Origin of the sequence: Streptomyces sp. NPDC001822, from assembly GCF_042892135.1 — a bacterium.
Classification (GTDB): Bacteria; Actinomycetota; Actinomycetes; order Streptomycetales; family Streptomycetaceae; genus Streptomyces.
The window spans coordinates 456,972-507,847 of the sequence record NZ_JBIATW010000005.1; the positions used below are offsets into that span (position 1 = coordinate 456,972).

Here is a 50,876-nt window from a genome sequence, read left to right on the forward strand (position 1 = left end):
CACCGGGGGGCGGGACGTGCGCCTGACGGAGGGATGGGATGCGGCGCGGTGTCACCGCCGCGGCGCCGGACGCACGATGCACCTCCGTCATGTTTCAGCCACCGATGACCACCTGTGACGAAGTTTCGTCCAAATCGTGAACGAGCTATGGCGCTCCCCTGCAGATTTCGCATACAACTCGGCCATGCTCTGGGTCGTGCTTCTTCTCGTCGCGTGGGGCGCCGCCGGCGTCTCCTGCATCCGGCTGTGCCTCGTCACCGCGAGTGCGGCCCAGCGGCCGTCCCACGCCGAGCGGGAGCCCGCGGCTCCGGAACTCGATCTGTACGAGACGGCGTTCCTGGCCGGAGGACCTCACCGGGTCGCCGATCTGGCCCTGGTCTCCATGCACCTGCGGCAACGGCTGCTGCTCGCCCACACGGGCTGGGCGACGGTGGTCGATCCGGAGGGGCGGGACGAGGTCGAGCGCACCGTGATCCGTGCGATCGGTCCGGACGGGCAGTCCCGCATAGCGCCGATCAGGGCGGCCGCCGCGGCGGCCGACGCCGTGCGCACCCTTGCCGACCGCCTCGTCGCGGCGGGCCTCGCCGTGCCGCACAGCACCCGGACGGATCTCGAATCGGCGGTGCGGGCCGTCCGCGGGGCCGCGGTGCTGGTGGTGGCCCTGGCCGCCGCGGCCCTGCTGATCCCCGGTCAGGAGGCGTCCCACGCGGGCCCGGTGGCCGCGTGGTTCGCGCTGCCGCTCGTGCTGACCCTGGGGTGCCTGGCCATCGCGCGGGTGGAGAACCACCCGTACAGTCCGTGGGCCTCCCCGACGGGCCAGCGGTGGCTGGACTCGCTGCCGGCACCGGCGCCCGGCGCGGACCGCGATCTGCTCGCGGCGGTGGCCGTACGAGGTGTGGGCGCGGTCGAGGACCCGAAACTGCGGGCGGCCCTGCTGAGCTGAACGGCGCCCGGACCCGGCACCGGCCGCGAGGGCCCGCGCGGCCTCGGACGGGAGGACCGCACATGACGGAGGGCTGCCCCCGGTCGGGGACAGCCCTCCGTCATGCCGTATTCACGTATACGGTCCGGGACACACCGGCCCGAGTCGGCGAGAAGGGGTGGCCCGCGGGGAGGTATGGATGACTCCCCCGCGGATCACGACGGTTCGCCGGCCGTCGGCCGATGTGTACCCGGTACCGGACCCGGTGTCGCTGGAACGACGGGCGGCGTCACACACGCCGTTGCCCGCCAACTGATCTTCCGGGTCGGGATGGCCGGAAACGCTGGCTATGCGAGCCCGGTCACCAATTCTGCGACTGACTTCCTGCGCCCCGTGTAGAACGGGACCTCCTCGCGGACGTGCAGCCGCGCCTCGGAGGCCCGCAGGTGACGCATGAGGTCGACGATGCGGTACAGCTCGTCCGCCTCGAAGGCGAGGACCCACTCGTAGTCGCCCAGGGAGAACGAGGCGACCGTGTTGGCGCGCACGTCCGGGTAGCCACGGGCCATCTTGCCGTGGTCCGCGAGCATGCGGCGGCGGTCCTCGTCGGGCAGCAGGTACCAGTCGTAGCTGCGCACGAAGGGATACACGCTGATGTAGTCGCGCGGGGTCTCGTCCGCCAGGAAGGCGGGCACGTGCGACTTGTTGAACTCGGCGGGGCGGTGCAGCGCCATGTTCGACCAGACCGGCTCCAGGGAGCGGCCGAGCTTCGTGCGCCGGAAGAGGTTGTATGCCTCCTGGAGTTCGTCCGAGGTCTCCGCGTGCCACCAGATCATCAGGTCGGCGTCGGCCCTCAGACCGGACACGTCGTAGGTGCCCCGGACCGTGATGTCCTTGCCCGCGAGCTGGTCGAACAGCTCCTGGACCTCGTCGGCGTAGCCGGCGCGGTCGACGGGAAGGACGTCCTTCAGCCTGAAGACGGACCACAGGGTGTAGCGGATGACCTCGTTGAGGTCCTTGGCCTTCTTACCCGCGTTCGGAAGCTTTTCTGGCGCACTCATACGGCTATTGTCCCGCCTCGCTCCGCGTGCCCTGAACCCGGGTGGGGGTCCCGGCGCTCCCTCCCGTGAAGTCCGCCGCGATCTCGTCCGCCGCGCGCTGCCCACCGGCGATGCAGGCCGGGATGCCGACCCCGTCGTACGCCGCCCCGCACACCCGCAGTCCGGGCAGTTTCGCCACCTCGTCACGGATGCGGGCGACCCGGGTCAGATGGCCCACGGGGTACTGGGGCAGTCCCCCGATCCACCGGGTGACCCCGGTGTCGACGGGCCGGGCCGTCAGCCCGGTCGCCGCGGCGAGGTCGTTCAGGGACATGTCGACGAGTTCGGAGTCCTCGCGGTGCAGGTGCTCCTCCTCGCCGTAGCGGCCCACCGACGTCCGCAGCACGAAGAGATCGGGCGCGGAGTCCGCGACCCACTGCCACTTGTGGCTGGAGAAGGTCGCGGCCTTGATCGTACGCCCGTCGACCGGCGGGACGAGGAATCCGGAGCGCCCCCGCAGCGCCTCGGTCCCGGCGACGTCGGAGCGCCGGAAGGCCATGGTGACCAGGGCCATCGAGGCGTATTCGACAGCCGCCAGTTCGACGGAGGCGGCCGGGCACTCGGCGGCGAGCAGGGTGGAGGCGGACCAGGCGGGGGTGGCGAGGACGACGGCGTCGGCGGCGATCACCCCGCCGTCCGTACGCACGTCCCACCCGTCCGCGGTCCGGGTCAGCCCGAGCACCGGGGTGTCCATGAGGATCTCCGCGCCCCCCGCCCGCACGGTGTCCGCGACGGCGGCCGGCAGGGTGCCGACGCCCCCCTCGATGCCCTGGAAGACGGGCCCGGTCTGCTGCCGGGCGGCGGCACGTTCCTGGACGCGCAGCACTCCGTCGAGGAGCGGCCCGCCCTCCTTCACCGCCTCGAAGAGCTGCGGCACCGCCGCGCGCATCGAGATCCGGTAGGCGTCGCCCGCGTACACGCCTCCCAGCAGCGGCTCCACGAGCCGGTCCACGACCTCCCGGCCGAGCCGGTCGGCCACGTACGACCCGACCGCGACGTCGTCCCCCACGGCCGTCGGCGTCAGGTCGCGCTCCTCGGCGATCCTGGCCAGTCCTTCGGGCGAGAGCAGTTCACCGAGCGCCGCCGGGTCACCGGGTACGCCCATGACGTGGCCCTTGGGCATCGGGCGCAGCGCTCCCCGGGTCCAGACGGACGCGGTGGCGGTCGCGGGCGGCTGGAGGCGGTCGCCGAGTCCGGCCGCGACGGCGAGCCCGACCGCCTCGGGCCGGCGGGCCAGCATCGACTCCGCCCCGAGGTCGACCCGGGTGCCCGCGATCTCCCCGGTCATCAGCTTCCCGCCGACCCGCCCGGTCGCCTCCAGGACGGTGACCCTCAGACCGGAGTCCAGCAACCGGTGAGCGGCGGCGAGTCCGGCGATGCCTCCGCCGATGACGACGGCGTGGCCCGTACGCGTGGTGTCGCGCTGAAGAGAACGCTGCATGGGTCCACTCTCTCAAACCCCTTCCGAGTCCCGAACGTGACCGCTTCGAAACCACGGGGAGGAAACCCGCACCTGGGGTGCGTACGTCGAACCGGCACCATCTGAAACGGCCCTGGGGGGACGCATCATGCCCATCGATCGCCACACGGACAGTCATCCACCCGTCCATTCCGCCCGTACGGTCCGCGCCGTCCGGCGCCGCCCGCGCGCGCTGGCCGCCGCCGGACTCCTCGCCGTCCTTCTGGCCGCCGCGGGGTGCTCGTCCTCCGGCGGTGGGGATTCACTGGACATCGCGTCCGACAAGAAGGCGGCGGCGCCGCGCGCCGAGGGCGCCGGCGCGGGGGCCGCGGGGAAGCCCGCCGACGGCGCCCGCTCCGCGCCCGGATCCGCGGTGGCGGTACACGTCATCCGCACGGCGACGCTCTCCATCGAGGTGAAGAGCGTGCCGAAGGCGGTCGCGGCGGCCCGGGCCGCCGCGGAGGGGGCCGGCGGTCTCGTCGCGGAGGAGACCACGGAGCGGATCGACGACATGTACGACACGTCGCATCTGGTCCTGCGGGTCCCGCAGGACCGCTACGACGAGGTGCTGAGCCGGCTCGCGGGTTCCGGGAAGCTGCGCTCACGTACGTCGAACGCGAAGGACGTCACCGGTCAGGTCGTCGACGTCGACAGCAGGATCGCCACCCAGCGGGCGAGTGTCGCGCGGGTCCGCGACCTGATGGACAAGGCCGGAAAGCTCACGGACGTGGTGGCGCTGGAGGGCGAACTGAGCAGCCGCCAGGCCGATCTGGAGTCGCTCCTCGCCCAGCAGGCCTCGCTGAAGGACCGCACCTCGCTGGCGACCGTCACGCTCGAACTCGACGAGGCCTATGAGCACGGCACGGAGCCGGAGGACGAGGACCCCGGGTTCCTGGACGCGCTCGCGGGCGGCTGGGACGCGTTCGTGACGATGCTGCGGTGGATCGCGGTGGCGATCGGGGCCACGGCTCCCTTCCTCGCCGCCGCGGTGGTCCTGCTGGTGCTGTGGCGGCTCGTGCGGGGACGGCTGCCACGACGCCGCACGACACCTCAGGAGCCCTCGGAGGCCCCGCAGGCCCCGTCCGCCCCGTAGGCGCCGTAGCGTGGGCCCCGGACCTGCACACGGCGGCGAAGGGACCCTGCAATGGCGGCGGAACGACTGGTGGTCGTCGGGGGCGACGCGGCGGGCATGTCCGCCGCGTCGCAGGCCCGCAGGCTCAAGGGACCGGACGAGCTGAGCATCGTCGCCTTCGAGCGCGGGGAGTTCACCTCGTACTCCGCCTGCGGCATCCCGTACTGGGTGAGCGGTGACGTCGAGTCCCGCGACGATCTGATCGCCCGCAGCCCCGAGGAGCACCGGAACCGTTCCATCGATCTGCGCACCCGCACCGAGGTCACGGAGATCGACGTGGCGGGCAGGAGGGTGCGCGCCCTGGACCACGCCCGGGGTGAGTCGCACTGGACGGGCTACGACAAGCTCGTGATCGCGACGGGTGCCCGGCCGGTCCGCCCGGACCTGCCAGGCATCGACGCGCCGGGCGTCCACGGTGTGCAGACCCTGGGGGACGGTCAGGCGCTCCTGGACTCGCTGGACCGGGCCACGGAGCGCCGGGCCGTCGTCGTCGGCGCCGGCTACATCGGCGTCGAGATGGCCGAGGCGATGCTCAAGCGCGGCTTCGAGGTGACCGTGCTCAACCGCGGCACCCAGCCCATGGCCACCCTCGATCCGGACATGGGGCGTCTCGTCCACAGGGCGATGGACGGCCTGGGCATCACCACGGTCAACGAGGCCACGGTCACGGGCATCCTGACCGGCGAGGACGGCCGGGTGAGCGCGGTCACCACGGACGGGGCGACGTATCCGGCGGACGTCGTGGTGCTCGGCATCGGCGTGGAGCCGGAGACCACCCTGGCGGACGCGGCCGGTCTGCCGCTGGGCCCGCACGGCGGCCTCGTGACGGACCTCTCGATGCGGGTGGCGGGCCACGACGACATCTGGGCCGGAGGGGACTGCGTCGAGGTGCTCGACCTCGTCGCGCACCGCAGCCGCCACATCGCGCTCGGCACCCATGCCAACAAGCAGGGCCAGATCATCGGCGCCAACGTGGGCGGCGGCTACGGCACGTTCCCCGGCGTCGTCGGTACGGCGGTGAGCAAGGTCTGCGACCTGGAGATCGCCAGGACCGGGCTGCGCGAGAAGGACGCGCGCGCCGTCGGCCTGCGCTACGTCACGGCGACGATCGAGTCGACGGGCCGCGCGGGCTACTACCCCGGAGCGCAGCCCATGACCGTCAAGATGCTCGCGGAGTACCGCACCGGACGGCTGCTGGGTGTGCAGATCGTGGGCCGCGACGGGTCGGCGAAGCGCGTGGACGTCGCCGCGGTGGCCCTGACCGCGGGCATGACCGTGGAGGGCATGACCGCGCTCGACCTCGGCTACGCCCCGCCGTTCTCACCGGTCTGGGACCCGGTCCTGGTGGCCGCCCGCAAGACCGTCGCGGCGGTGCGGGCGGCCGTGCAGGACGAGGGCTGAGGACCGGGGCTCAGCGTGCCGTCCGCTCGTGGACGTATTCCACGAGCCGCGTGAGGGCGTCCGGGTCGGTCGTCGGCATGACGCCGTGACCGAGGTTGAAGATGTGGCCTTCGAGACCCGCGGCGGCGGCGAGCACGTCGCGGGTCTTCGCCTCCACGGCCTCGGTCGGCGCGAACAGCACGGCGGGGTCGAGGTTGCCCTGGAGCGCCTTGCCGGGGCCGACCCGGCGGGCACCCTCGTCCATCGGGACGCGCCAGTCGACGCCCACGACGTCCGCGCCGGCCTCGCCCATCAGGCCGAGGAGCTCGCCGGTCCCCACGCCGAAGTGGATGCGCGGGACGCCGTACGACGCGACGGCGTCGAAGACCTTCGCGGAGGCCGGCATCACCGAGCTGCGGTAGTCGGCCGGGGCGAGGGCTCCGACCCAGGAGTCGAAGAGCTGGACCGCGGAGGCGCCGGCCTCGATCTGCACCTTCAGGAACGCGCCGGTGATCTCCGCGAGGCGGTCGAGCAGGTCGGCCCAGAGCTCCGGCTCGCCGTACATCATCGCCTTGGTGCGCTCGTGGTTGCGGGACGGGCCGCCCTCCACGAGGTAGCTGGCCAGCGTGAACGGCGCACCGGCGAAGCCGATGAGCGGCGTCGCGCCGAGTTCGGCGGTGAGCATGCCGATGGCCTCGGTGACGTACGGGACGTCCTCGGGGGTGAGGTCGCGCAGCCGGGCCAGGTCGGCGCGGGTGCGGATCGGCTCGGCGATCACCGGGCCGACGCCGGGCTTGATGTCGAGGTCGATGCCGATCGCCTTGAGCGGCACGACGATGTCGCTGAAGTAGATCGCGGCGTCGACCTTGTGGCGGCGCACCGGCTGCAGGGTGATCTCGGTGACGAGCTCCGGCATCATGCAGGAGTCGAGCATCGCGATGCCCTCGCGGACCTTCAGGTACTCGGGCAGCGACCGCCCCGCCTGACGCATGAACCAGACCGGCGTGTGGGGCACCGGTTCGCGTCGGCAGGCCTTGAGGAACGCCGACTCGTGGGTGGCGGGGGTCGTCTGCAGGCCCGAGGACGGGCCCTCCCCTGATCGGACGGAGCTGAGCTCTGAGGGAAGGTCGTTGACACTCACACACAGAATCTTCGCACGGAGCGGCAAGGAGCCGGACGCCGCATGGGTGTCCCTCCCTGCACGGGGCTCCGGTTCCGCCTACTCTTCCCCGCATGGCTCCGGCTCAGGGACAATTCTCCGATCATTCCGATGGCACCGGCGGCGAGGGGGGTGCGGAGGGCGAATCAGTCCCGGTCGCGTTCCGGTCCGCGGTCGACGCGCTGCGTTCGGCCCGTCTGCGCCCCGAACTCGAGGTCGAGCCCACGCGGCCGCCGAAGCGGCTCGCCCCGCACGCGTACGCCCTGGAGGCCGCGGTCGTGGAGGGCGAGGAGGATCTCGCCGACGGCCGCCTCGTGCTGCTGCACGATCCGTCCGGGCACGACGCCTGGCAGGGCACGTTCCGCCTGGTGACGCTGGTGCGGGCGGAGCTGGAGCCCGAGATGGCCGCCGATCCGCTGCTGCCCGAGGTGTGCTGGACCTGGCTGACCGGGGCCCTGGAGGCCCGGGGGCTGTCCTACGGCGAGGCCGGCGGCACGGTGACCCGCGCCGGATCGCACTACTTCGGCGCGCTCTCCGCGCGGCGTCCGGCGACGCAGATCGAGATCCGGGCCTCGTGGACGCCGCGCGAGGCGCGCGGCGGGGTGCCGGACATGGCGGCCCACCTGGTCGCGTGGGGTGATCTGCTCTGCCAGCTCGCGGGCCTGCCGCCGTCGGGCACGGCCGACGCGGCGGTGGTCACCCTCCCCCAGCGCCGGGGGCCCCAGGTTTCCTGACGCTGCGTCACTTTTCCAGGGAGCCGGTCGCACAGGGACCGGCTCTCTTTTCGTACAATCGATCGCGCGTCCTATTTGCCCGAATTGTTACGCATGAAATCGTGATCTTCCCCTAAAGGAGGACGCGCCTGCTGCCGAAGAGGTCAATGACCCTTCAAGCACGGTTCGCCCCGGCTTCATCCCCGAGCCGGCCCGTCCCGCCACTCCCCAGGAGGCCTGGTGTCCGTTCTCCTCGAGCAGCCCGCAAGCCTGGTCGCCTACCGCCCGAACAAGCCGACGGCCATGGTCGTCGTGGCCGACCCGCGCGTCCGTTCCACCGTCACCCGCCATCTGTGGGCCCTCGGAGTTCGTGACGTCATCGAGGCGTCGTCCATCGCGGAGGCCCGCCCCCGCGTCGGCAACCCGCGCGACATCTGCGTTGCCGACGTCCACCTGCCCGACGGTTCCGGGCTGACCCTGCTGTCCGAGACCCGAGCCGCCGGCTGGCCGAACGGCCTCGCCCTCTCCGCCGCCGACGACATCGGCGCCGTACGCAACGCCCTCGCGGGCGGCGTGAAGGGCTACGTCGTCACCGGCACCCGTACCAACATCGGCCATCCCACCCGTCCCGGTGTCGCCCCGATCGGCGCGAACGCCGCCCGGATGCACCGCAGGCCTCCCGGTTCCCCGAGCCACCCGGGCGGCTACCGCGAACTGTCCGGCCGTGAGGTGGAGGTGCTCCGCCTGGTCGCCGAAGGCCAGTCCAACAAGGCCATCGGCGTCTCGATGGGCCTCTCCGCCCTCACGGTCAAGAGCCACCTCGCCCGCATCGCGCGCAAGCTCGGCACCGGAGACCGCGCCGGAATGGTCGCCGTGGCCCTGCGGACGGGCATCATCCACTGACCCCCTCGCCCCGCCGGTACCTGCGCCGATGCACATCCGGCCGGTTTACGCGCATGGGCGCCCGTCGGCGGAACGTTCCGTCGACGGGCGACGCGCATACACAGATACCCTTGGCATGTGACCGACGCCCAAGAGACCGCAGCAGACACCTCACTGCGAACCACCGGGGGCGCTCCCCCGGACGACGTCGCCCCGGCGCCGATCCCCTTGCTCGAACCGCGCGAGGGCATTCCCCCGGTGGTGGCGACCGAAGACGCGCTGGCGCGGGTCGTCGCGGACTTCGCCGCGGGCACGGGTCCCGTGGCCGTCGACGCGGAGCGCGCCTCCGGCTACCGGTACGGCCAGCGCGCCTACCTCGTGCAGCTGCGCCGTGAGGGCGCCGGGAGTGCGCTGATCGACCCGGTCGGCTGCCCGGACCTGTCCGGTCTCGGCGAGGCCCTGACCGGCACGGAGTGGATCCTGCACGCCGCCACGCAGGACCTGCCCTGCCTGCGCGACATAGGCATGACCCCGACCTCGCTCTTCGACACCGAGCTCGCCGGACGCCTGGCGGGATTTCCGCGCGTGGGTCTGGGCGCGATAGTGGAGAACGTCCTCGGCTATGCCCTGGAAAAGGGCCACTCGGCCGTCGACTGGTCCACCCGGCCGCTGCCGGAGCCCTGGCTGCGCTACGCCGCGCTCGACGTCGAACTCCTGGTCGATCTGCGCAACGCCCTGGAGAAGGAGCTGGACCGCCAGGGCAAGCTCGGGTGGGCCCTGGAGGAGTTCGCGGCCATCGCGTCGGCGCCGCCCGCTCCCCCGCGCAAGGACCCCTGGCGCCGGACCTCCGGCATGCACAAGGTGCGCCGCCGCCGTCAGATCGCGGTCGTACGGGAGCTGTGGACCGCCCGTGACCAGGTGGCGCAGCGTCGCGACATCTCGCCCGGCAAGGTGCTCGGGGACGCCGCGATCATCGAGGCGGCCCTGGCGCTGCCGGTGAACGTCCAGGCGCTCACCGCGCTGCCCGGCTTCGGACACCGGATGGGCCGGCGGCAGCTGGAGCAGTGGCAGGCGGCCGTCGACCGGGCCAAGGCGCTGCCCGAGATCGAGCTGCCCCAGCCGGGCCAGCACCCCGCGGGACCGCCGCCGCCCCGCTCGTGGGCGGACAAGGACCCGGCCGCCGCGGCCCGCCTGTCGGCGGCCCGTGCCGCGGTGTCGGAGCTCGCGGAGCGGCTCCACATGCCGCAGGAGAACCTGATCACCCCCGACACGGTGCGCCGGGTCTGCTGGGAGCCGCCGAAGGCCCTGACGCCGGACGCGGTCGAGGCCGCGCTGGCCGGTCACGGCGCGCGGCGCTGGCAGATCGAACAGGTCGGCCCCCTGCTGCTGCGGGCCCTCGACACGGACGCCGCCTGACACGCGTGGACGCCCCCCTGCCGGACCGGCAGGGGGGCGTCCGCGTGTCGGGGCCGCACGAGGGTATGTCTCGTCGACGAGGATCGAATTCACGCCAGTTACCCGGCCTCGCCGGGCCGCCGGCGCCGCCCCCGCACGTGTGACGTTCGCCGCTCCGGCGGTGGGGGGTGGGCAGTCTGGTTACCCGCAAGTAGCATGAGGGGCGTGGCGTGCCGATGCGTGCGCCCGCAGCAGTGCCATCCCGCACCCTGGAGGAGAGCCATCGTGCCTCGTACCATCCGGGACGTCGTCTTCGTCGACGGCGTCCGCACCCCGTTCGGCAAAGCGGGCCCGAAGGGCATCTACCACGAGACCCGCGCCGACGATCTCGTCGTGAAGGCCATCCGGGAGCTGCTGCGCCGCAACCCGGACCTGGACCCCGCGAAGATCGACGAGGTCGCCATCGCCGCGACCACCCAGATCGGCGACCAGGGCCTCACCCTCGGGCGCACCGCCGGCATCCTGGCGGGCCTGCCGCAGTCGGTGCCCGGTTACTCCATCGACCGCATGTGCGCGGGCGCCCTGACCGCCGTCACCTCGACGGCCGGTTCCATCGCCTTCGGCGCGTACGACGTCGTCATCGCCGGCGGTGTGGAGCACATGGGGCGCCACCCCATGGGCGAGGGCGTGGACCCGAACCCGCGCCTCGTGTCGGAGAAGCTGGTCGACGAGTCCGCCCTCTTCATGGGCATGACCGCGGAGAACCTGCACGACAGGTACCCCTCGATCACCAAGCAGCGCGCCGACGAGTACGCGGTCCGCTCGCAGGAGAAGGCCGCCAAGGCGTACGCCAACGGCAAGATCCAGCAGGACCTGGTGCCGGTCTCCGTGCGCCGCACCGACCCGGCCGTCGGTGAGACGGGCTGGGGCCTGGTCACGGCCGACGAGCCGATGCGCCCGGGCACCACCCTGGAGTCCCTGGCCGGTCTGAAGACGCCGTTCCGCGCCCACGGCCGCGTGACGGCCGGAAACGCCGCGGGGCTCAACGACGGCGCCACCGCCTCGCTGCTCGCCTCCGAGGAGACCGCGCGAGAGCTGGGCCTCCCGGTGAGGATGCGCCTCGTGTCGTACGCCTTCGCGGGCGTCGAGCCCGAGGTCATGGGCTACGGCCCGATCCCGGCGACGGAGAAGGCCCTGGCCAAGGCCGGTCTCTCCATCGAGGACATCGGCCTCTTCGAGATCAACGAGGCCTTCGCCGTGCAGGTGCTGGCCTTCCTGGAGCACTACGGCATCGCCGACGACGACCAGCGCGTCAACCAGTACGGCGGCGCGATCGCCTACGGTCACCCGCTCGCCTCCTCCGGCGTCCGCCTGATGACTCAGCTGGCCCGCCAGTTCGAGGAGCAGCCGGAGGTCCGCTACGGCCTGACGACCATGTGCGTCGGCTTCGGCATGGGCGCGACGGTCGTCTGGGAGAACCCGAACTTCGAGAACGCAGCCGGAGGCAGCAAGTGAGCTCCACCACCGAGCTTCTGAAGGGTGCGGCCGAGCTGTTCCCCGGTGAGGTCGTCACGCAGGCGCACGTACGCCACCTCGACCTTCCCGGCGGCGCGGGCCGTTTCGCCCTCATCACGCTGGACAACGGTTTCGACCACACCAAGCCGACCACCATCGGCCCGCAGTCGCTGGCGAACCTGAACGCAGCCCTCGACCAGGTCGAGAAGGAGGCGGCCGAGGGTTCGGTCGTCGGCGTCGGTGTCACCGGCAAGCCGTTCATCTTCGCGGTCGGCGCGGACCTCAAGGGCGTCGAGCTCCTGAAGGACCACAAGGACGCGCTGGCCATCGGCAAGGGCGGCCACGACGTCTTCCGCCGCCTCTCCGGCCTGGCGGTCCCGACGTTCGCCTACTACAACGGCGCCGCGATGGGCGGCGGGGTCGAGATCGGGCTGCACTGCTCGTACCGCACCGTCTCCACGGCGATCCCGGCGTTCTCCCTGCCCGAGGTCTTCCTCGGCCTGGTGCCCGGCTGGGGCGGCTGCGCGCTGCTCCCCAACCTGATCGGCGCCGACCGCGCCGTCTCGGTGATCATCGAGAACTCGCTCAACCAGAACCGCCAGCTCAAGGGCAAGCAGGTCTTCGAGCTCGGGATCGCGGACGCGATCTTCGAGGGCGCGGACTTCCTGGAGCAGTCGCTGATCTGGACCGCGGCCGTCCTCAAGGGCGAGATCGCGATCGAGCGCCCGGAGCCCGACCGCGGTGACGCCTGGGACCAGGCCGTCGCGCGCGGCAGGGCGATCGCCGACTCCAAGGTGCACGGCGCGGCCCCGGCCGCCTACCGGGCGCTGGAGATCATCTCCGCGGCCAGGAGCGGCGACCTGGGTGCCGGCTTCGACGCCGAGGACCAGGCCCTCGCGGACCTGATCATGGGCGGCGAGCTGCGCTCCGGGATCTACTCGTTCAACCTGGTCCAGAAGCGCGCCAAGCGCCCGGCCGGTGCTCCGGACAAGGCCCTGGCCCGTCCGGTCACCAAGGTCGGCGTGGTGGGCGCGGGCCTGATGGCCAGCCAGCTCGCGCTGCTCTTCCTGCGCCGCCTGGAGGTCCCGGTCGTCCTCACGGACATCGACCAGGAGCGCGTCGACAAGGGTGTGGGCTATGTCCACGCCGAGATCGAGAAGCTGCTCGGCAAGGGCCGCGTCAACCAGGACAAGGCCAACCGCCTCAAGGCCCTGGTCTCCGGTGTGCTGGACAAGGCGGAGGGCTTCTCCGACGCCGACTTCATCATCGAGGCCGTCTTCGAGGAGATCGGCGTCAAGCAGAAGGTGTTCGCCGAGGTCGAGGCGGTCGCTCCGGCGCACGCGATCCTCGCCACGAACACCTCGTCCCTCTCGGTCACCGAGATGGCGTCGAAGCTGAAGAACCCCGAGCGGGTCGTCGGCTTCCACTTCTTCAACCCGGTGGCGATCCTCCCCCTCCTGGAGATCGTCCGCGGCGAGCGGACCGACGAGGCCTCGCTGGCCACGGCCTTCGGCGTCGCCCGCAAGCTGAAGAAGACCGCGGTGCTGGTGAAGGACGCCCCGGCGTTCGTCGTCAACCGCATCCTCACCCGCTTCATGGGCGAGATCCAGAACATCATCGACGAGGGCACCCCGGTCGCGACGGCGGAGAAGGCCATCGAGCCCCTCGGCCTGCCGATGTCCCCGCTGGTGCTGCTGGAGCTGGTCGGTCCGGCGATCGGCCTGCACGTCTCCGAGACCCTGAACCGCGCGTTCCCGGACCGCTTCACGGTCTCCGAGAACCTCGCGGCGGTCGTGAAGGCGGGCAAGCGCGGCTTCTACGTCTACGACTCCGGTGCCCCGGTCCTCGACCCCGAGGTGGCCGCGCTCCTCAAGCAGGGCGACACCGTCCTGACCGAGGAGCAGGTCCGCGACCGTGTCCTGGGCGCGGTCGCCCAGGAGATCGGCCTGATGCTCGCCGAGGGCGTCGTCGCCGAGCCCCAGGACATCGACCTGTGCCTGATCACGGGCGCCGGATGGCCCTTCCACCTGGGCGGCATCACGCCGTACCTGGACCGTGAGGGCGTCTCGGAGCGCGTGAACGGGAAGCGGTTCCTGGAGCCGGGCGTGGCGAGCGTTCCGGCGTAACCGCGATTTCTGGATGGGACGGGCCGTACGGGATCATCGCCGTACGGCCCGTTCCCGTTCGGGCTCGGCAGGCGGGGAGGCCAGGTCATGCGGCGTCTCGCCGGAAAGCTTCTGAAGAGGGCCGCGGCACCTGCGCGTCGCGGGTGGCTGGTACCGACGGTCTGCGCTCTTGTCCTTCTCGGCCTGCCGTATCCGCTGCGCGTCATCCCGGCGGCGCCCCCGGAGACCGTGCCCGGGCAGGTCCGTATCGCGACATGGAACGTCTGCGGGGTCCGGCAATGGCACTGCGAGAGCACCGGGACACGCACCGAGAAGATCCAGGCACTGAAGCGACTGGCCGCCGGCGACGGCGCGCGCGTGGTGATGCTGCAGGAAGTCTGTGCCGGAGACCTCGCTGTCGCCCGGGAGGAGATGGGGAAGGGCTGGCACAGCACCTTTCTGCCTTATGCCATCCAGGATGCCGAGGGACGGCGCACGGCCGTCCGGTGCGCGGACGTACGCCAGGGAACGGCCGGACTGGGGCTGCTCGCGTTCTCCCCGCTCACCAAGGTGTCCACGGTGCCCACGCGACAGTCGGCGGTGGGGCTGCACAGGGGAATCGTCTGCGCCACGGCAGCCGACCTCGCCGTCCGGGTCTGCAACGCACACCTCAGTCTGCCGGAGGGTGACCCGGCGCAGGTGGGCAGGGAGTTCCGCGACGACCAGCTGAAGTCATTGGCGGGTGCGGCGAATGGGCGCACCGTGTTCGGCGGCGACCTGAACAGCGCTCCGCCGTCGAACGGTACCGAGGACAGCTGGATATGGCCCCACACCACCTACCGGACCTACCGGGAATGCGACCAGGAGTCTGCCTCCTCACGGCATGGCAGGCCCACCCACACCAGCGGTCACAAGGTGGACTACTTGTTCACCGCGTTGCCGAGAACTCGCTGTTCCGTCCGCGACACCGGGGCCTCGGACCACCGGGCTCTGATCATGCAGGTCAGTAGCCGTGGCTGAGGTGCTCCCGCGTGGCCGGTGACGCGTGGGCGGACACCACACCGAACGTGACCGCGGACCGCTGGGACTCGTTGCCGTCCGTGTCCACGGCGTAGCACTCCACGGTGTGCTGACCCTCGGCCCAGGACCAGCCCGATTCCCATGACCACCTGCTGTCGGGAGCGACCGGCGCCGCCCCCAGCCGTACACCGCGCTCGACGAACTCCACGCTCACCGCACCCTGCGCGTACCCCATGAGTCCGATGACCGGCCCGGGCATTTGCTGGCCGGCGGCAGGCACCGAGATCACCGGCCCCGCGACCGCCAGACCGGCCCTCGGCTGCACCGGCCCCTGGAAACCGGACGCCGGGAGCGCGCCCGCCTGTGCGGGCACCTGCGCCGGGACGCTGAAGACGACCTCGGTCCGCGGGGAGTGGTGGCCGGCCGCATCCACCGCGAACAGGCGGATGACGTGCTTTCCCACCGGCCAGTCGCGTCCCGGGTCCCAGCTCCAGTACCCCTCCGGCCCGACTTGGGGGGATACCAGGAACTTCCCGTTCTCCCAGAGGCTGACCCGTACCGCGCCGGGCGCGGAACCCGTGAACCGCACGGCCGATGTGCCGACCCGGCCGGGCGAAGGCGTGAAGACCGCCGGCACGGGAAGGGAGGAGGAGACCTGGGAAGTCTCGCTGAGGTAGCGGTCGATGGCGGACCTCTCCGCATCCGGTTGCTCCCCGCCGTTGACGGCGAACCCGAGGCGCGGAGCCATGCCGTCGATGAGGAAGTTGATCAGCCCCATGAGAACAGGGACGTTCCGACGGGTCACCTGGGTGTGATCGGAGATGAAGGGGGAGTCACTGAAGATGAAGTTGAAGTTCTCGTAGCCGCTGAAGAGACCGAGAAAGGGCTCCACCTGCACCGGGTACTGCTCGTCCTGCGGCGAGGAGAGCACGTAGATGTTGGCGCCCCGGTTGGCTCCGGCACGTATGAGGTCGGGGATCACGTTATCCAGGATGTGGACATTGGCGTCCGTGACCTGTCCCATCATGTACTCGGCCACCTTCGTGTGCTTGCTCAGGTAGGTGCCGACCCGGAACTGCGGGACGATCGACACGATGTTGCGGAACCCGTACTTCAGGCCGAAGTAGAGAGCCGCACTGCCGCCCTTGGAACCACCCCACATGGTGCACTGGTCAGGCGTGAGGCCCAGTGAGTTCATCACGTTCGAGATCAGGGTGACTACGGACCGCTCCAGGCCGAAGTCCATCCCCTTGCAGAGGTAGTAACTGTTGTGGCCGTCGAACTGATCGCGGATCCACAGGATGTTGGACCGGAGGCCGTCGAAGACCCCGTTCGACCAGCCGTAGTCCTCGGGCGCTGCGAAATTGGCGAAGACCACCACTAGGTGCTGGTTGCCCTTCTTCGCATGGGCGAAACGGTACTGGACCGGGTACGCACCGGAGGTCTCGATGCCGCTCAGCGGGGCGCCGCCTGAAGCTGCTCTGGACATGGTTCGGGAAGTCTCCGATCTCGTGGGGGCCGGGCAGCCGCGTCAGTGGCGCGGCCCGAAGCGGGACGCGTCGGGTTGCACTGCTCAGCTGTTCATGCCGGACTTGTCGCGTGTCCAGAGGCCGCCGGACCGCGTCCCGTCGAGGGCACCGCCGCCCACCCGTTCTCGTCGGGCACGCCCGGATCGGCGAAAGCGACCATCAGGCGGGGGTGCCGTTCATGGTGTGCGTGAACTTGTACTCGATGGGAAAAGTCCTGATCGCTTCCCCACCCGTGAGGATCCGGCGGCCGGCCCGGGCTGCGTCAGACATGCGCGGAATCCAGTCTCTCCCGGTGCGAGCCGGCAGGGTGGCGCGGCTGCCGTGCACCGCCCTCCGCATGGAGGACCGCTCTCACCGCGCCCTCGTCAGCTCGCGGGAAGAAACCTCGGAGGACGGCAGCCTCGTTCGCATCCATCGCCTGGGTCCGGGGCCGGCCGGGCTCCATGTCCCCTCCGGCGATGAGGATGTGGTCTGCCAGACGCGCGGAGGCGTAGCCGTCGTCCAGGTCGCAGAACTCCTCCTGAAACCATTGGTAGCGGTCGGCGTAACCCTCCTGGATGCGATCGATGTCCTCGATCGCGGAGATGAGTTCCGCAGATTCGAACAGAAGCGGCCCAGGAGCACTCTGCTCGAAGTCGAAGTAGAAGCCTCTGAGAGTGTCGCGGTAGTGGTCCAGGTCGTACGTGAAAAACAGGATGGGGCGACCCGTGTTCACGAAGTCGAACATCAGGGACGAGTAGTCCGTGATCATCACATCGGTGATGAGCGAGAGATCGGCCATGTCGGGGTAGTCGGACACGTCGAAGACGAAGCCGTCCCCGGCTCCGGGTACGGGATCCACAACGTTGGGGTGACGGCGGACCATCAGCACGTGGTCGGCGCCGAGCCGCGCGCGGGCGTCGTCGAGGTCGATCCTGAAATCGAACTTGTACTTGCCGGGTGCGTAGAACTGGTCGTCGCGCCAGGTGGGGGCGTACATGATGATGCGCTTCCCCGGGGGAAGGCCGATGCGCTGCCTGATTTCCGCTGCTCGGCGCTCCATTCCCGGGCGGCGCAGGATGTCGTTGCGGGGATATCCGCACTCGACCATCTCTCCGGAAAACTGGAAGGCGCGCTTGAGGATGGGCGTGGAGAAGCTGTTGGGGGAGACCAGCATGTCCCAGTTCTGCACCTCCTTCGCCACCCGTTCCAGATACCGCTGGTCGGCGAAGTGGACCGCCTCGATGTCGTGGCCGATCTTCTTGAGCGGGGTGCCGTGCCAGGTCTGCACCACCACCTGGTCCGCGCGCTTCACGAACCAGTCCGGCAGGTGGTTGTTGGCGACGACGTAACGGGAGGTGGCCAGGGCCTCGTACCACTCCGCCGACCACATGCGGATGGGCCGGGCCGTCGGCGGTACCTGGACCTGGTCGTCGCGCACCACCCAGAGGTGCTCCAGCGCCACTCCGCGGCGGACCATTTCCTCGTGGACGGCTCGTGGGCTGTCCGAGTACTGCGTGCCCTTGAAGGCGTCGAACAGCACGGCAGGCCTGATCTGCTCGCGGCGGGCCTGGGGGTAGTTCCTGGTGCGCAGCAGCTTCTGCCGGTAGGGCCCCCGGGAGTCCTCGGCCATCGCGGAGCGGACGAGCAGAGAAAGCCGGTCGTAGGCTTCGGCCTGGAGGTCGTAGCCCCGGCCGTCGGTCTCGATCTCCTGAGGAAAAGTACTGACGAGGCTCTGCTCGATCTTGAGCATGAGGTCGGGCAGGCGTTCGTCCGGCGTCACTTCGGAGGGATCCTGGCGGCGCAGGAAGAAGTCCCAGCGGCCGGCGGCGAGCGGAGTGTCACCGGCGAGAGTCCGCATCGCGGCGGGGGTGACCACACAGCGGAAGTGCTGACCGTCCCATCCGATCGGCACAGCGCGTTCGGCACCATGGGCACGTGATCTCACGACGAGGTGCGCGGCCTTGCTCTCGCGGTCAGGCATGCGCTGCGCGCACGAGTAGCGGCCTATGATCTCGAGTGAACCGTCCGCGTACCAGGCGTAGTCGGAGACCAGGGGCAGGGCGGAGCGTTCGAAGAGGACCACGTACCCCGAACCGTTGCGGTGGACCACGATCTCACGGTCGCCGTCATCGGTCTGGAGCCCTTCGGGCATCCGATAGTGCCCGTCGTCCGTCTCCTCGGCCATCACGGGATACAGCGGCGCCTTGCGCCCTTCCACATGGACGGTGGTCTTCCATCCGTTGCTTCCCATCGTCCATGCCTGCGGCACGGAGCCGTCACCCGATCCTCGTGACCCCGGCACCAGGCTGCTCAGAGGTATGCGGGCGGTGAAGGTGCACCATCCTTCGCCACCGGGCTGGAAGGACATCCAGGCGTCGTGGCGCCCCGCGCCGTTCATGCTGGTGACGCGGATCTTCCCCCATTCCGGGATCGTGGCGCCGAGGTAGACGCCACCGAGTTCGAGCTGCTCGCCCGCCATACGGTGCCGGGTGATGCGGCAACGCACTCTTTCGACGCGGAGCTTGAGACCGCCCTGGACGAAGAGCGGCACGATGCGCGTGTTCTTGTCCACGTAGCGAATCGGCGGGTTGGAGGCGGTACCTGCCCCGCCCCGCCCGATGCTCTTGTAGCGGAACAGCCCGCGGCTGAAAACTCCGGCCGCGACGTCCCAGGTACCCTCGACCCACTCGCCTTTCTTCTTGAGGCGCGTGGTGTCGAAGCGGCTTTCGAAGCCTGCCCAGTCGTAGCAGTAGCGGTTCTGGTTCGAGTGCTCGGTGGCCTGCGGGTAGTAGGTGGTCCTTGCCAGGTTGACCAGCGTGCTGCCCGACTTCTTGTTCCGCAGGGCCAGCATCTTCGTGGACATGTGCCGCTTGTGCACGTTGATGAAGCGCACGTACGCGGACCCCGTCAGCGTCAGCGAATCGCCGTTCCAGCGGGCGTCCGTGAGTGAACTGAAGGGGGACAGTTCCTTGTCGAGCCGGTAGTCACGCTTGTAGAGGCCTGTCTCCCGGTTACCCAGGTGCGGGTAGTTCAGGTAACGGCGGAACCGCCTGCGAACCGGCAGCGGACCGCCCTTGCGCTCGAACTCGAGAACGTCCAGGAGCTCGTCGAGGCGGCCCTGGTGGACGAGGAGCCACTTCACGCGGGCGTCTGCGGGGAGTTCCTCGATGATGTCGTCGTCGGCCTCACCCAGAAAGTCCTGGGCCGCGTACATGAAAGCGTCCCGGTACTCCTGGTCCGCGTCGGGAAGGACCTTGAGGTGCAGCATGAGGTCCGACTTCAGGCAGGCCAGGTCGTACTTCCGCTTGTGGTCCCTGAATGCGCGTGAACGGTGCTGCCCGAGGAAGCGGCTCACCGACTGGACCGCCGCGACGCGGTCCTGCAGGTTGTTCAACTCGGTATGTCTCTGGGTGATGGAAGGAGCTGCTCCGCCGTCGCGTCTTCGCCAGAAGTAGACGATGTCGCTGATCACGTCAACCTTGTCGGCCTTGAAGTGCGCGAACATGTTGACCCAGGAGTCCTCGTAGAGAACACCCTCGGGGAACTGGATGTAGTGGTAGTCCCAGAAGCTGCGCCGGAAGACCTTGTTCCAGACGGTGCGGTCGTAGATCAGCGCCTCGAAGCGGGTGATGTGGGTGCCCTTGCGATCCCGCTGCATCGGCCCCTTGTGCAGGGGGGACTGCCACTTCTTCGTGGAGTTCATCATCTGCACGTTTCCGGAGACGAAATCCGATCCTGTCTCGGAAAGGGTCCGGATGAGCAACTCGTAGGCGTACTCGGGAATCACATCGTCGCCGTCGGCGAACACCAGGAACTCACCGGCAGGATGCATGGCACGCAGTCCGGTGTTGCGCGCGTGCCCGGGGCCGTGCGGTTCCTGGCGTATCAGCCGGAAGCGGGGGTCCTTCGCGCAGAACCTCTCCGCGATAGCCGTGGACGAGTCCGTCGACCCGTCGTCGACCATGACCACTTCGAAGTCCTGGAACGTCTGCCTCGCGATCGACTCCAGGCACTCCGTGAGGTACGTCTCGACGTCCTGGAACGGGACGATCACGCTCAGACGTGGCCCAGCGGTCACCATTCACACTCCAGTTCGAGGCAGGCGAGATCACCTGCACCACTTCCGATTGACCCAGCTTCAGCACATAGCCCGGTCGAGTCGCCGTGGACCCGGAGTCGGGCGCCCCCGTCGAGCGCTTGCCACTCAGCTCTCGAACTGTCGCGTCAGTCGCAAATCTTAAGTGAACATTAAAGGATGTCAATGCGCAGATTCAGTGCAAGGTCGCGCTATGCGCTGGACAGGACAAAGTGATGCACGCCATACTCACCCGCCCACAACCCTGTGGGTCACTGGCCGATCTGAAAAGAAGGGCTTCAGGCGCCCACGCTGAACACCCAGCGAGCGACAAGCCCGAATACCGTCCGGTCGGACGTCAGAGAGTGCGCCATTCCGAGAGCGTCAGCCCGGGTTCGTCCGTCTGCCTCGCCACCTGCGGGACTCCGTCCTGGCCGATGACCGCCACCACGAGCCTGCCGAACGCATCCTGTGCCAGCGCCGGCGCGGCCAGGCACCGCACGCCCGTGTCCGACCACCACAGGCCGTTGCCCTCGTCCTCAGTGATCCCCACTCCGACCACAGCCGTGCCCTGGTCCCCTCGATGGGCAAGCACAGTGCAGTCGTAGCCGTCCAGGAGCGCACGGGCCGCCACATGGGGGCCCTCACCCGGCGCGCCTCCCAGAGCCGTGGGCCACCCGCCCGCACGGTAGGCCACCACTCCGCGGCCACCCGGGTCGGTCCAGTAGAAGGTCGGCCTGTCGGGCCCGGTCTCCAGAACGGCCAAGGTGTCCCGCGCCACCGCGAGACTTGAGGGATAACCGTCCCCCAGCCCGCCACCGGGCTCCTTCTGGAACCAGTGCAGCGTCCCCCCGGCAGTGGTCGCGAACAGTTCCATCCGACCCGAGGAAAGGGCGATCGCGGCGAGGCTCCCCTCGATGCCGGCAACGCCCTTGCGGTCCTCCCACCCCCGCCACTTGCCGTCGCCCTGCTCACGCCGGAGTGCCAGGCCGCCGTCCGCGGTCCGGACGAAGATGTGCACCATTCCCGTCGTGGTCACCACAGCGGCCGGCCGGCCGACTCCGCCGGCCGCATCCACTCCCTCGCCGGGATTCCCCAGTGAACGCCACTGGGTGACCGGCCGCCCCGACTGGTACTGGATTGCGTGCACGACGTCCACGACGGACCGGCGGTCCGCGGTCTCGCGCCTCCGGCGCCCGATGAGATGCACATACGCGTTGACGTCCTGCGTGACGGACAGATGGTCGAGACCGGATACCGGGACGAGTTCGCGCTGCCCCCAGACCTGGCTTCCGGGACCACTCTCCGTCCAGCGCCGGATCCCCCCCTCGGCCAAGGCGTAGACCGTGAGACGGCCTTCCTTGCCCCGGGTGAGCCAGATGCCCTGCGCCGTGTTCCCCGCAGGAGCAACCCTTGAGGTCGCGCGGGCATCCTGTCCGAGCATTTCCGCAGTCACCTTTCCAGGCATCCGACACATCGCGCACAATTTCGAATCTGGCACATACTAGTCCCTCACATGAGAGAACCTTCGGCGGACGAACAGTGATGCCGCACAGGGGAACGGCCACTCGGGGGGAGTACGGCGAGGACAGAGTCCACCGTCCTCGCACGTGTGCTCGATGCACTGTCTATAGTGCTACGCACTACCGAAACCGGACCGGCTCCTCCCCCCACCCGAGTCCAACCCGCCCAAGCCCTGACGGGCCGCGAGAAAAGGGACTCGAACAGGATGAGCAAGGACGCCATGCCCCCGGGCCCGCGCGCCTCACGACGAGCGGAAGCACCGAAGCGGGGCCGCAAGAAGGAACGCAAGCGCCGCCGCGGCCTCAAGATCACCCTCGGGGTGCTCGCCCTGCTCGTCCTCGCGGGCGGCGGCACGGCGTACTGGATGTACGAGGACCTCGACAACAACATCAAGGGCGTCGACATCGACAAGGCGCTCGGCGAGGACCGTCCCGAGAAGCTGCCCACCACCGGCCAGAACCTCCTCGTCCTCGGCTCCGACTCGCGCGCCGGGGCGGAGAACCAGGAGCTGGGCGGGGGCGGCGCCGTCGGCGGAGCCCGCTCCGACACCGCCATGGTGGTGCACATACCCGAGGGCCGGACCCAGGCCGTCGCCGTGTCCATCCCGCGCGACACCCTGGTGACGCGGCCCGAGTGCGCCAAGGCCGACGGTTCCACGATGGACTCCGCCGAGCGCGTCATGTTCAACTCCGTGTACTCGCAGGTCGGTCCGGCCTGTGTGGTGAAGACGGTCGAGAAGATGTCCGGCGTCCGCATCGACCACTACATGGAGATCAACTTCGCCGGGTTCAAGGACCTGGTCGACGCCATCGGAGGCGTCACCGTCGACGTGAAGGAGCCGATTCACGACAAGGCGTCGGGGCTCGACCTGACCGCCGGCACGCACAAGCTCGACGGTACCGAGTCCCTCTCCTTCGTCCGGACCAGGCACGGCATCGGCGACGGCAGCGACCTGGGCCGGATCGGTCTGCAGCAGCAGTTCCTGTTCTCCCTGCTGAGCGAGATCAAGTCGCAGGACCTGCTGGGCAGTCCGACGACGGCGTACAAGATCGCCAACTCGGCCACCAAGTCGCTCACCACCGACGAGGGACTGGCGTCACTGACCTCCCTCACCGAGTTCGCCCGCTCGATGAACGGCGTCGACCCCTCGTCCATGGAGACGATCATGCTGCCGGTCGCCTACGACAAGCGGGACCCGAACCGCGTCGTGTCGGCGCAGCCGCAGGCCGGCGACCTCTGGAAGGCCATCCGCTCGGACGCCACGATCCCGGAGTCCGCGAAGAAGTCCCCCGCGACCGGCGGCTGAGCGCGTGTCACCCTGACGGGGTGACGAACGATCGGGCTCTGGTGATCATCGACGCCGCCAACGTGGTGGGGTCCGTCCCGGACCAGTGGTGGCGGGACCGGCGCGGGGCCGCCGAGCGGCTGCGGGACTCGCTTGTCCCGTACGCCCTCGACGGGTTGCCGGGCGTCCCCGGTCCCGCCGGACTGGTGCTGGTCGTGGAGGGCGCGGCCCGCGGGGTCGGGTCCGTGCCGGGGGTCCGCGTGGTGGCCGCCGCGGGCAGCGGCGACGACCTGATCGTGGACCTGGTGGCGGCGTGGGCGGACGACCCCGCCGGCCGGCACGACTGCGTCGTGGTCACGGCCGACCGGGGACTGCGGCGGCGGGTCGAGGCGTACGGGGCGAGGTGCGCGGGACCGCGTACGGTACGGCCCCTGCCTCCTCCGCGTCGTGACTGACCCGGGTCAGCGCCCCTGGGCCATACGGCTGTTGCGGCGCCCGTACGCGAAGTAGATGATCACTCCGATCGCCATCCAGATGGCGAACCGGAGCCAGGTCTCCGCGGGCAGGTTCAGCATCAGCCAGACCGAGGCGGCCACCGAGACGATCGGCAGGACGGGCACCCACGGTGTGCGGAAGGCGCGGTGGAGTTCGGGGCGGGTGCGGCGCAGCACGATCACGCCGAGGGCGACGACGACGAACGCGAAGAGCGTGCCGATGTTCACCAGGGTCGCCAGCTCGTTGATGCTGGTGAACCCGGCGACGATTGCGATGATGACGCCGAGCAGGATCGTCGGGCGGTAGGGCGTGCCGAAGCGCGGGTGCGTGACCGAGAAGAACCGCGGCAGCAGCCCGTCCCGGCTCATCGCGAAGAACACGCGGGTCTGGCCCAGCAGCAGGATCATGCAGACCGTGGTCAGGCCCACCGCCGCACCGAAGCTGATCACTCCGGCGTAGAAGGGGTGCCCGACCGCCTTGAAGGCGTCGGCGAGCGGGGCGCTGACGGAGAGTTCGGAGTAGTTCTGCATGCCCGTGACCACGATGGACACGGCGACGTAGAGCAGGGTGCAGATGACCAGCGAGGCCAGGATGCCGCGCGGCATGTCACGCTGCGGGAGCTTGGTCTCCTCGGCCGCCGTGGCGACGACGTCGAAGCCGATGAAGGCGAAGAAGACGATGGACGCGGCCGTGAAGATGCCCATGACGCCGAAGTTCGTCGGCTCGTAGCCGAAGATCAGCTGGACCAGCGGGGCGTCCAGGCCCGAGCCGCCCTCCTGCTTCTGGGCCTCGGGGATGAAGGGGGTGTAGTTGGCCGACTTGATGAAGAAGAGGCCGGCGATGATCACGATGAAGACGACGGCGAGCTTGATGGCGACGACCACCGTGGTCACCCGGGCCGACAGCTTCATCCCGAGGACCAGGATGACGGTCAGCACGAGCACCAGCGCGAAGGCCAGGATGTCGAAGCCGAAGCCGCTTGCCACGTCCGGTCCGGACAGCGCGTCGGGCAGGGTCCAGTCGGCGTTGTCCAGGAGCGACCTGATGTAGCCGGACCATCCGACCGCGACGACCGCCGTGCCCAGGGCGAACTCCAGCACCAGGTCCCAGCCGATGATCCAGGCGACCAGCTCACCGAGCGAGGCGTAGGCGAAGGTGTACGCGGATCCGGCCACCGGCACGGTGGAGGCGAATTCGGCGTAGCAGAGCGCGGCGAGCGCGCAGACGATACCCGCTGCGACGAACGCGAGGGCGGTGGCGGGGCCCGCCGTCTCCTTGGCGACCTTGCCCGTGAGGACGAAGATCCCGGTACCGATGATCACGCCCACGCCGAAGACCGTGAGGTCCAGTGCGGAGAGGGACTTCTTGAGCGCGTGCTCCGGCTCTTCCGTGTCGCGGATGGACTGTTCGACCGTCTTGGTCCGGAACAGCCCTCCTCCGCTGGGGGGCGTGTCATGCTGCGTGCTCACCGGCGTACCTCCACGCACTCGTCGTGCACGCCATGATTCGGAACCGGCCGCCCCCGCACGCTCCGCCCGGCCCCGTGTCACGCGAATGGGCCGGTCGGACCACCCGTGCGGAGCGGCCGACCGGCCCAACGGGCCGTGCGGTGGATCAGTCGCGGACCGGCTCGGCGGCCCGGCTCTCGTACCGTCCGTCGAGCTTGGCCACCAGACCGGTGACCTGGCGGGCGATGTCCGGCGCCGTCAGACCGATCTCGGCCATGACCTCGGCCCGGGAGGCGTGGTCGAGGAAGACCGGCGGGATACCGAAGTCACGCAGCGGCACGTCGACGTTCGCGTCGCGCAGGGACTGGGCGACGGCCGAGCCGACACCGCCGGCCCTACTGTTGTCCTCCACGGTGACGACGACCCGGTGCTGAGCCGCCAGCGGTGCGAGCGCCTCGTCGACGGGCTTGACCCAGCGCGGGTCGACCACCGTCGTCGAGATGCCCTGGGCGTCCAGGAGCGTGGCGATCTCCAGGCACATCGGGGCGAGCGCGCCGACGGAGACCAGCAGGACGTCGGGCTTGTCCGTACCCGCCGAGCGCAGGACGTCCATGCCGCCCACCGTGCCGACCGCCTTGACCGCGGGGCCTACGGCGCCCTTGGAGAAGCGGACGACGGTCGGGGCGTCGTCGACGGCGACGGCCTCGCGCAGCTGGGCGCGGACCTGGTCGGCGTCGCGCGGGGCCGCGATGCGCAGGGAGGGCACGCACTGCAGGATCGACATGTCCCACATGCCGTTGTGCGAGGCACCGTCCGTGCCCGTCACGCCGGCCCGGTCCAGGACGAACGTGACGCCGCACTTGTGCAGGGCGACGTCCATGAGGACCTGGTCGAAGGCACGGTTGAGGAAGGTCGCGTAGACCGCGAAGACGGGGTGCAGCCCGCCCGTGGCCAGGCCGGCGGCGGACACCGCGCCGTGCTGCTCGGCGATCCCGACGTCGTAGATCCGGTCCGGGAAGGCCTCCTCGAACTTGCCGAGGCCGACCGGCTGGAGCATGGCGGCCGTGATCGCGACGATGTCCTCGCGCTCGTGGCCGAGCTTGACCATCTCCTCGCCGAAGACCGACGTCCAGTCGAGACCGGAGGTGGAGATCGGCAGGCCGGTGTCCGGGTGGATCTTGCCGACGGCGTGGAAGCGGTCCGCCTCGTCCTCGAGGGCGGGGGTGTAGCCGCGGCCCTTCTCGGTGAGGCAGTGCACGATGACCGGGCCGCCGAAGCGCTTGGCCCGCTGGAGCGCGGACTCCAGGGCCTCGATGTCGTGGCCGTCGATCGGCCCGACGTACTTCAGCCCGAGGTCCTCGAACATGCCCTGCGGGGCGATGAAGTCCTTGAGGCCCTTCTTGGCGCCGTGCAGGGTCTCGTACAGCGGCTTGCCGACGACCGGCGTGCGCTCCAGGAGGTCCTTGCCGCGGGCCAGGAACCGCTCGTACCCGTCGGTGGTGCGCAGGGTGGCGAGGTGGTTCGCGAGGCCGCCGATGGTCGGCGCGTACGAGCGCTCGTTGTCGTTGACGACGATCACGAGCGGGCGGTCCTTGGCGGCGGCGATGTTGTTCAGCGCCTCCCAGGCCATGCCGCCCGTGAGCGCGCCGTCACCGATGACGGCGACGACGTGGTCGTCCTTGCCCAGGACCTCGTTGGCCTTGGCGAGGCCGTCGGCCCAGCCGAGCACCGTCGAGGCGTGCGAGTTCTCGATGACGTCGTGCTCGGACTCGGCGCGGGACGGGTATCCGGAGAGGCCGCCCTTGCTCTTGAGCTTCGAGAAGTCCTGCCGGCCGGTGAGCAGCTTGTGCACGTAGCTCTGGTGGCCGGTGTCGAAGAGGACCTTGTCCTGCGGGGACTCGAAGACCCGGTGCAGGGCGATGGTCAGCTCGACCACACCCAGGTTCGGGCCGAGGTGGCCCCCGGTCTTGGACACCTCCTCGACGAGGAAGGTGCGGATCTCCCCGGCGAGCTGGTCGAGCTGCTCGAGGCCGAGCCGGTCCAGGTCGCGCGGTCCCCCGATGCGGGTCAGCAGGTCCACCCGTGCCTCCTTGCGTAAGAGCTGGTCGAGCGTGTCGATCCGATGAGTCTAATGTTCCGTCGGCGGGCCCGGTCATCGGGCGGCGCATTCCGCCCTGCCGCGCCGGGGCGCGCCGGACACGCGTGTGCCCGGCATCGCGGAGGATGCCGGGCACATGTCCGCAGGTGCGAAGGTCAGGCGCGGCCTGCGGTCTTCTGCGTCTTGCGGGTGACGGAGTCGATGACGACCGTGATGAGGAGAACAGCGCCGGTGATCATGTAGTTGATCGGCGTGGCGATGCCCTCCAGGGCGAGGCCGTACTGGATCGAGACGATCACCATGACGCCGAGCAGGGCGTTCCAGGTGCGGCCGCGGCCGCCGAAGAGGCTGGTGCCGCCGATCACGGCCGCCGCGATGACGTTCATCAGGAGGTCGCCGCCGCCGGAGCCCTGGTTGGCCGCCGCGATCTTGGAGGCCCAGAACAGCCCGCCGATCGCCGCGAAGGTGCCGGCGATGGCGAAGACGGAGATCCGGACCGCGGTGACGTTGATGCCCGCGCGGCGGGACGCCTCGACGCTGCCGCCGAGCGCGAAGATCTTCCGGCCGTAGGAGGTGCGGCGCAGGACGAAGTCCGTGCCGACCAGGACGACGAGGAAGAGGACCAGGGCCAGCGGGAGGCCGCGGTACTGGTTGAACATGAACGCGGCGCCGAAGGAGAACAGCGCCAGGATGACGGTGCGCACCACGATGTCGACGACCGGCCGCGACGGGACGCCGGCGGCCTCACGGCGGCGGGTGTCCAGGTAGGCGGAGAGGAAGTAGCCGATCACTGCGACGGCCGCGAGTCCGTAGGCGGCCGCGACGTCCGCGAAGTAGTACGTGGTCAGCTTGCCGATGACGCCGTCGCTGTCCAGGTTGATGGTGCCGGTGTCGCCGAGCAGCTGGAGCATGAAGCCCAGCCAGAACAGCAGGCCGGCGAGGGTGACGGCGAAGGCGGGGGCGCCGATCCGGGCGAAGAAGAAGCCGTGGATCGCGCCGATGACCGCGCCGCTGGCGATCGCGATGAGGACGGCGAGCCACTCGTTCACCCCGTGGGTGACGCTGAGCACCGCCACGACCGCTCCGGCGACACCGCTGACGGAGCCGACCGAGAGGTCGATCTCCCCGAGCAGCAGCACGAAGATGATGCCGACAGCCATCATGCCCGTGGCCACCATCGTCACCGCGATGTCGCTGACGTTCTTCGCGGAGAGGAACTCGGAGTTCAGGCTCTGGAAGACGACGCAGATGATGAGCAGGCCGATGATCACGGGGATCGAGCCGAGGTCACCACCGCGCATCTTGCGCTTGAACTCGGTGAGGTATCCGGCGAGGCCCTGCTCGCGGACGAGCAGCCGGGGGTCGACCACGGTGTCGGCGCCCTTGGCCGCCTCCGGGTTGACCACTGCCGTGGACGTCTTGTCGGTTGTCACTTCTGGGCCTCCGCGTTGCGCGCCGCACGACGGGTCACGGCGTTCTCCGTGGCGCCCGTGATGGCGGAGATGATCTCTTCCTGCGAGGTGGTCTTCACGTCGAAGACCCCGTTGTTCCGGCCGAGCCGGAGGACGGCGACCTTGTCGGCGACGGCCTTCACATCGGCCATGTTGTGGCTGATGAGGATGACCGCGTGGCCGCGCTCGCGCAGCCGCTCGACGAGGTCGAGGACCTGCGCGGTCTGCTCGACGCCGAGTGCGGCGGTGGGCTCGTCGAGGATGACCAGCTTGGGCTCGCCCAGCATCGAACGCGCGATGGCGACCGTCTGGCGCTGACCGCCGGACAGGGACGCGATCGGAATGCGGACGCTGGGGATGCGGATCGACAGCGTGCTGAGGAGCTCGCGCGAGCGGCGCTCCATCTCGACCTCGTCGAGGATCCCGTACTTGCGGAGCTCCCTGCCGAGGTAGAGGTTGCCGACGACGTCGATGTTGTCGCAGAGCGCGAGGTCCTGGTAGACGGTCGCGATCCCCAGGTTCTGGGCATCGTGCGGCTTGGATATCTGGACCGGGCGGCCGTCCCACTCGATGACTCCGTCATCGATGGGGTGCACACCTGCGATCGTCTTGACCAGCGTTGATTTACCGGCACCGTTGTCACCCACCAGGGCGACCACCTCACCGGCGTGGACCTCAAGCTCTACATCGGTGAGCGCCTGGACGGCACCGAATCGCTTGGAGACCCCTCGCAACGCCAACACGGGCGTAGCGGACACGTGAACCATCTCCTTCGCCGCCTGACCCGGCGGGGATACCACACCTCTGGGGGGAGGCACGGTGGTTGAGCAGAAGAGTGAGAAAAAGCGGAAGCGTTCCGTCCGGCGCCCGGCCCGGTAGCGGGACAGTTGGTGGGCCGGGCGCCGGACAGGCTTCGGGGCCGCCCGGCCCGGCCCCGAGGGCCTTGCCGGGCGGATGGGGCCTACTTCAGGCCCGCGGCCGCGCAGGCGTCCTTGTACTTGGCCGAGCAGATCTCGTCCAGCGTCCAGATGCCGTCCTTGATGACGGTGTCCTTGATGTTCGCCTTGGTCAGCGAGACGACCGGGACGATGACCGTCGGGATGCCCTTGGTGCCGGCATTGTCGATCTTGGACGTGGCGATGGTGTCGAGCTTCTCGCCCTTGGCGAGCGCGACGGCCATCTCCGCGGCGACGATGCCCTCCTGCGGGTAGGACTTGTAGACGCTCATGAACTGCTCACCGGTGACGATGCGCTGCACACCGGCGAGTTCGGCGTCCTGGCCGGTGACCGGCGGGAGCTTGGAGAGACCGGCGGACTTGAGGGCCTGGATGATGCCACCCGCCATGCCGTCGTTGGCGGAGTAGACGCCGGCGATCTTGTCCTTGCCGAGGGCCGTGATGGCGCCCTCCATGTTGGCGTTGGCGTTCTCCGGCTTCCACTCCTTGGTGTCGTACTCCTTGCCGTACGTCACCTTGCCGTCGAGCACCGACTTGGCGCCCTTCTTGAAGAGCGCGGCGTTCGGGTCGGTGATCGCGCCGTTCATCATGACGATGGTGGGCTTGGCGGCTCCACCCAGAGCCTCCAGCAGGGCCGTGCCCTGCGCGCGGCCGACCTCTTCGTTGTCGAAGGAGGTGTAGGCGTCGATCGGGCCCTCGGCGAGGCGGTCGAAGGCGACGACGGGGATGCCCTCGTCCTTGGCCTTCTTCACGCTGTTCTCGATGGCCTTGGCGTCCACGGCGTCGATGATGAGCGCGTCGACCTTGTTCGTGACCATGGTGTCGACCTGCTGCGCCTGGAGCGTGGCGTCCTGCTTGGCGTTGGCGTAGACGACCTCGCCCTTGCCACCGGTCAGCTCGCTGACCTTCTTCTCGATGACCGGCTTGTCGAACTTCTCGTAACGAGCGGTGACGTTCTCGGGAAGGAGCAGACCGATCTTGATCGCGTCGCCCTTCTTGCCCGAGTCGGTGCTGGTCGCCTTGTCGCCCGACTCCTTGGCGCTACCGCAGGCAGCGAGCGAGACGGCCATGGTGGTGGCGGCAACGGCAACGGCGGCACGACGCATACGCGTGTTCATTTCGAACCTCCCTGACGAGGCCGCGACGTTGCGGCCGAGGTGGCTGGAAGTCAACTCGGCCGCGCCGCCAGCGTCAAGGAGTAAATACTTAACGAGATGACAACGGTGCCATTCGTTATCTAAGTGAAGGCGGGGGTCGCAGCAGGAAGGGTGCTGTCCAAAAGGGTCGAATCACCCATCTCGCTGAGCACGAGGGCAAGCGCACCCAGCACCTCGGCCCGTCCGCCGAGCGCCCCGGGGAGCACGGAGAGCTGCCGGGCGGCGCTGGGGATGGCGTAGCGCGAGACCGAGTCCCGGATGGGCCCCAGGACCAACTCACCGGCCTCCGCGAGGGATCCGCCGAGCACCACACGGCTCGGGTTGAGCAGGTTGCACAGGTTCGCCACCCCGCTGCCGATGTGCCGCCCGACGTCCCCGATGACCCTGCGGCAGCCCGGATCGCCCTCACGGGCCAGCTGCACCACCCGGTCCATCGTGAGATCGGGCCCGTGGCTCGGCATGAGCAGGGGCAGGACGTACCGGGCGGCGGTGAAGGTCTCCAGGCAACCGCGGTTGCCGCAGCGGCAGACGGGGCCCGACTCGTCGAGCGTGATGTGCCCTATCTCGCCGGCCGTGCCGCCCGGGCCCCGGTAGATGTGCCCGTCGATCACCAGACCGGCGCCGACACCGCTCGCCACCTTGATGTACGCCAGGTCCCTGACTCCGCGGCCACTGCCCCAGACGAGCTCGCCCAGGGCCCCGAGGTTGGCGTCGTTGTCCACGTACACCGGGACCCCGAGGCGGCCCGCGAGCTCCTGACTGGGATTGATGCCGGTCCAGCCCGGCAGGATCGATGTGGAGCCCAAAGTTCCGGATTCGACGTCGATGGGGCCCGGCACACCGAGTCCCACGCCGATCACCTTCTCGGGACTGATCCCCGTGGTCTCGACCAGGCGGTTGACCAGCTGTTCCGCCCGGCCGAAGCCCTGGGCGGACGAGGCATCGACGTCCAGCGGCTCGGACTCCTCCGCCAGCACCTGGTGGGCGAGGTTGCCGATGGCGACCCGGAGGTGGGTGTGCCCGAAATCAACCCCTATGACGATGCCGGCATCCCCGCTGAGGGAGACACTGCGGGCGCGGCGCCCGCCCGCCGAGGTGGGCGTCACCTCGACCGTGCCGCCGTCCTTGAGTTCTCGCACGATGTTGGAGACAGTGGCCGCGGAGAGGCCGGTGCTTCTGGCGATCTCGGCCTGGGTCAGGGACCCCGCCATTCTTACGGCACGCACGACCCGCTCAAGGTTGGCCCGATGCAGAGATGTCTGCGACCCCGGAGTCTCCATCGACTCACTCACTCCTGCCGTTTTCTCTAACATGTGAACCCTAAGCTGAGCGTTTTGGGGTGCCCCCCGTCAAGACCTGAGCAGTGGGGGCCTCTGACGAGCACGTCGCTCCCGCGGCCCGACGGCGCCTTCGAGCGCTGTCCGGACGAACCGGCAGGGCCTCGCGGCGAGCACGCGCAGGACCGGTGGTTCGCCGTCCGCAGCCGTGTTCTGCGGTGTCGCCGGCCCCGCCGCCCGGCCGGTGGTTCCACCGGCTTCCGGGTCCCGCCGCCCAAATACCCTGCCGCACAACGCCGTCGGGGACTCGCGTTGCCGGCCGCACGGGCCGTCGGCCGGCGGCGGCAGTTCAGGCCGTGAACGGCGGACCGGGCTCGGCCGACCGGGCCGGCCACCCCAACCGGGCTGGCCCGCACGGCACTTGCGGGTCCGCGAGATCCGACTCCCGCGCCCGCGCTCACATCTGCTGCCCCCCGCACGTCTCCGCGTCCGCTCACGACCGTGCGGGGCGGACGCACGCACGTCCGCCCCGCACGGGCACTGCTGGTGGCCCGGTCCGGGCCGGTGGGCGCCTCCGCGCCTACCGGTAGCGCTCGGCGCGACGGCGCCGCGCGGGCTCCGCCACGTCCACGATGACTCCGGCTCCCCTGCCGGGGGTCTCCCGCCATGCCCGCAGCTTCGCGGCGACGCCCGGCAGCTTCGTGTCGTCCGGCCCGACGGCGAGGTAGAAGAGGCCCTCGTCCGCCGGCCGGTCGTCGCCGCCCCAGCGCACGAGGCCCTCGGTGTCGGCGATGACGTCCCGGAGCACGAGCTGTTGCGCCGTGGTCAGGCCGCCCCGTACGCCGGGCGGGTAGGAGCCGGGCCTGATCAGCACCGCCGTGCCCGACGCCTGGTTCGAACGCGGCCGGGCGGTGTCCCGCACCTTCCCGGGGGCCGTCCAGCCCTCGATCGGCGCCGGCTCCCCCGGCAGACCGATCGCCTCGATCTCGTAGTGGAAGCGGCGGACGACGTGCAGCAGGAGTGTCGCGGCGTCGCCCTCGCGCAGGGAGACCTTCAGTCCCGTGCCCGCCACGGAGTGCGTGACGATCTCACCCTCCGCGTCGACGGCCCTCTGCATCTCCCAGCCGTTGCCGGACGGGCGGCCGGTCAGGAGCCTCCGGCGGCGGTCCTCCAGATCGCTCAGCGCCTTCTTCAGCCGGTCGTTCCGGTGGGGCGGCGCGCCGGTCACGGCCGGGGCTGCGGCGGCCGGGGCGGCGAGCACGCCGCCCGAGGCGAGGCTCGCGGCGGTGACTCCGGCCGCCACGGTGAGTGCGTGTCTGCGGGACATCTCGGTACGGATCACGATCGGCCTGCCTTCCGTTGGGTCGCCTGCCGCTTGCGGTGGAGCAGCAGGGAGACGGTCCCCGCTCCCAGGGCGAGCAGCAGCAGTACGGCGATGGTCGGGTTGATGTAGTCGGGGACGACGGCGGTGTGGCTGGTGCCGTCGGGCATGCGGCACACGAGCCGCAGCGGGATGAAGTCTCCGGTGGTCGCCTCGGCACCCGGCCTCCGGAGCTCGCCGTCGACGTACGCGCAGCGTGTGCCGCGCTCCTGCCGGTCGAGCAGCAGCAGATGCAGGCAGCCCCACAGGTACAGGGCGAGGGCACCGGCCGACGTCAGCAGCGTGACGTCGCGCCACGTCGACGCCGGGGTACGGGCCTGACGCCTCCGCCGCGCGAGCCGCGAGCACAGGTGTGCGGCGATGCCGCACAGCGCCGCCGCTCCCGCGATCAGGATGGCCAGAAGCGCCGTGAAGCTGTGCCCCTGGTAGGGGTCTGATGCTGCGAGCACGGGACGTCAGGCTCCCCGGACGGCACTGTTGTACTTCTCGAAGATCGCGTAGAGGGGCATCCGCAGGGTCGCGTCGCTGAACGCGGGCTCCACCGGGCCCTGGTAGCGGCGGAGCACCTCGTAGATCTCGGTCTGCGTGTAGTCGAGGGCGGGACGGCGCTGCGGGGTCTCCGTCGCGTCGCCCTGCTTGCCGTCGGCGCCCCAGATGTGGATGTGGGCGACGGTCCGGACGTTGTAGGCGTTGTCCTCCAGGAGCTTGATCCACATCTTGTACCGGTCCGAGTCCGGGCTCGGGCGGACGTCCGTGGGGTCGAGGATCGTTCCTTCGGCGAGACCCGCGTTGATGGAGTTGTTCCACGCGAGGATGCCGACGCGGCCCTGGATCTGGCCGACGCCGGTGCTGCTGTCCTGCACCTTGGAGACACCGGGGAGATTCTGGGCCCAGTCCGGGACGGTGCCGGTGTAGTAGAACCCGACGCCGCCGTCCTTGATGAGGTCCTCCTGCCCGTAGTGGCAGAACTCCCAGAAGGCGGTGGTCTGGATGAGGGCCTTGCGCATCCGGTGGCGACGGGCGGTGGAGGTGATGACGTCGTCGAGCGACATGATCGTCTCCAGGCACTGCCGGCGCGTGTAGATGTTGTTCGACTGCTCGCCTCTGCCGATGGACTTCATGTATTCGGTGGCTTCGTCGGCAAGGGCATCCCAGTAGGAGAGGTCGAAGCCGATGTCGAGCTTCTGGGCCGGGGGCGCGTCGAAGTCGCCCTGTCCCGTGTCACGCCCGGAGGCGATGTTGTTGTCGATCTCTATGTGACCGTCGCCGGACCCGATCGACTTCGTGACGATCTGGTCGAACGCCCAGTTCTCCGGCATCGCGTAGCCGAGGTTGCCGGAGAAGCCGGAGGACATGTTGGAGACGAAGCTGGTGCCCGCGTAGCCGGCGTCGGAGATACGGGAACACGCGTTGCGCGGGCCGTAGACACCGATCTTGTACGGGTTGCCCATCCGGCTCATCTGGGCTGCCACGCTCTTGAAGTACGGGAGGATGTGCGACGTGACCTCGTCGTCGACGGCGTCGTAGTCCACCGCGAAGTAGATCCGGCTGCCGGGCTTGAACCCGTGCTCCTCGGCCTTGTAGGCGGCGTTCGCGCAGTCGGTGACGCCCTGGGCCGGGCTGTAGTAGTCCACGGACCGGGCCCAGGTCTGGTAGATGGGGTAGCAGCGCAGCCCGTACTCCTTGATCGTGGCGAGTTCGCCGGGCTGGATCTCCTTCTCGGGCAGGTCGGTCGTGGAGGGGTTGTACAGGTAGCGGCCGATGTACTTGTAGCCGGCGCTCTTCAGCGCCTGTGCGCGGGCGGGGGTGATCTTCGTGACGCCGTCGCACGCCTCGCCCTGGCGTGTCTGGTCGCCGTAGGACACCAACAGGGAGGACCAGGTGCGGAAGTCGGCCGTGCCGTTGACGGCGAGGTGCATGAACGACTGGAAGGTGCTGACGGAGGACGCCAGCGAGGAGGTGAACGAGGACGAGAAGGACACGGGGCGCTTGTTGAGCACCATGCCGGCGGTGAAGAGCTGGACCCACACGCCCGAGCTGCCGGTAGACAGCGTGTGGCTCTTCAGGCCCGTCTGCGTGCCCGGACCGAAGACCCCGTTCGCCGTGCCGTCGGCCATGCCGAGCTCGTACTGGATGGCGTACAGCATCGACTTCGCGACGTCACGGGAGTGGTGGCCGTCGCACGGGATGATGTAGAAGTCCTTGCGCAGGATGTAACGCCCGTTCAGCCACTGCTGGATGGAGCGGATGGTGTCGGAACCCGAGTTGACCGTGACGTAGGCGTCCATGTTGAACAGGCCCTTGACGGTCTTGGGCCAGAGGGCGCCACCCGGGTAGGTGACGTCCACGCCCATGTTCTGGTGCAGCTTCGCCACGGCGGCCTGGACACGGGAGTTGTACGTGCCGTCGATGTCACCGCCGTCGTACCCCTTGCAGTACAGGGCGGACTGGAGGATCCGGCAGAAGTTCGCGGAGGGGACCGTACTCGCGTCCAGCTTGCCGTACTTCGAGGCGATCGCGGCGAGGGTGCCGTCACCGAAGTTGTTGGACAGCGAACCGATGCCCATCTCGTACTGGAGAGCCCGGGTCAGGGCGTACATCACGGTCCAGCTGGTCTGGCCGTTCTCGTCGAGCTTGGACATGCCGAGGGTCGCGCCGTTGCCGTACGTGGTGTTGATGAATCTCTGGGCGCGGAGCACCATCTCGTCAGCCATGAACTCCCCTTTCACGGGACCGGAGGAAGTCGTCCGGGAGCTCTGGAAGGAGTGAGTTCATGTGTCCCGGCGCATGCCGGTGCGACGCGGGCCGGCCCTGCGCCGGATGATGATCCGCCGCCCGCCGACCACGCGGTCCCCCCTTGGCCCCCGTACCGACAGCCGCTCAGTAAGCGCTTGTCGGAGCCACCGGAGTGGCCCGGCGCCCACCCTCGTCGACGCCCGGCGATCGTTCAAGTCCCGTTCGAGCGGGTGCGGCACGTATGCCTGGTACGGACCAGACCTTGTGACGGTCCCGCACCCGGATCGGTGCCGAACCAGTACGCGAACCGCGTTTGAAGTTCCGGAATGCGGGACTGGAGCCCTCCGCCTCCCCGGAATCCGGAACGGGCGGCGCCTCGGCACCCGTACCCCTGCCCACGAACACACCAGGAAGGCCGCACCCCGGGCGGGGTGCGGCCTTCCTGGTGTGCGTGCGCGGCGGGCTCGCCGTGCCGCCGTGCCGCTACTTGAGCGCCCCCGCCGTCAGACCGGCGACCACCTGCCGCTGGAAGACGATGTAGGCCAGGAGCACCGGCAGCATGGCCATCACCAGGCCGGCGAAGAGGCCGGACCAGTCACCCTTGTACCCCTGGCTGGTGGCAAGTTCGACCAGACCCTGGGAGAGCACCTTGCCGTCCGGGTCGGTGTTCAGCACCGTCGGCAGCATGTACTGGTTCCACTGGCCCAGGAAGTTGAAGATGCCGACGCTGATCAGGCCGGGCTTGGCCATCGGCAGCATCACCTGGAAGAAGGTGCGGCTGTGCGAGGCCCCGTCGAGCATGGCCGCTTCCGCGATCGAGGTCGGCAGGGTCCGGAAGAACGACGTGAGGAAGAAGACCGTGAACGGCAGTGAGTAGGCGATGTAGACCAGGATCAGCCCGTGCACCGAGTTCAGCAGGCCCATGTTGTTCATGACGAAGAACAGCGGGACCAGCGCCAGGATGATCGGGAAGCTCATCCCTCCGATGAAGAGGAAGTAGATGAACCGGTTCCCGGGGAAGTCGAAGCGCGCCAGCACGTACGCCGCCATCGAGCCGAGCAGCAGGGTCCCGACGAGTGAACCACCCACCACCATGATGGTGTTGAGGAAGTAGTCGCTCATGTGCGCCTGGTTCCAGGCCCGCGACCAGTTCTCGAAGTGGAGCCTGTCCGGCAGCGACCAGGGCGTCGACAGGATCGAGTCGTCCGTCTTGAAGGACGCCATCACCGCCCAGAGAAGCGGCATGACGACGAGAACCGCCCAGATGATCAGCACTCCGTGCGAGAAGACGTTGAGGACCTTGCCCTCGCTGCTCTTCGCCGTCTCGCCGGCCGGGGCGCCGGTCTTCGTCACCGGCGAGCGCTGGGCCGGGACGGCGGGAGGGGTCTCAGTGACCTTCATACGTGCTCACCTCGTACAACTGTCGGGCCGGCCACCGGGACCGAACTGTTCTGCGTGCCGCCGGTCGTCCGGTCGCCGTACCGCGAGGGGGCCGGCATCAGAACTCCAGCCGCTCGCGCCGGCCCAGCCGCATCACGATGCCCGCGAAGAGCATGGTGACGATGAGCAGCCCGACGCCGATCGTGGTCGCGTAACCGGCCTGGGCGTCCCTGAAGGCCGTCTGGTAGACGTACAGCGGCAGGACGGTGGTGGAGTAGTCCGGGCCTCCCGGGCCGACCGTCATGACCTGTACGGCGGTGAAGGCCTCCACGCCGAGCGCCAGGATGCCCATGTAGACCCAGCCCGACTGCACGGTGTCCCAGAGCAGCGGAAGCGTGATCTTGAAGAAGGTCGTGATGCGGCTCGCGCCGTCGAGCAGCGCGGCCTCGTAGAAGTCCTTCGGGATGGAGGCCATGCCGGCGGAGAAGAGGACGACGAAGAATCCGACCGTCGACCAGATCAGCACGACCATCACGCAGTAGAGCGCGAGGTCGGGGTCACCGAGCCAGTCCGGCTGGAGGCTCTTGAGGCCGACGGCCTTGAGCGCCTCGTTCAGCATTCCGGACGACGGGTTGAACGCGAACTGGAACAGCAGGGCCACGATCACGATGGACAGGACCTGCGGGAAGAAGTACGCGATCTTGTAGAAGGAGGAGCCGCGCACCCCGGCGACCGCGGCGCTTTTGCGCCGGCGGCCGCCGACATTGAGCATGAAGGCGAAGAAGAGCGCGAGGCCCAGCGTCACCAGCGGCAGCAGCAGCGCGAGCAGCACACTGTGCTGCAAGGACTTCCAGAAGATGTCGTCGTCGAGCATCCGACTGTAGTTGTCGAGGCCGACCATCCGGAAGTCCGGGCTGAGTCCGGTCCAGTCCGTGAACGAGTAGTAGATGGACTGGGCGAAGGGCCAGATGACGAAGATGGCGTACAACGCCAGCGGGACCACGAGGAATCCCGCGATGAACCGGTACTTGCCGTGCTGCATCGTTTACCGACCCCGATTTCCGAGCGGGTGCCGCCGCTGGTGACGGTTGCTCACTGGTGCTTGTAGTGCTTGATGGACTGGTCCTTGGCGGCCGCGTCGGCGAAGGCCTGGATCTTCTTGATGGTCTCAGCCGGGGTCGCGCGGCCGGCCATCATCTCGCCGATTCCGGCGATACCGATCTGCTCCTTCTGCAGCTTCACGTACCAGTCCTGCAGACGCGGGTTCACCACGTTGTCGCCGGCCGTCTTGAGGACGTCGACGCCGGACTGCATGGCGGTGGACAGCGTCAGCCCGTCGGTGCCGCCGTTGAAGGCGCTGAGGGACTTCACCGACTTGGTGAAGTTCTTCGAGGAGTCCTCGCTGAGCATGATGCGCAGCTGCTCCATCGCGCCCTCGGGGTTCTTCGCCTTGGCCGGGACGACGAAGGGCTCACCACCGGACGCCCAGATGGTGCCGAAGGGCAGCTTGTCGGACGAGTCGAGGCTGGACGGCGCGCCGACCATCATCTTGAAGTCGTCCGGCGTGGTCGGGGCGGCCTCGTTCTCCACCCACGAGCCGTTCGGGATGAAGAGCGCCTTGCCCTTGGTCCACTCGGTCTGCGACTGGATGTGGGTCAGGCCGGGCGTGCCCTTGAGGATGTAGCCCTTCTTGTAGAGCTCGTAGTACGCCTCGAACGCGGCCTTGACGGCCGGGTCCTTCCAGGCGTTCGGCTCCAGGTTGTCGATCTTGTCGAGGACCTCGCGGCCGCCGATCTTGCCGATGAAGGGGTACAGCGAGAAGGGGAGGTAGTACGGGTACTTGCCGGGGTAGGTCCAGCCGGCGATGCCCTTCTTCTTCGCCTTCGCGCAGAGCGCGAGCATGTCGTCCCAGTTCTCCGGGTACGTCGCGTCGAGCTTCTCCAGGTTGGTCTGGGAGTACCAGACGCCGTAGACCGTGTACGCGTAGTACATGATCCACACGGGGTCGCCGTCGAACTGGCCCATCTCCAGGACACCGGGGCGGAGCGTGTCGCGGACCTTCTTGGCCGGGTCGTCGTAGGACGGGGCGTCCATGAGCGGCGTGAGGTCGAGCAGCTGCTTCTTGCCGACGAGGACACCCATGTCCATCTGCTCGGCGCCCGAGTTGTCGATGAGGTCCGGCGGGGTGCCGCCGTTGAAGCGCGGCTGCAGCGTCGACTGGATCTTCTCGGTCGCCGCGTGCTTGACCTTCGGCGCCTTCGGGAAGGCGGCGTTGTACTTCTTCTCCGCGTCGATGGCGTACTGCTCACCGAAGCCACCGTTGAAGATGACGACCTCGAGTCCCGCGGTCTCGTTGACACCGAGCGGGTTCTTCGCGCTCTTGGTGCCCTTCTCGACCTTGTCGTCACTTCCGCCGTCGCTACTCGCACAAGCCGACAGGAAGCTCATCGTCGGAACAGCGATCAGGCCGAGTGCGGCAGAACGCTTGATCAGATCGCGACGGCCAAGGCCCTCATTCGTGCGGCCTGAGGTGGATCCCATGCTCAAGTCCTCGCCTTCTACAGGACTCAGGCGGTGTACCGGTCACCCATGGTGAATTCGCCTCAGGCGAAGGGTCCCGCCACCGCGGTCGGTTGCGCTTGGGTCGTGCACATTTCGTCATACCGGATGCAGTGGAGGAGTTCCGGGAACCGCATAGCAGGTCGCATCTCGCACCCCGCGGACGTGCACCCTCCCCCGCGTCCGCGCGCCGTTGTGAAGCGGCTGTGCAGACGCCGACAGGTATAGTCCACTTGCCGCCAACTGAGCAAGATCGAATGCATGGTTGAGCGGCCATCTTTCCCGAGTTGAGACCTCGCGGACTCCTCGGCACCGTGCGCCCTGACGCGGATGCACCGTTTCTCGCAATACGGTCGAATCACCAGAGCCACCCCGTGCAACACCCTTGACACATGCGGTCACTTGGCTCCCTACTGGAACACGTATCCCGTTATGACAACGTTGTCCAAGCACGCCCCCGGGAGGAATGGCTCCGTATGCAGCCCCTACGTGGTCCCCAGCAAGGCTCGCGCCACAGACAAAGCCACTCGGCCGCGGTCCTCGCGGCCTCTCTCGTGCTGACTCTCGCAGCACCCACCGCGGCGCTCGCCCAGCCGTCCGGCGCAGCCCATAAGCCGTCCCGCGAAACGTCGTTCAGCTCTTCCTTCGAAACCGACGAGAAGCAGCCGGACTGGCGCAACACGGTCGAAGAAGGCCCCGACGGAGAAAAGCGGGCATCGGGTGTCGACGGTGGATTCACCGCCGGAATACCGGGCAATGTCACCGACCGGGTCACGGATCTGCGCGCGAGCGGTGAGAACGCGGGTTCCGGTGAGGTCAAGGAGAATCTGGTCGACGTGGAACCGGGCAGCAAATGGCTGGCCTTCGCGTCGACCGGCTGGGTCGAGTTCGACCTCTCCGAGCCCACCAAGGTCGTCACGTATGCCCTGACCTCGGCCAACGACCACGCCGAGCGGGACCCGAAGGACTGGACCCTGAAGGGCTCCGCCGACGGGAAGTCCTGGACGGACCTGGACTCGCGCACCGGTCAGGCGTTCTCCGAGCGCCACCAGACCAAGTCGTTCGACTTCCAGACGGACACCGCCTACCAGCACTTCCGTCTGGACTTCACGAAGAACAACGGCGCGTCGGACGCGATCCAGCTCTCCGACGTCCAGTTCTCCGACGGGGACACGACGACGCCGGCCCCAGCCGAGATGCGCAGCCAGGCCGATCGCGGGCCCTCGGGCTCGCCCACCGCCAAGCAGGGCGCCGGCTTCACCGGCAAGAAGGCCCTGCGCTACGCCGGCACCCACAAGCCGGACGGCCGCGCCTACTCGTACAACAAGGTCTTCGACGTCGACACGGCGGTCACGAAGGACACGCAGCTGTCCTACCTGGTCTACCCGCAGATGACCGAGACGGACCTCGACTACCCCGCCACGCACGTGGCCGTGGACCTCGCCTTCACCGACGGCACGTACCTCAGCGAGCTGAAGGCCACCGACACCCACGGCGGACTGCTCACCCCGCAGGGCCAGGCCGACGCCAAGCGGCTGTACGTCAACCAGTGGAACAAGGTCGCCGCGCGCATCGGCTCCGTCGCCGCAGGCAAGACGGTCGACCGGATCCTGGTGGCGTACGACTCCCCCAAGGGCCCTTCGAAGTTCCAGGGCTGGATCGACGACATCGCGATCGCCCCGAAGGCCCCGGAGAAGCGCAAGGCGCACCTCTCCGACTACGCCTCGACGGTCCGCGGCACCAACTCCAGCGGTGGCTTCTCACGCGGCAACAACTTCCCCGCGACGGCGGTCCCGCACGGCTTCAACTTCTGGACGCCGGTCACGAACGCCGGCACCACGAGCTGGCTCTACGACTACTCGCGCGGCAACAACGCGGACAACCTGCCCACCCTGCAGGCTTTCAGCGCCAGCCACGAGCCGAGCCCCTGGATGGGTGACCGCCAGACCTTCCAGATGATGCCGTCCGCCGCCGCGGGCACCCCTGACGCCTCCCGCACGGCCCGCGCGCTGCCGTTCCGCCACGAGAACGAGACCGCGACGCCGCACTACTACGGCGTGACGTTCGAGAACGGCCTCAAGGCCGAGATGACGCCCACCGACCACGCGGCGCGCATGCAGTTCACCTATCCCGGTGACGACGCGAGCCTCGTCTTCGACAACATCTCCAACGACGGCGGTCTGACCCTCGACCCGGAGACGGGTTCCTTCACCGGGTACTCTGACGTGAAGAGCGGTGGCTCCACCGGGGCGACCCGGCTGTTCGTATACGGCTCCTTCGACGCGCCGGTCACGGACAGCGGCAAGCTCAAGGGCGGCGGCGGTGACGACGTCACCGGGTTCTTCCGCTTCGACGCGGGCAAGGACCACAAGGTCGGCCTGCGCCTGGCCACCTCACTGATCAGCGTCGACCAGGCGAAGAAGAACCTCGCCATGGAGCTCCCGGAGAAGACCTCCTTCGACAAGGTGCGCAAGAACGCGCAGAAGGCCTGGGACAAGATCCTCGGCAAGGTCGAGGTCGAGGGTGCGAACGCCGACCAGCTGACCACCCTCTACTCCAGCCTGTACCGGCTCTTCCTCTACCCGAACTCGGGCTTCGAGCAGGTCGACGGGGTCTCCACCTACGCGAGCCCGTTCTCGCCGCAGACCGGAGCCGACACCCCCACCCACACCGGCGCGAAGATCGTCAAGGGTGAGGTGTACGTCAACAACGGCTTCTGGGACACCTACCGGACGACCTGGCCGGCGTACTCCTTCCTGTCGCCGAAGCAGGCCGGCAAGATGGTCGACGGCTTCGTCCAGCAGTACAAGGACGGCGGCTGGATCTCCCGCTGGTCCTCCCCCGGTTACTCCGACCTGATGACCGGGACGAGCTCGGACGTGGCATTCGCCGACGCGTACGTCAAGGGCGTCGACTTCGACGCCGAGGCGGCGTACGACGCGGCGGTCAAGAACGCGACGGTGACCCCGCCGTCCTCGGGGGTCGGCCGCAAGGGCATGGACACCTCGGTCTTCACCGGATACGCCAACACCTCGACGCACGAGGGCCTGTCCTGGTCGCTGGAGGGCTACCTCAACGACTACGGCATCGCGCAGATGGGCCAGGCGCTCTACAAGAAGACGAAGAAGGAGCGCTACAAGGAGGAGTCCGAGTACTTCCTCAACCGCGCCCGGAACTACGTCAAGCTCTTCGACGAGAAGGCCGGCTTCTTCCAGGGCAAGAAGGCGAACGGCGACTGGCGCCTGCCCTCCGACCAGTACGACCCCCGCGTCTGGGGCTACGACTACACGGAGACCAACGGCTGGGGCTACGCCTTCACCGCGCCGCAGGACAGCAAGGGCCTGGCCAACCTCTACGGCGGCCGTGACGGTCTCGCCAAGAAGCTGGACACGTACTTCTCCACCCCGGAGACCGCCGGACCCGAGTTCGTCGGCTCCTACGGCGGCGTCATCCACGAGATGACCGAGGCGCGCGACGTGCGCATGGGCCAGTACGGCCACAGCAACCAGGTCGCCCACCACGCCACGTACATGTACGACGCCGCCTCGCAGCCCTGGAAGACCCAGGAGAAGGTCCGCGAGGTCCTCGGCCGGCTCTACACCGGCAGCGAGATCGGCCAGGGCTACCACGGCGACGAGGACAACGGCGAGCAGTCGGCCTGGTTCCTCTTCTCCTCGCTCGGCTTCTACCCGCTGGTCATGGGAAGCGGCGAGTACGCGATCGGCTCGCCGCTCTTCACGAAGACGACCGTGCACCTGGAGAACGGCCGCGACCTCGTCGTCAAGGCGCCGAAGAACAGCTCGACGAACATCTACGTCCAGGGCCTGAAGGTCAACGGCAAGAAGTGGACCTCCACTTCGCTGCCGCACGACCTGCTCGCCAAGGGCGGCGTGCTGGACTTCGACATGGGCTCCAAGCCGTCGGCCTGGGGCACGGGCAAGGACGCGGCACCGGTCTCCATCACCAAGGACGACAAGGTGCCCGCGCCCAGGGGCGACGTGCTCAAGGGCGACGGCGCCCTGTACGACAACTCCTCCGCCACCTCGGCCACGGTCGAGACCGCGGACCTGCCGGTCGCGACGGGCACGAACGCCGTCCAGTACACCCTGACCTCGGCCACCGCGGCGAAGGCCCCGACGGGCTGGGTGCTGCAGGGGTCGGCGGACGGCACGTCCTGGAAGGACCTCGACAAGCGGTCCGGCCAGACGTTCGCCTGGGACAAGCAGACCCGGGTGTTCTCGGTGCACGCGCCGGGAACGTACGCGCGGTACCGGCTGGTCAGCGACACCGCTGCGACGCTGGCGGAGATCGAGCTGATCTCCTGACCGTCTGAGGTCCGACTGTCCGACCGTGACCGTCTGAGGTCCGACCGTCCGACTGTCCGACCGTGACCGTCTGGCCGTCTGGCCGTCGGATCGGAGTCACCGGGCCGGGGGCGGCCACCCGTACGCAGGGTGGCCGCCCCCGGTCGTCGTGCTCCGCGCGTCCCGCGCGGATCCGTACGTGGCCGCGTCCGGGTGACGACGGCATCGGCCCGGAAGCGCGATGCCCGGGGCCCCCGGCGTCTCGAAGAAGGCGGCCGGAGCGGCCCGGCTGCCCCCTTCCGCGCCGTGATCGACCGCCATGCCCCATCCACTTTGGGCTAGTCAGGGTATTTAGAGGCGTTTCAACGTGTCCCGACGCACTCTGCCGGTGATCCGTGTCATCCCTTAGGCGATCAGGTGATCAGTACGACAATCATCTCGGCTCGAAGGGGTCCAGCATGCGTATTTCCGCTTCCGCCCGCTCCCGCACCGCCCGCACGGGCATCAAGGTCGCCGCCGCAGCCGCGGTAGCGGGTGTCGCCACTCTGGCCGGTGCTCCCGCCGCGTTCGCCATCGGCGAGAGCGGCGACATCGACATCCGTTCGGTCAGCTGGCACTCCCGCGGTGACCGCGACGGCGTCGAGGTCTGCAAGTTCGCGCTCGTGGCCAACAACTTCGACGCGCTGCCGTTCGTCACCTGGACGATCACCGAGCAGCCCCCGACCGTCCCCCCGGGCGACACGCTCACGGCGTCGCTGCCGCTCATCGACGGCAAGGCCCGCAGCCAGGAGTACCTCCTGCCCGAGGGCACGTACAAGCTCACGTGGCTGGTGGCCGGAGCGCCGCTCAAGCAGAAGAGCTTCGAGGTCGACTGCTCCCGGCCCGAGCGGGAGAACGGCCAGAACGGCCAGAACGGTCAGGCCGGCCAGAACGGCCAGGGCGGCGCTCGCGCGGAGGGCGGCGAGGCCCAGGGTTCGTCCGAGGCCGGCGCGCAGGCCGACAAGAGCGGCAGCAAGGGTGCCGCCGAGATCTACGACAAGCCGTCCGGCGCGGTCCCCGCGGGCGGCGGCGGCGTCCCGGACATGACGAGCGTCAGCTCCGAGAGCGACTCGAACATCGGGACCTCGGCGGCGCTCGTGGCCGGAGCCGCCGGAGTCGCGGGGCTGATCATGGTCCGTCGATCCGCCCGGCGTCGTGCCCGCAACGAGGCCTGACACGCGCGGTCGACGGCGACGACGGGGTCCGAGCCGCGCATGCCGGCTCACGATGACCCTGAGCGTGACCTTCTCGCTGGTGACCGGCATCGTGTGGGCGAGTTCCGATTCGCCCGAGGACGCCTCGTCGGTCACCGCCGCCCGCGGCAGCGACGCCGCGGGCGGCGGGGCACCGCCCTTCCGGAGGGCGCCGCACAAGCCTCAGGAGAAGGTGCCCGCCTCGCACGCCCCGCTGGTGCACTCCCGTCCGCTGAAGGTCGCCATTCCCGCGATCTTCATCGAGGCTCCGGTCACCGGCCTGACCCTGGACTCCAAGGGCAGGCTCGGCGCCCCGCCCCTGGCCAGGCCCAAGCTGGTGGGGTGGTTCCGGAAGGGACCGTCACCCGGGGAAGCGGGAACGGCGCTGCTCGTCGGCCACCGCGACACGGCGACGGGGCCCGCCATCTTCCTCAACCTCAACGTCCTGCGCCGCGGCGACACGGTGAAGGTCACCCGGGCGGACCGGCGGACCGCCGTCTTCACCGTCGACAAGGTGAAGACGTACACGAAGGAGAAGTTCCCGGACGAGCAGGTGTACGGGCCGACAGGCCGTCCGGAGCTCCGGCTTCTGACCTGCGGCGGGCGTTTCGACAAGAAGAACGGCTATTCGGCCAACGTCGTCGTCTTCGCCCACCTCACCTCGCTCAAGAAGAAGGCCGTCTGATCCACGGCGCGGCACGGAACCGGCCGGCACCTCGGGGGCGAGGTGCCGGCCGTTCGTGCGTCCGGACCGGATCCGGGGAAAGTTCGCGTCCACGCCCCCTGTCGGCCAACTAATCAACTTTGATTAGATGGACGCATGAGCGAAAAATGCGTGCCGATCCTGCCGTGCCGGACCATCGACCCGGTGCTCGACTTCTACACCGCTCTCGGCTTCGAGGTGACCTTCCGGCAGAAGAGCCCGAATCCGTACGCCTCGGTGGAACGCGGAGGCATCCAGCTCCAGTTCTTCGGGATGAAACGGTTCGACCCGGCGACTTCCTTCAGCACCTGCTACGTCGTGACGGACGACGTCGACGAGCTGTACGCGTCGTTCAGGGCCGGGCTCAAGGAGGCCTACGGGAGGGTGCCGTCGAGTGGGATCCCCCGCATCGGGGCGCTGAAGGACATGACGTACGGCGTGCGGCAGTTCCTGATGACCGACCCGGGCGGCAACTGCGTACGCGTCGGACAGCCGACGGGCGGGGACCTGCATCACAGCCCCGCACCCCGCGAGACGTTCGCGCGGGCTCTGCACCACGCGTCGCTGATGGCCGACTCCAAGGAGGACCCCGCCGCCGCGGCGAAGATCATCGACCGTGTGCTGGACTCCGCCGCGGACGCACCGGCCCCCGGACTGCTGCTCCAGCTCCTCACGCTGCGCGCCGACGTGGCCGTGCGCCTCGGGGACCAAGGGGGCGCCGCGGCCCTGCTCCGACGCGCGGGCTCGGTACCGCTCACCGCCGGGGAGCGGGCCTCCCTGAGTGACACACTGGCGCGGCTGGAGATCCTGCGGGCCGACCTGCTGCCGTGAGGCGCCGAAGGCCTGGCGCGCCGCGCGGTCCGGCACTACCGGCCTCGGCGCGGACCGCCGTAGGACACAGCCCGCGTGCGCGCGGCCGCGGGCCGGAGCCGGCCACGCGACGCGGGCCGGCCGCCGCTCCGCGTCAGTCGATCGCCTTGAAGAGCCGCTCGGGCAGCGACATGTTCAGGGACTTGATCACCGGCTTGTTGTGCTCCGTGCCCAGACGGGAGACGGCGCCCGTGGCGAGCTGGAAGAGTTCGCCCCCGGTGACGGGCAGTTTCAGGTAGCGGGCCGTGAGGACGCGCAGGAAGTGGGAGTGGGCGACGAGCACGATGTCGTCGTCCCCGATGCGGGACCGCGCCGCACGGACTTCCTCCAGGACCCGGTCCGCGCGGGCCCCGACCTCGGCCGGCGACTCACCCGGGTGGCCTTCGACGGACCCGAGGGCCACTCCGTCCTTCCAGAGGTCCCAGTCGGGGCGGGTGCGGCGGATCTCCACCGTGGTGACACCCTCGTAGGCGCCGTACTCCCATTCGTGCAGGTCGGGCATCTCCCTGAGGGATGTGAGCCCCGCGAGCTCGGCGGTGCGGAGCGCCCGGAGGTACGGGCTGACCAGGGTGAGCCCGATCCGCCGCTCCTCCAGCAGGGGCACGAGTGCCCGGGCCTGGCGCTCACCGAGCTCCGTCAGGGGCAGGTCGGTATAGCTCGTGTGCTGCCCGGACCGGGACCACTCGGTCTCGCCGTGCCGGATCAGGATCAGCTCGCCCATGACTTCTTCTTCCGCTCAGAACGCCTTGCTCGTGGTTCGTGTCGTGCCGCTGGTGCCAACCCGCCGGGACACGATCGCATTCCTCCCGGTCCCGCCCCGGGCGACTCGCCCCGAAGAGGTGGCACGCATTCGTGTCCCGTCCCCGAGTCGAGCGTCCGTCCACTCCGTCCCCGGCCGGGTACCGCCGTCGCCGGCGGGCTGCCCGGCTGCGGCGCCCTCCGGCTCCGCACGGTCCGGCCCCGCCTCGGGGCGGGGCCGGACCGTGGGATCAGCCGACGAGGGTGACCGTGTACGGCCGGTCCGTGTCCGTGGTGACGCGGACCTCCCCGTCCCGGTGGACGACCTCGTACGTCGCGGCCACCGCACCGGTGAGGTCCGGGACCGTCACCGTGCGGGTGAAGTCACCGGTGCCCTCGGGGGCGTAGACGCGGAGTTCGAGGCCGTCGAGCCACTCACCGTCCGGGCGGGACTCGTCTGCGCCGAGGGCGAGCACGGCGCCCTGACGCACGAGCAGGGGGAGGCTGTCGAAGCCGTGGGTCTCCTGGCGCCAGGCGGGTCCCGTGACCGTGTCACCGGTGAGGAAGTGGGTCCAGGTGCCCTCGGGGACGTAGTACTCGACCGATCCGTCCTGCGAGAAGACCGGTGCGACCAGGAGGTCGGGGCCGAGCAGGTACTGCCGGTCGGCCACGCGTGCGGTCGGGTCGTCCGGGAACTCCAGCAGCATGGGCCGCATGGTCGGGACGCCGGTGCGGTGCGTCTCCACCGCCGCGCCGTAGAGGTACGGCATGAGGCGGTGCTTCAGCCGGGTGAACTGCCGTGCCACGTCAACCGCTTCGTCACCGAACTCCCACGGCACACGGTACGACGACGAGCCGTGCAGCCGGCTGTGCGAGGAGAGGAGGCCGAAGGCGAGCCAGCGCTTGAAGACCGCGGGGTCCGGGGTGCCTTCGAAGCCGCCGATGTCATGGCTCCAGAAACCGAAGCCCGACAGCGACAGCGAGAGGCCGCCACGCAGGGACTCCGCCATGGCCTCGAAGGAGGACCAGCAGTCACCGCCCCAGTGGACGGGGAACTGCTGGCCGCCGGCGGCTGCCGAGCGGGCGAAGAGGACGGCCTCGCCCTGGCCGCGCTCCTTCTCCAGGAGTTCGAAGACCGCCTTGTTGTAGAGGTGCGTGTAGTAGTTGTGCATGCGCTCCTGGTCGGAGCCGTCGTGCCACACGACGTCGGTGGGGATGCGCTCGCCGAAGTCGGTCTTGAAGCCGTCGACACCCTGGTCCAGCAGCCCCTTGAGCTTGCCCTGGAACCAGGCGGTGGCCGCGGGGTTGGTGAAGTCGACCAGGGCCATGCCGGCCTGCCACTTGTCCCACTGCCAGACGTCGCCCTCGGGGGTGAGCACGAAGTAGCCCTCGCGGACGCCCTCCTCGTACAGGGCGCTCTTCTGCCCGATGTAGGGGTTGATCCAGACGCAGATCTTCAGGCCCTTGTCCTTGAGGCGCGCGATCATCCCCTCCGGGTCGGGAAAGACGGCCGGGTCCCACTCGAAGTCGCACCACTGGTACTCGCGCATCCAGAAGCAGTCGAAGTGGAACACGCTGAGCGGGATGCCGCGATCGGCCATCCCGTCGACGAAGGAGGTGACGGTCGCTTCGTCGTAGGAGGTGGTGAAGGAGGTCGTCAGCCAGAGTCCGAACGACCAGGCCGGCGGCAGGGCGGGGCGCCCGGAGAGCGCGGTGTAGCGCGCCAGGACCTCCTTCGGGGTGGGGCCCGCGATGACGAAGTACTCCAGCGTCTGATCCTCGACGCTGAACTGCACCTGCCCGACGGCCTCCGAGCCGACCTCGAAGGAGACCTTGCCCGGGTGGTTGACGAAGACGCCGTAACCGCGGGAGGAGAGGTAGAACGGGATGTTCTTGTAGGCCTGTTCGCTGCTGGTGCCGCCGTCGGCCTGCCACATGTCGACGACCTGGCCGTTCTTCACGTAGGGCGTGAAGCGCTCGCCGAGGCCGTGGACCGTCTCCCCCACGCCCAGGGCGAGTTGGGCGATCATGTGGTGCCCGCCTCCGTCGACCGTGGCGAACGCGCTGCCCTTGCGGCCCGCCGAGGTCAGGACCCGGCCGGCCTCGTCGAGGAAGTCCATGCCGAAGACGCCCTCGGTGGGCAGGCGCAGCGTCAGCGGGCCGCTGGTCAGCTCGGCGGTGGCGCCTTCGGTGCGGGTGGTGGCGGCCGACCGCGCGGCGGCGCCGGGCATCTCGAAGTCGGGGCCCTTGCGGCGCCTGCCCGCGTGGTGGGTCAGGCGCACGGCGATGACGCCCTCGGCCGGGGCGTAGGCGTCCACGGTGATCAGCGGGGCGTTCAGGGTGTCGCCGCGCCGCTCGACCCGCTTCACCGCGGCGTAGGCGGCGAGGCGGTCGGCGTCGAGACGCACGTCGCGGACTTCGGTGGCGTACGAGGCGTGCACACCGCTGCGCAACTGCCAGAAGCCGTCGGTGAACTTCATGGGGTGGTCCTTAGCCGGTCGGGAGGTGCGGGACTGCGGGGAGGCCGGGGCGCCTGCGACGAGCGCGGCTGCGGGCCCCTCGATTTTGATCGTACACAAAACAAATGCGCCCGCCAGGGGCGATGGGTGGCGGGATCAACCGGATTGCCCCGGCGGGCGCCCGATGGCGATGGGTCCCGGATCTGCCATGTTGGCGCCACGTGACCGATACGTCACGGAAATGGTCTAGAAACCATCGGCGGGATGACGTATTAGTACTGCAAGCAAACAAATTGGCCCCGGGGCGACGCATGTCGTCAGCCCTGCCTGACGTCGACAAGAGGCTGTGCAATGTCGGACCGCTTCACTCCCACTCCTGCGGACAGGTTCACCTTCGGTCTCTGGACCGTGGGCTGGCGGGGCAACGACCCGTTCGGTGAGCCGACGCGTCCCGC

The 50,876-nt window shown here is 69.3% G+C and carries 35 protein-coding genes; 15 read left to right on the forward strand and 20 right to left on the reverse strand.

What is annotated here, in order from left to right:
- The first annotated feature begins 184 nt into the window (after positions 1-184).
- Entirely contained in the window at positions 185-943 is a 759-nt protein-coding gene (locus tag ACFYY2_RS15360; RefSeq protein ID WP_388742326.1) for a TIGR04222 domain-containing membrane protein, read from the forward strand.
- 326 nt (positions 944-1,269) lie between these two features.
- Here ACFYY2_RS15360 and hemQ read toward each other — a convergent pair whose 3' ends face one another.
- Both hemQ and hemG read right to left on the reverse strand, forming a co-directional pair.
- Positions 1,270-1,983 carry a hydrogen peroxide-dependent heme synthase gene (hemQ, locus tag ACFYY2_RS15365; protein WP_388742328.1) on the reverse strand — a complete coding sequence of 238 codons (714 nt, stop codon included), beginning with the start codon at positions 1,981-1,983 and terminating at the stop codon, positions 1,270-1,272.
- A gap of 4 nt (positions 1,984-1,987) precedes the next feature.
- On the reverse strand, positions 1,988-3,463 hold the full coding sequence (gene hemG / locus ACFYY2_RS15370; protein ID WP_388742331.1) for a protoporphyrinogen oxidase: 1,476 nt from the start codon (positions 3,461-3,463) through the stop codon (positions 1,988-1,990).
- Positions 3,464-3,590: 127 nt separating this feature from the next.
- Between hemG and ACFYY2_RS15375 the strand changes: the two genes are divergently transcribed.
- Together ACFYY2_RS15375 and ACFYY2_RS15380 are read left to right on the forward strand one after the other, a co-directional pair.
- Positions 3,591-4,574 carry a DUF4349 domain-containing protein gene (locus tag ACFYY2_RS15375; RefSeq protein WP_388742333.1) on the forward strand — a complete coding sequence of 328 codons (984 nt, stop codon included), beginning with the start codon at positions 3,591-3,593 and terminating at the stop codon, positions 4,572-4,574.
- 51 nt (positions 4,575-4,625) lie between these two features.
- Positions 4,626-6,014 carry an FAD-dependent oxidoreductase gene (locus tag ACFYY2_RS15380; RefSeq protein WP_388742335.1) on the forward strand — a complete coding sequence of 463 codons (1,389 nt, stop codon included), beginning with the start codon at positions 4,626-4,628 and terminating at the stop codon, positions 6,012-6,014.
- A gap of 10 nt (positions 6,015-6,024) precedes the next feature.
- On the opposite strand, the gene hemE is transcribed toward ACFYY2_RS15380, so the two are convergent.
- Positions 6,025-7,134 (reverse strand): uroporphyrinogen decarboxylase, encoded by a 1,110-nt coding sequence (gene hemE, locus ACFYY2_RS15385; RefSeq protein ID WP_388742338.1) that lies wholly within the window; start codon positions 7,132-7,134, stop codon positions 6,025-6,027.
- A 92-nt stretch (positions 7,135-7,226) separates the two neighbouring features.
- On the opposite strand from hemE, the gene ACFYY2_RS15390 reads away from it, so the two are divergent.
- From ACFYY2_RS15390 to ACFYY2_RS15415, 6 genes are all read left to right on the forward strand, one after another.
- Positions 7,227-7,886 (forward strand): DUF3000 domain-containing protein, encoded by a 660-nt coding sequence (locus ACFYY2_RS15390; RefSeq protein WP_388742340.1) that lies wholly within the window; start codon positions 7,227-7,229, stop codon positions 7,884-7,886.
- Between the two features lie 219 nt (positions 7,887-8,105).
- Entirely contained in the window at positions 8,106-8,768 is a 663-nt protein-coding gene (locus ACFYY2_RS15395; protein WP_033300087.1) for a response regulator transcription factor, read from the forward strand.
- Between the two features lie 117 nt (positions 8,769-8,885).
- Positions 8,886-10,163 (forward strand): HRDC domain-containing protein, encoded by a 1,278-nt coding sequence (locus tag ACFYY2_RS15400; protein ID WP_388742342.1) that lies wholly within the window; start codon positions 8,886-8,888, stop codon positions 10,161-10,163.
- Positions 10,164-10,427: 264 nt separating this feature from the next.
- A complete protein-coding gene (locus ACFYY2_RS15405) occupies positions 10,428-11,657 on the forward strand; it encodes a thiolase family protein (RefSeq protein WP_388742344.1) in 1,230 nt (409 codons plus the stop codon).
- Positions 11,654-13,783 (forward strand): 3-hydroxyacyl-CoA dehydrogenase NAD-binding domain-containing protein, encoded by a 2,130-nt coding sequence (locus ACFYY2_RS15410; protein ID WP_388742346.1) that lies wholly within the window; start codon positions 11,654-11,656, stop codon positions 13,781-13,783. The genes ACFYY2_RS15405 and ACFYY2_RS15410 overlap by 4 nt, the downstream gene beginning before the upstream one ends.
- An 87-nt stretch (positions 13,784-13,870) precedes the next feature.
- On the forward strand, positions 13,871-14,782 hold the full coding sequence (locus ACFYY2_RS15415; RefSeq protein ID WP_388742349.1) for an endonuclease/exonuclease/phosphatase family protein: 912 nt from the start codon (positions 13,871-13,873) through the stop codon (positions 14,780-14,782).
- Here ACFYY2_RS15415 and ACFYY2_RS15420 read toward each other — a convergent pair.
- The 3 genes from ACFYY2_RS15420 to ACFYY2_RS15430 form a co-directional block, all read right to left on the reverse strand.
- The gene (locus ACFYY2_RS15420) at positions 14,766-16,271 is read right to left on the reverse strand and encodes a hypothetical protein (RefSeq protein WP_388742352.1); all 1,506 of its coding nucleotides are present in this window, start codon (positions 16,269-16,271) and stop codon (positions 14,766-14,768) included. The two genes, ACFYY2_RS15415 and ACFYY2_RS15420, sit on opposite strands and share 17 nt — an antisense overlap.
- A gap of 302 nt (positions 16,272-16,573) precedes the next feature.
- Positions 16,574-20,374, reverse strand: a complete 3,801-nt coding sequence (locus tag ACFYY2_RS15425) for a CDP-glycerol glycerophosphotransferase family protein (protein WP_388742353.1) — start codon at positions 20,372-20,374, stop codon at positions 16,574-16,576.
- 352 nt (positions 20,375-20,726) lie between these two features.
- Entirely contained in the window at positions 20,727-21,812 is a 1,086-nt protein-coding gene (locus tag ACFYY2_RS15430) for a hypothetical protein (RefSeq protein ID WP_388742355.1), read from the reverse strand.
- Positions 21,813-22,097: 285 nt separating this feature from the next.
- On the opposite strand from ACFYY2_RS15430, the gene ACFYY2_RS15435 reads away from it, so the two are divergent.
- Positions 22,098-23,198 (forward strand): LCP family protein, encoded by a 1,101-nt coding sequence (locus ACFYY2_RS15435; RefSeq protein ID WP_388742356.1) that lies wholly within the window; start codon positions 22,098-22,100, stop codon positions 23,196-23,198.
- 20 nt (positions 23,199-23,218) lie between these two features.
- Positions 23,219-23,632 (forward strand): NTP pyrophosphohydrolase, encoded by a 414-nt coding sequence (locus ACFYY2_RS15440; RefSeq protein ID WP_388742358.1) that lies wholly within the window; start codon positions 23,219-23,221, stop codon positions 23,630-23,632.
- Positions 23,633-23,638: 6 nt separating this feature from the next.
- Here the strand turns inward: ACFYY2_RS15440 and ACFYY2_RS15445 are convergent, their stop codons facing one another.
- From ACFYY2_RS15445 to ngcE, 12 genes are all read right to left on the reverse strand, one after another.
- On the reverse strand, positions 23,639-25,141 hold the full coding sequence (locus ACFYY2_RS15445) for an amino acid permease (protein WP_388742361.1): 1,503 nt from the start codon (positions 25,139-25,141) through the stop codon (positions 23,639-23,641).
- A 145-nt stretch (positions 25,142-25,286) separates the two neighbouring features.
- Entirely contained in the window at positions 25,287-27,200 is a 1,914-nt protein-coding gene (dxs, locus tag ACFYY2_RS15450) for a 1-deoxy-D-xylulose-5-phosphate synthase (RefSeq protein ID WP_388742364.1), read from the reverse strand.
- 173 nt (positions 27,201-27,373) lie between these two features.
- A complete protein-coding gene (locus ACFYY2_RS15455) occupies positions 27,374-28,651 on the reverse strand; it encodes a sugar ABC transporter permease (RefSeq protein WP_388742367.1) in 1,278 nt (425 codons plus the stop codon).
- On the reverse strand, positions 28,648-29,436 hold the full coding sequence (locus ACFYY2_RS15460) for an ATP-binding cassette domain-containing protein (protein WP_388742369.1): 789 nt from the start codon (positions 29,434-29,436) through the stop codon (positions 28,648-28,650). Before ACFYY2_RS15460 ends, ACFYY2_RS15455 begins: the two co-directional genes overlap by 4 nt.
- Before the next feature lie 194 nt (positions 29,437-29,630).
- Positions 29,631-30,743, reverse strand: coding sequence for a sugar ABC transporter substrate-binding protein (locus tag ACFYY2_RS15465; protein ID WP_388742372.1), 1,113 nt, complete (start codon positions 30,741-30,743; stop codon positions 29,631-29,633).
- Between the two features lie 119 nt (positions 30,744-30,862).
- Positions 30,863-32,062, reverse strand: a complete 1,200-nt coding sequence (locus ACFYY2_RS15470; RefSeq protein ID WP_388742375.1) for an ROK family protein — start codon at positions 32,060-32,062, stop codon at positions 30,863-30,865.
- Positions 32,063-32,639: 577 nt separating this feature from the next.
- Positions 32,640-33,401, reverse strand: a complete 762-nt coding sequence (locus tag ACFYY2_RS15475) for a hypothetical protein (protein WP_388742377.1) — start codon at positions 33,399-33,401, stop codon at positions 32,640-32,642.
- A complete protein-coding gene (locus ACFYY2_RS15480; RefSeq protein ID WP_388742380.1) occupies positions 33,398-33,889 on the reverse strand; it encodes a hypothetical protein in 492 nt (163 codons plus the stop codon). Before ACFYY2_RS15480 ends, ACFYY2_RS15475 begins: the two co-directional genes overlap by 4 nt.
- A gap of 6 nt (positions 33,890-33,895) precedes the next feature.
- Positions 33,896-36,154, reverse strand: a complete 2,259-nt coding sequence (locus tag ACFYY2_RS15485) for a glycoside hydrolase domain-containing protein (protein ID WP_388742382.1) — start codon at positions 36,152-36,154, stop codon at positions 33,896-33,898.
- Positions 36,155-36,659: 505 nt separating this feature from the next.
- Positions 36,660-37,577, reverse strand: a complete 918-nt coding sequence (locus tag ACFYY2_RS15490) for a carbohydrate ABC transporter permease (protein ID WP_388742385.1) — start codon at positions 37,575-37,577, stop codon at positions 36,660-36,662.
- A gap of 97 nt (positions 37,578-37,674) precedes the next feature.
- Positions 37,675-38,598 carry a carbohydrate ABC transporter permease gene (locus ACFYY2_RS15495; protein ID WP_388742388.1) on the reverse strand — a complete coding sequence of 308 codons (924 nt, stop codon included), beginning with the start codon at positions 38,596-38,598 and terminating at the stop codon, positions 37,675-37,677.
- A 50-nt stretch (positions 38,599-38,648) separates the two neighbouring features.
- Entirely contained in the window at positions 38,649-40,097 is a 1,449-nt protein-coding gene (gene ngcE, locus ACFYY2_RS15500; RefSeq protein ID WP_388742391.1) for an N-acetylglucosamine/diacetylchitobiose ABC transporter substrate-binding protein, read from the reverse strand.
- A 494-nt stretch (positions 40,098-40,591) separates the two neighbouring features.
- On the opposite strand from ngcE, the gene ACFYY2_RS15505 reads away from it, so the two are divergent.
- The 4 genes from ACFYY2_RS15505 to ACFYY2_RS15520 all read left to right on the forward strand — a co-directional run bounded on the left by ACFYY2_RS15505 (position 40,592) and on the right by ACFYY2_RS15520 (position 47,185).
- The gene (locus ACFYY2_RS15505) at positions 40,592-44,440 is read left to right on the forward strand and encodes a GH92 family glycosyl hydrolase (RefSeq protein WP_388742394.1); all 3,849 of its coding nucleotides are present in this window, start codon (positions 40,592-40,594) and stop codon (positions 44,438-44,440) included.
- A 437-nt stretch (positions 44,441-44,877) separates the two neighbouring features.
- A complete protein-coding gene (locus ACFYY2_RS15510) occupies positions 44,878-45,633 on the forward strand; it encodes a hypothetical protein (RefSeq protein ID WP_388742397.1) in 756 nt (251 codons plus the stop codon).
- Positions 45,634-45,685: 52 nt separating this feature from the next.
- On the forward strand, positions 45,686-46,336 hold the full coding sequence (locus ACFYY2_RS15515) for a class F sortase (RefSeq protein ID WP_388742400.1): 651 nt from the start codon (positions 45,686-45,688) through the stop codon (positions 46,334-46,336).
- A gap of 135 nt (positions 46,337-46,471) precedes the next feature.
- On the forward strand, positions 46,472-47,185 hold the full coding sequence (locus tag ACFYY2_RS15520; RefSeq protein ID WP_388742403.1) for a bleomycin resistance protein: 714 nt from the start codon (positions 46,472-46,474) through the stop codon (positions 47,183-47,185).
- Between the two features lie 133 nt (positions 47,186-47,318).
- Here ACFYY2_RS15520 and ACFYY2_RS15525 read toward each other — a convergent pair whose 3' ends face one another.
- Positions 47,319-47,945, reverse strand: a complete 627-nt coding sequence (locus ACFYY2_RS15525; RefSeq protein ID WP_388742405.1) for a histidine phosphatase family protein — start codon at positions 47,943-47,945, stop codon at positions 47,319-47,321.
- A 268-nt stretch (positions 47,946-48,213) separates the two neighbouring features.
- Complete coding sequence (gene yicI, locus ACFYY2_RS15530; RefSeq protein WP_388742408.1) at positions 48,214-50,442, reverse strand: alpha-xylosidase; 2,229 nt, start codon at positions 50,440-50,442, stop codon at positions 48,214-48,216.
- Positions 50,443-50,876: the final 434 nt, after the last annotated feature.

Coding starts and splice junctions, on each gene's coding strand:
- ACFYY2_RS15360 (WP_388742326.1), top strand. CDS start 185: ATGCTCTGGGTCGTGCTTCTTCTCGTCGCGTGGGGCGCCGCCGGCGTC.
- hemQ (WP_388742328.1), bottom strand. CDS start 1,983: ATGAGTGCGCCAGAAAAGCTTCCGAACGCGGGTAAGAAGGCCAAGGAC.
- hemG (WP_388742331.1), bottom strand. CDS start 3,463: ATGCAGCGTTCTCTTCAGCGCGACACCACGCGTACGGGCCACGCCGTC.
- ACFYY2_RS15375 (WP_388742333.1), top strand. CDS start 3,591: ATGCCCATCGATCGCCACACGGACAGTCATCCACCCGTCCATTCCGCC.
- ACFYY2_RS15380 (WP_388742335.1), top strand. CDS start 4,626: ATGGCGGCGGAACGACTGGTGGTCGTCGGGGGCGACGCGGCGGGCATG.
- ACFYY2_RS15390 (WP_388742340.1), top strand. CDS start 7,227: ATGGCTCCGGCTCAGGGACAATTCTCCGATCATTCCGATGGCACCGGC.
- ACFYY2_RS15415 (WP_388742349.1), top strand. CDS start 13,871: ATGCGGCGTCTCGCCGGAAAGCTTCTGAAGAGGGCCGCGGCACCTGCG.
- ACFYY2_RS15420 (WP_388742352.1), bottom strand. CDS start 16,271: ATGTCCAGAGCAGCTTCAGGCGGCGCCCCGCTGAGCGGCATCGAGACC.
- ACFYY2_RS15425 (WP_388742353.1), bottom strand. CDS start 20,374: ATGGTGACCGCTGGGCCACGTCTGAGCGTGATCGTCCCGTTCCAGGAC.
- ACFYY2_RS15430 (WP_388742355.1), bottom strand. CDS start 21,812: ATGCTCGGACAGGATGCCCGCGCGACCTCAAGGGTTGCTCCTGCGGGG.
- ACFYY2_RS15435 (WP_388742356.1), top strand. CDS start 22,098: ATGAGCAAGGACGCCATGCCCCCGGGCCCGCGCGCCTCACGACGAGCG.
- ACFYY2_RS15460 (WP_388742369.1), bottom strand. CDS start 29,436: ATGGTTCACGTGTCCGCTACGCCCGTGTTGGCGTTGCGAGGGGTCTCC.
- ACFYY2_RS15465 (WP_388742372.1), bottom strand. CDS start 30,743: ATGAACACGCGTATGCGTCGTGCCGCCGTTGCCGTTGCCGCCACCACC.
- ACFYY2_RS15470 (WP_388742375.1), bottom strand. CDS start 32,062: ATGGAGACTCCGGGGTCGCAGACATCTCTGCATCGGGCCAACCTTGAG.
- ACFYY2_RS15485 (WP_388742382.1), bottom strand. CDS start 36,154: ATGGCTGACGAGATGGTGCTCCGCGCCCAGAGATTCATCAACACCACG.
- ACFYY2_RS15490 (WP_388742385.1), bottom strand. CDS start 37,577: ATGAAGGTCACTGAGACCCCTCCCGCCGTCCCGGCCCAGCGCTCGCCG.
- ACFYY2_RS15495 (WP_388742388.1), bottom strand. CDS start 38,598: ATGCAGCACGGCAAGTACCGGTTCATCGCGGGATTCCTCGTGGTCCCG.
- ngcE (WP_388742391.1), bottom strand. CDS start 40,097: ATGGGATCCACCTCAGGCCGCACGAATGAGGGCCTTGGCCGTCGCGAT.
- ACFYY2_RS15505 (WP_388742394.1), top strand. CDS start 40,592: ATGCAGCCCCTACGTGGTCCCCAGCAAGGCTCGCGCCACAGACAAAGC.
- ACFYY2_RS15510 (WP_388742397.1), top strand. CDS start 44,878: ATGCGTATTTCCGCTTCCGCCCGCTCCCGCACCGCCCGCACGGGCATC.
- ACFYY2_RS15515 (WP_388742400.1), top strand. CDS start 45,686: ATGACCCTGAGCGTGACCTTCTCGCTGGTGACCGGCATCGTGTGGGCG.
- ACFYY2_RS15520 (WP_388742403.1), top strand. CDS start 46,472: ATGAGCGAAAAATGCGTGCCGATCCTGCCGTGCCGGACCATCGACCCG.
- ACFYY2_RS15525 (WP_388742405.1), bottom strand. CDS start 47,945: ATGGGCGAGCTGATCCTGATCCGGCACGGCGAGACCGAGTGGTCCCGG.
- yicI (WP_388742408.1), bottom strand. CDS start 50,442: ATGAAGTTCACCGACGGCTTCTGGCAGTTGCGCAGCGGTGTGCACGCC.